Origin of the sequence: Clostridium senegalense, from assembly GCF_018916625.1 — a bacterium.
Lineage (GTDB): Bacteria > Bacillota > Clostridia > Clostridiales > Clostridiaceae > Clostridium_J > Clostridium_J senegalense.
In genome coordinates, this window is record NZ_JAHLNC010000005.1 from 115343 (window position 1) to 173013 (window position 57671).

Consider the following 57671-nt stretch of genomic DNA (forward strand, 5'->3'; position numbering starts at 1 on the left):
ATGAAGCTAAGGTTATTAGCGGAGAATAAAAAGAGGTGATTTTATGATAGTACCTATGAATTTAGCAACAGAAGGTAACACAGTGGAAGTTAAATCTATATCTATGAAAGATGGACTAAACAAAAGACTTGGAGAATTAGGAATTATATCAGGTAATAAAATAAAAATAATTAAAAATGATGGAAGAAGTCTTATAATTTCCATAGAAGATAGTAGATTTGCTTTAGATAACAATATAGCTAAGAATATTATGATAGCAACTTAAAGAAAATTTTTTTGAAATTTTATTGATAATGACTTTCATTATCGAAGAGGGGGATTAAAATGAAGACAATAGCATTAGCAGGTAATCCTAACTGCGGAAAGACTAGTTTGTTTAATATATTAACTAAAGCTAGACAACATGTAGGAAATTGGCCAGGAGTTACTGTAGAAAAAAAAGAAGGTATTTTAAAATATGAAGGTAATGAGTATAGAATTGTAGATTTACCAGGTACTTATAGTTTAGGTGCTTATTCAGAAGATGAGGTTATAGCAAGAAATTATATAGTAAAAGATAATCCGGATGTAGTTATAAACGTAATTGATGCTACTAATATAGAAAGAAACTTATATCTTACACTACAATTGATAGAAATGGGAGCTAAAGTAGTAATAGCTTTAAATATGATGGATGAAGCTGAAAGTAAAGAAATTTCTATTAAAATAAAAGAACTTTCTAAAAAACTTGGGATAGATGTTATACCAACAGTTGCTGTAAAAAATAAAGGTATAGATAATCTTATAAAAGCTAGTATAAAGGATAACATTAATACTTCAAATATAAAAATTAATTATGGTGAAGATATCAATAAAGAGTTAGAAGGTTTAGCAAAATCTATTGAAGAAAATGTTAAAAATAGTACTCTTTCTTCAAAATGGGCTGCATTAAAACTTTTAGAAAATGATTCTCATATAAAAAGAGAACTTAATATCGATGAAGATGATAAGTTGAAAAAGCAACTAGAAGGATGTTACAAAGGAATTGAAGAAAAAGTTGGATTTGAACCGGAAATGGCTATTGTAAATGAAAGGTATTCTGTAATATCTGAAATTGTATCAGATACTGTAACTAGAAAAGAACAATCTAAAGAAACTTTTTCAGATAAAATAGATAAAGTTGTAACTAATAAATTTTTAGGAATTCCTATATTCGGAATAATTATGTATTTATTATATCAAATTACATTTACTGTTGGTGCAGGAATTCAAGATTGGACTGATGTTCTTATTAACTCATTAGGGGAACATACCGGTGCTTTCCTCATAAATGTAGGAGCTCCAGAAGTTTTATCAAGTTTTGTTAGCGATGCAATTTTTGGTGGTTTAGCAGCTGTAATAGCTTTCCTACCTTTAATTATGGTGATGTATTTCTTAATTGGTATATTAGAAGACAGTGGTTATATGGCCAGAGCTGCTTATGTTATGGATAAATTAATGAGAGCTTTAGGTCTTCATGGAAAAACCTTTGTTTCTATGCTTGTTAGTATCGGATGTAATGTTCCTGGTATAATGGCAACAAGAACTCTTGAAAATAAAAAAGATAGAATGATTGCAATACTTATAAATCCATTTATTTCTTGTGGTGCAAGACTTCCTGTATATTTATTATTTATAACAGCATTTTTTGAGAAAAATCAAGCTTTAATATTATTCGGCCTTTATGCCGGTGGGCTTGTTGTGGCGCTTTTAATGGGAAAAATATTTAGTAAAACGTTATTTAAAGGTGAACCTTCTTATTTTGTAATGGAACTTCCAAGTTATAAAGTACCATCAATCAAAAATGTTGTAATGTTAATGTGGGATAAAGCTGGTGCATTTATTAAAAAAGCAGGAAAAGTTATTTTACCAGTAATGGTGGTTCTTTGGGCATTATCTAACTTCCCATTAGGTGTTGAACCTAATAGTGAAGAGTCACTTCTTGGAATTATAGGTGGTTTCTTTGCTCCATTATTTACTTTAGCTGGTTTTGGAACATGGCAAGCTGGTATATCTCTTATAACTGGTATATTAGCTAAAGAAACTGTTGTAGCTACAATGGGATTAATTTATGCTGGTGTAGAAGAAGGTGTTGCAGTAACAACTGCAATTCAATCAATATTTACTCCACTATCTGCCTTATCTTTTATGGTAATGTCTTTATTATATACACCTTGTTTAGTTGCTCTTGGTGCGGTAAAAAGAGAAACTAACTCTTGGAAATGGACATTATTCACAGCAGTTTATACATTTGTAGTTGCATGGATAGCGGCAGTACTTGTATATCAAGTAGGTTTATTACTTGGATTTAAATAATAAAATCTAAAATTAATAAAATATCTATAAACTAAACACTTTTAGTTTATAGATATTTTTTATTTTGAAAAATATATTCAGTATTTATAAAAACTTTTATAAATCTATATTCTATAAGTAAGTTTTCCTACATATTTAATGCAATTATATCATATATTTATATTAATAGAACTTTCTAAAGGAGATTTTATGGCTACAGGATATATACGGGTTCAAGTTTCTTTTGCAAAAGAAGCTATGCCAGTTCAAAATTGTAAAGTCACTATTCGTAAATTTAACGATGAAGATATATCCTTTGAAAAAGTGTTATATACTAATATCAGTGGAATAGCAGAAACTATAGCATTAGACGCACCAGCAGAAGAGTTTTCACAAACAGCTCAAAATAAGGTTATACCTTATAAATTGTATACTATTACAGCTGAGGCGGAAGGGTATATACCTACGGTTATAAATGGGGTTCAAATTTTCCCAAATGTAACAGCTCTTCAAAAGATAGAAATGTTTCTTAAAAATCCTAAATATGATATAAAAGAAAACATATTAAATATTCCTCCTCATCAACTTACTTTAAGTGAGCCAAGGAATAAACAAGTAGGACCAAAAGTTGCACAGTATCTTTTAAAAGAGACATATATTCCTAAATATATAACTGTCCATTTAGGTGAACCCAATGAATACGCAGAAGATGTAACAGTAGCTTTTCCAGAGTATATTAAAAATGTTGCTTGTAGTGAGATTTACCCAACTTGGCGTAACGAAGCTTTAAAAGCGAATATTCGTGCTCAAGTTTCTTTTGCATTAAATAGAGTTTATACTTCATGGTATAGAGATAAAGGATATAGTTTTGAAATTACTAATTCTAAAGCATATGATCAATGTTTTGAATTAGGACGAAATTATTTTACTAATGTAAGCCAAATGGTTGATGATATATTTAATCAATATATATCTAAAATAGGATTACTTGAACCATTATTTGCAACATTTTGTAATGGTATAACAGTTACTTGTAATGGTTTATCTCAATGGGGATCTTTGGATTTAGCAATTAGAGGCTATGACGGCTTTGGAATATTACAACATTATTATGGATATGATATTTCACTAATTATGGCTAATAATATAGAAGGTATGTTAGCACCTTATCCCGGAAACACTTTAATGCTAAATAGTAAAGAAGAAGATGTTAAAATTATACAGTTAAAATTAAATGAAATCAGTAATAATTATACTGCTATACCTAAAATCCCAAAAGTGGATGGGTTCTTTGATGTTACTACTGAAAAAGCAGTTATTGCATTTCAAAATATTTTCAATTTAATACCTGATGGAATAGTAGGTATTTCTACATGGAATAGAATTTATTTTATTTATGCTGCTGTTTTAAATTTAGAAGAAGTAGAAGCACTTAGTAGTACTGATGAGTATAAATATGTTACTCTTAAAGAAGGCTCTACAGGGGATGAAGTAAAACTTTTACAATATTATTTATTAATTATATCTAATATTTATAACGAAATACCAAAAGTTAAAATTACTGGAGTTTTTGATGAAGATACTAAAAATGCAGTTTTAGCTTTTCAAAAGTATTTTAATATGTTAGTTGATGGTATAGTAGGACGAAATACCTGGGAAAAGCTTATTGAAATATATTATGAAATTGAAAGTACATTCCCTAAAAGCAATAAAAACCAATTTCCTTCTAACTATATGCTAAAAGAAGGATCTATAGGAGATGAAGTAAGGTTACTTCAATATCATCTTGCTGTTATTTCAGATATATATCCAACTATATCTAAACCTAAAATTACTGGAGTTTTTGATGCTGAAACTAAAAAATCTGTATTAGATTTTCAAAGATACTTCGGGCTTGATGAAACTGGAAATGTAGATTATAATACATGGAATAAAATACAAGGGGTATTTTATGGATTAAAACCATTTTAAAAAGAATAAAAGAAAAGAGTCATATCACTTTTAATTTGGATATGGCTCTTTTCTTTTATTTACTAGATTTTGAAGAGTATATATTAATTATAGAAACTACAATAATAATTCCATAACCTATTAAAGATAGGTAGTCAGGTATTTCTTTAAAAAGAACAAATCCATATAATGCAGCAAATAAAAGACCAATATAATCAAACATAGATATTTCACTAGCTGGAGCATTTTTATATGCCAATGTTAAAAAGATTTGCCCTAATGTAAATGAAAGACCTCCTAATATTAGAAATGTTATGTTGGTTAATGTTAAAGCACTTGTGTTAACAAAAATCCATGGACTCATAGTTATAGTTGCTATGCCAGTAAAAGACAGTATAACTGTAAAAAAGCTTTCTTTATCACCTAGAACTCTTATCATTGTATAAGCTAAACCAGCACTTAATGCAGAAATAACTCCCATTAATGCTGGTATTATAGCTGCATTAAATTGGGGCTTAATAACAAATAAACTTCCTATAAAAGCTAACAATAAGAATATAAGCTGCTTTTTAGTGATTCTTTCTTTTAATATAAAAAATGAAAATATTATTGTGAAAAATGGACTTAATTTAGTAAGTATCGTTGCATCTGCAAGTAATAAGTATTCTATGGAATAATATAAAGTTAATATGGAAACTGTTCCCATAATACCTCTTAAAAACAAATACTTTCTATTTTCTCTTTTACCTAAAAAAGAATCCTTTCTCTTAAGTATTATTATAGAAATTATAATTGTTGCTACTGCATTTGAAATGAAAGTTTTTTGATATGGACTACATTCAAGTGCTAATTTTGCAAAAAGATTCATAGTTGCAAAAGATAAAGAAGCTAGTATTATATAAATAATTCCTTTAATTTTGTTGTTACTACTCATTTATTTTCTCCTTAATTATATTTTAAAAGTACTAAACAATTATATATTAAATTTATATTTTTTTCCACTTTCATAATGCAAATACTTAATTTATAGTTTATTAACAGGGATTATACAAGTGGTTGTAGAATTAAATTATTATACTATTTATATTAATGATACTTAATATATTGTTTATAAGTTTTACTAATAAAAAATATACTAATATATAATGCTTTAAGTTGACTTTATAGAATTTTGTTATCTTTTTAAGAATTGATTTTTAAAATAGACAAAATTCTAAATTTAGCTTCTTTAATAAATTATTAAAATCCCCTAGTTTATTTAACATATATATGTTAAAATTCATATGGTTTTAAAATAATTTACATTTTTATGTACAAAGGAGGCCAATATGCTTAATGTTAGCTTAGTATTAGGTATACTTGTCAGTTTTTCTATGTTTTTATTAATTTTTTTAAAAAGAAAATTTATTATAAAGTCATATATAGAATCATTTTATGTTATGACATATTTTAATTTGTGCTATTTAGCCTATGCTATAGAGTATCATAGTTTAATTAGTTTTAAAAGTTTATTTGTATTAGCACTGATGGGAATTTTATATTATATTTCTTTTGATCATGGAAAATATAGTTATAGCATTTATGGTGAACATGGCTATTCTGTTGATGATTTGATTTTATACTATTTAAGAAAAAATAACATAAAATTCAAAACTGTTAATAATTCATATATTTTATATTTTTATGATGAAATATTAAAAATAGAAGTAAATTCATTAAATATATGCAGCAATATCTCGCTAAATACTAATGCTAGTAATACCAACAGATTAGACGCTCTTGCTGAAGATATAAATTCATATTTTAATACACAACGTAAAAAGCATTCTTTAAAATCTAAAATGTTATATTCAAGTTTTTTATTCATATTTGTAATATTGACGGTGGCATCTATTTTACAACTAAATAATATATTAATATAAGAGGGCATACTTTCCCTCTTATATTAATATATTAAGTTTTCAAAATTTTCTATAATTTAAAATTGAATTATATTTTATTGGGTTTATAATTTACATCTTTACCAAGATTGAGCAATAAATATTTATTAATATTTTAAATTTAAATATGTATTTAAGCTTAATTTTGGATTATTATATCTCATAAGGTTCCAAGTTGACTCTTAAAGTCATCTATTCCAAAACTTGGATACCTAAAATAGTGAGACATGCTCTAAATCACTTAGAATTCAACACTGCATCTTGTATAAAAATATTTTAAGATTATTGAATAAATTTAAATTGGAGCTTGTTTCCCTATATATATAGAAGATTTCAATTTCTAATTTATTTTAATATATGTTTTGTAAAGGGGTGTTTTTATGAGTTTCAAAAAAATCAAACAACCGAAAACTATATATATAAACGATAGATTAAAACTAACAAAAGTCACGAAAGACAGATATAAGTTGGCACTGCCCTGGTACAGCAATCCAGAGATATTATATTATTCTGAAGGTAGGGATATAGCACCTTATGAAATAGAAAAAATAACTAAAATGTATGATTATTTATCGTCAATTGGTGAATTATACTTTATAGAAATTTTAGAAAATAATTCTTGGAAAGCTATAGGAGATGTAACTTTATCACAAGAAAATTTACCTATAGTTATAGGGGATAGTGATTATTTTGGAAAAGGTATTGGAAAACAAGTTGTATCTACATTGATAAATCGTGCTAAAATCTTAGGATTAACAGAACTTCATATACCTTTAGTTTATAAATATAATATAAGATCTCAAAAGCTTTTTACTTCTCTTGGATTTACTCTTTTACAAGAAAATGATGACTATTACTCATATGTACTAACTTTATAGTTTATCTTGATTCTGAAATTATATAATTTATAAAAAATAGAGCTTAAAAGGATATTATTATTCATTGATAAACATTATTCAACTTTGATTTATATAATTTAAATTTTTTTAAAATTAAATTCATTGATAATTGTACAAGTGGGCGAAAGTTTTTTGCTCACTTTTGGTTTTTTATTTCAATGTGTTTGCTACCTCTTTTTAGGTTATTTTTTCTGTTTTTTATTACATTTATTATTATATAGTTAATTACTACCTCTTTTTAAGATTTATTATTATAACTTATATTTTATATTTATTTTTAACTCAATATAATAAAAGTTATATTGAGTTAAACTTATTTTCTATAATTATCAACAGTTAATCATTTATTTGTTTACCAATTTATGATATAATTTATAGTGTAAACATTAAGTTTACGTTGAAAACTTAATGTTTACAATTAATAAGCATATATAGAAGTAAACAAATTTTATAGATTTAAGGAGAATTTTTATGGATACGACTTTTAGTGTAAGAATAAGTGATGAATTAAAGGAAAAATTTAATGATTTAGCACAAAAACAAGGAATAAACAACAAAGAATTCATGGAAACTATGGTAAAATTCTATGAGTTAAATTCAATTAAGGATGATAACTTTAGTATTAATGATGATATTAAAGAATTGCAAAACATTACAGGAAGAATTGTAGACATTTTTATAAATTCTACAGAGCGAAATAAAATAAAATTTCAAGAAGTAACTAATTTAAATAAAGAAGCTAATGTATTGAAAGAAGGAGAGATAAATAATCTTAAAAAGGAGATAGCTACATTAAAAGAAGAAAATAATAAATTAAAAGAGCTTAATAAAGAAATTGATAAAAGAGATAAGAAAATAAGTTCTTTAGAAAGTGATTTAAATCAATTAAAAAACTTTAATGTTATGTTAGAAGAAAAAAATAAAGATATGGAAAAATCACTATATGAGTTTAAAAGCATAAAAGAGGTCGATGAAAAGAAAAATAAATTGATAAATGATTTAGAAAAAGAAATTTTAACTTTAAAAAATCACTTAAAAGAAAAAGAGCTTAAAGTTGAAAATCTCGAAGAAAAACTTACTATTTTACAAAATAATTATAAAAAAGAGGTAGAGGAGTTAACTAATAAAAATATATATTTAAGTGAAATGGAACTTGAAAAAATTAAACTTGAATATGAAAGAAAAATGTTAACTTTAGAAGAAGGATATAAAGAAAGATTAAGTAGTAAAGAAACAGAACTAAATAATAAAATAATGCATCTTATGGAAAAACGTGAGGAAGACGGGGAAGTTATACGTAAGCTTATAATGGGAACTCAAAAGAATAACGAAAAATAATATGTTATAAATAATAGGTTTAAGAATTGGTGATAATTATTTAAATACACATTCCATTTATGTTTTAATAAGTAAATATAGAGAGAAAATTTACACAACAAAAACATTTTACAAATATTCATTAAGGTGAGTGGAGACCATTTTATCACCAATTCTTATTTCAATTATTGACTTTAGTACAATTTTTATGCACTTTACAAAAATAATTTTAAAATAAATAAATTAAGCTGAAAAAAAATCTATGTGATTTATATTATCATTTCCTTTTACCTTTATATTAAGGTGTCCGCCTGCATTTTCACCAATAATTCTAATAAAATATTTATCACTTTTAGGTATATTAATTTCTATATCTTCATCTTCATTTTCTTTTACTTCATTTTTTTTAGCTACTATGTTATAGTTGGAATCTAATACTACAATGTAAAATAACCCCTTATTAATCTTAGTTTTATCTTTTATAACTATTTTTGTATCTTTATCACAAAATGCCTCCATTAAAGACCACTTACCTGTAAATTTATCAAAATCAAAACTCTTTCCATCCCGTGAATCTATTACATTTGTCATATGATAAATACTTTTATCAGATTCATCTTTACTAGATAAATACATATCAGAATTAATATAAAAGGAACTATTTTTATATAAACTAAATCCTAAAATTAAAAAAATTATACAAATAGCTATTAATTTTTCACTCTTCTTCATTTCATACCTCCATTTAATATTCTGTATAGAATAAATATAAAATGTATATATTATACATTTTATATTTATTTACTTTTTAAGTCAAATAATCCATAATATTAAAATAGTATGTGAATATTAATTAGCTATAAATAAACAATTATATGATAAACTCTATAGTATATACAAATAAAAGAGGTGTTTAAATGAAAATTTTTATAAGTGCAGATATTGAAGGGGTAAGTGATATTTGTCATTGGAATGAAACTACAAAAGGACAGGAAGATTATGAAGAATTTAAGATTCAACTTACAAGAGAAGTTAACGCCGTTTGTTTAGGTGCATTGAAGAATAATACAGCTGATATTTTTATAAAGGATGCACATGAAAGTGGAAGAAATATAATTCATAGAGACTTACCTAGAGAAGCCAATTTAATTAGAGGGTGGGCTTATCATCCTTATCTAATGATGGAAGGACTTGATAAAAGTTTTAATTGCAGTATATTTATAGGTTATCATAGTGCTGGTGGAACAAATGGAAGTCCTTTAGCTCATACAATGGACCCTAATAAAATTTTATATATAAAAATAAATGATGAAATAGCTAGTGAATTTAAAATTAATTATTATACTTCATTATATATAGGTGTTCCTGTTGTTTTAGTAACTGGAGATAGAGCATTGTGTGAAGAAGTTAAAAAGGTTAATGAAAATATTAAGACTATTGTAACTAAAATTGGAGTAGGAGATTCTGCTGTAAATATCCACCCTATGGAAATAGAAGATACAATTTTAAAAACAACAGAAAATTTAATAAAAGAAACTGTTTTTGATAAATTTATAGAACCCTTACCTAACAGTTTTAATGTGGAAATAAGTTATAAAAATCATAATGATGCCTATAAAGCTAGCTTTTTTCCAAAAGTTGAGTTAAAAGACAGCAATACTATAACTTTTAAATCTAAAGATTATTTTGAAGTTCTACAAGCATTTTTATTTTTAACATAAATTCAGTAGTTAAAGCAATTTATAAACTAATAAAACTTAATTTTATATACCTAAACTTTGGCAATAAAGACTTTTAAAAGTAACTTGAAACTTTATAAGTCTTTATAAGTTTTTATAAAAAAGTCTATATGAAGATAAAATATTAATTAATTGTATCTCACATAGACTTTTATGTTTCAAACTTCATCTTTATAAACAAATATCCCTATAAAACTTAAAAAAATCATAACAACTAAAACTACAAAAATAAAATTGCATAACACAGTTTTAAAACCTGCTTTCCATGGTATAGTAACTGCATTTATTAAAAAAGTAATGGACCAAAGAAATATTATTAAAACATTTGATACTCTAATATTCTTTTGCTTTTTCTGACCACTTAACATATATCTGTTAAATTCTTTAACATTTACTAATTCTATAAATTTTTCATGAAAATTCAAATCTCTTCTTAGTACAATACATAAAAATAACAATAATAAAGCTAGTGTAAAAAATATTAATTTAAAACCAACAAGCTTGCCAACCAAGAGTGCTGTTATTGCAAGTATATACATAGAAAGGTATTTTTGAAATATTTCACTAAATAGCATTTTACAACAACTCCTATAAAGTTAATAAAAATATGTAGTTTAAAATAATTATTCTTTATATTAATATACACATTGATAATAATATTGATATAAAATATTATTTTGAATTGTTATGTAGATTAATTTTAACATATATTTTACCATTTTTAACCATGTTTTTCTTACTTTTCTGTTAATATTCTGTAATAAATATATAAAGTAATTGAGTAAATTTATTTTATACAGTGATATAGATTTATTTGTTCAGGTTAATATTTATAATTCTTATCAAAATACTAATAAAATATGCAAAAATGATAATTTTAACTATAAAAAGAAACTTTTTATATACATATTCTATATAACTGAATTATATTTGTTTTATACAATAATTGAATTTATAATATTTATAACTTTCATTTTAAAAGTGAAATTCTTTTATAGACTCGGGAATTTTTTTAATAACCAGCTCCATTTTGAATTTTTTCACTTTAAAAATTTCTCTTTATAAATAAAAACATATATTATTTCAAACTTTTTCATTCTATATTTTAAAATCTTAATAAGTTTTAATAAAATCTTAGTGCCTACTTGTATAAATTGTATGTTTTATCTTCATATTAAAGTATATTTTGAATTAAAAAACATGTTTTAATTTCATTTTTTATGGATTTTAAATATATATCCTCGGTAAATTTTATAATTTTAACTATATATATGAAATATATCATAAAATTTCTTTCATATCTCTTTAAAGTTGTTAATAATATTTTATTTATGTATAATTATGTTATATCTAAAGAAAAGGAGACTTTTAAATGAATAAAAAAAGAACTAGAGGCTTTGAAAAAATTTCTATAAATCAATTTGAAAAAGATTTCCAAGATTTAAATGTATCTTATGATGAGTTAAAATTACCTAAAAGAGCTACAGCTAGAGCAGCAGGCTATGATATATATTCTCCTATAAGCTTTATATTGAATCCTAAAGAGGATATAATAATCCCAACTGGATTCAAATCTTATATGCTTAACGATGAAAGTTTAGACATATATCCTAGAAGTGGAATGGGATTTAAATATTATATAAGACTTGCAAACACTATAGGACTTGGTGATAGTGATTATTATAATTGCGATAGTAATGAAGGTCACTACTTTATTAAGTTAAGAAATGAAGGTAATAAACCTTGGATTATAGAAAAAGGAGACGCTATAGGCCAAGGAATCTTTAGAAAATATCTTTTAGCAGATGACGATGATTTTATTGGCAGTGAAAGAATAGGTGGCTTTGGTAGTACTGATAAATAATAAGTTTGAAATATAACTTTTAAAAATTTTATATATTATATAAAAAACCTCGACCCTTATTAAATTAGAAAGGTAGAGGTTTTTATTAATGTTTTTCTTTTATTATATCATCTGATAAAATAAAAGAAATCCAACCTTTTTTACTTACATATCGCAGAAACATTATAAGTCTTTGATAGATAGGGTGACATCCATTAATATAATCTTTTTCTGTTGTATTTTCATATTCCTTTTTTAAAATAGGCATTTCAAGTAGACATTTACCTAAATCATAAACATTTTTTCTACCATCTATATTCATCCAAACATTGCTACCTATTTTATCAAATTTAATATCACTAATAGCAGGCCTTTTTTTATTAATCTTTCTTAAAAATCTTTCTGCTAGTTTATTATGATAGAATATTAAATATACAATATCATCTTTTATTTTATAATCTTTATGTTTGATAACTGGTATATATCTAAGAAAATTATCTTGCTCTTCATAGTTTTTTTCTTTTTTCATCATGATACTCACTCCTTATATTTAAAATTATTACACATATATCTAAATTTAATACAAATTCACTTTAAAAGTAAATAGAAATTAAAAAACATATAAAAATAGGGTAGAGTACAAAACTCCACCCATAACAATATTAAGCTTTTTCTTCTATTCTAATTGAAAATGCATATACCCAATATGCTAATAATATAAAGGCTACCAATGCAGTCCAAGGACTGTTAGCAATTGACGGCATAAAATTTGTTCCAATAGATATTTTTTCTGATAGAGGAGTACCTCCAATTGTAATTGTTGAAATAATTGCTACAAGTATTCCTGTTAATGCATCTCCAGCAACCAATCCTGAAGATAATAGTATACCTCTTTCTGTTTGAAGTTTACCTTGTTCTTCATTAGTTTTAAATTTCTTAGTTACAAAAGTTCTTACTATTCCACCAGTTAAAATTGCCGTAGTTAAATGTATTGGTAAGTATAGTCCAAGTGCCACTGGAAGTATTGGAAGTCCTGCCAATGCACAAAATATTCCTAGAATAGCGCCTACAACAACTAGTGTCCATGGTAATTGTCCAGTCATAACACCTTTGATAACCATAGACATCAATGTAGCTTGTGGTGCTGGAACAGCTTTAGATCCAATTCCATAACTGTTATGTAGCATTAGTAAAACACCACCAGCTGCAAAAGAAGCTAAAAATAAACCTAAATACATGCCCCATTCAACTTTTTTTGGAGTACCACCAATTATGTAAGTAGTTTTTAAACTTTGAGCAACTCCACCAGCAACAGCTATAGCTATACATACTACAGCTCCTGAAAGTATTGCAGTATTCATACCAGCTTGCTCTTCATATCTAAATAATTTTAAGATTCCTGTAATAAACAGTAGGGTAGCAATAGTCATTCCTGATACTGGATTATTAGATACTCCAATAATTCCTGCCATTCTTGCTGAAACTACAGCAAAAAAGAATGCAAATAATACTGCTAAAAATGAACCTAAAGCACCTAGTTTTAAACCTGGTAGGAACCAACCAAGGATGAATACTAAAATTGCTGCACCTAAAACCCAGGTTAGTGGTGTATCTACATCAGTTCTTTTTACTATAGTAGTTTCACTATTTCCACCAAGTCCTTGTAGTGCTGTTTTAAAAGATTTTATTATTGTTGGTAATGACTTACCAAGACTAATAAATCCACCAGCCGCAACAGCTCCAGCACCTATATATCTTATGTATTGGCTCCAAATGTCCCATGCACCCATTTCTGATATTAAAGATGCTGAAGGAAACAAGGGAGTCATAAGATCTGCTCCTACATATTTTATTAATGGTATAAGCCCAAGCCATGCAATTAGTGCACCACCAAACATATAAAGAGCTACTTCCAGTCCTACAATAAATCCAACACCTACAAGAGAGGCCATTGCATTAACCCCAATTAATGTTCCTTGAAGAGGAGTTATTACCCATTCTGGTGATTCTTGCCAAATTTTAAATGCAGATGAAAAGAATTTAAATAGGGCACCTACACCAATACCTGTGGTTACAGTTTTAAGACCACTTCCACCTTCCATTCCTGTAACAAGAACTTCGGCAGCAGCCATACCTTCTGGAAAAATTAATTCACCATGCTGCTCAACTATTAAATATTTTCTAAATGGAATAACAAAAATTAGACCTAGTAGACCACCAAGGGCAGTACAAATAAAGATTGTATAAAGATTTAAAGTCATTCCCCAAATTATTATAGCGGGAAGGGTATATATTATACCACCAGCTATAGATTCACCCATAGCCGCAACGGATTGTATCATATTTGCTTCTAAAATATTATTTCTTCTAAATATTTTCTTTAAAATACCAGCGCCTAAAATAGATGCGGGTATACCTGCAGCTATTGTCATTCCAACTTGTAATCCAAGATATACATTAGCTGCTGCAAAAATACAAGCAAATATAATACCAATTATTATGGAAATTGTAGTTGCTTCTGGCATTGCTACATCAGTAGGTACAAAAGGCATATAATCTTCACCTTTAATTCCTCCATAGGCATTGTGAGAAAGCTTTTTATTTGTAGTCATTATTCTCCTCCTTACTTATTTCATTTGTTTAGTAAAATAAAGAGCATTATTTCTCCTCTTTATCTTCATTTGTTAAATAAATACCACCTTTAACTAGTTACAGATTGCATTTATATGCTTATTATTTTCTATAATATATTTTTTATTCTATTAGTATCTATTCATCCATCAATGGGTTTTGATTTATAGCTTCTCTTAAAGTGTCATTGTCTACATGAGTATATATTTGAGTTGTAGCTACATTTTCATGACCCAAAATCTGTTGTAATGTTCTAACATCAACTTTTCCGTATTTGTGCATTAAAGTAGCACTAGTATGCCTTAGCTTATGTGGTGTGTATTTATCCTTATCAAGACCTGCAAGCCCAACATACTTTTTTACTATTCTCTCTACAGTTCTTTTGTTAATTCTACCATATTTTCCACTTATAAATAGGGCGTCTTTATCTTCATTTTTAACTCTAAAATTAATTTCATTTCTAATAGGCATATAATTATTTATAGATTTTAGTGCAGCTTTATTTAAATATATAGTTCTTTCTTTGTTGCCTTTTCCTAAAACTTTTAATATGTCACCTTTAATATTAGATATGTTTATACTACAAAGCTCAGATAATCTAAGTCCACAATTTAAAAATAGGGTAATGATACAATAATCTCTTTGTGAATTTTTATCTCTAGTTTTAGCGGCAGTTAAAAGATCTTTACTTTCATCTAATGTGAGATAAATAGGGCTACGTTTTCCTAATTTAGGGGACTCCAGTTCTAGTGTAACATTGTAGGGAATTAACTTAACTTTATTTACAAGATAGTTAAAAAGGGATTTCAAACTAGCAACTTTTCTTGCCTTAGCACTAGGACCATTTCCTCTAGAGTTTTCTAAATAGGAGACATAAGCATAAAAATCATTTAATGTAAGGGTTTTTAAAAGTTCAATAGAAATATCATTGATAGGGATGTTATCAAAGTGAGTATCTAAAGGTGCTAAATTTTTATGCAATTTCAAGAATCTAAGAAAAAGATTTATATCTGATGTATATGCCTTTAGAGTACTTTTTGAAACACCTTTAACAGTGGTCATATAATTTAAAAAATCATCTATGTAATAGGGTTTTTTACAATTTAATTTAGCCATAAAAAATTCCTCCTAAGGTAAAATAATAAATAATTTACATAATATATACAGTATATCATAAAAACATGAAAATGTCGTGAAACTTACATTTCACGACATAAATGTATCACTGAAAAGAGAGGTTTTTATAGCTTTATATAATAAGTATATCTATAACCTATCTTTTTTACCTACTATAATTTTATAAATTTAAATTATTTTTTTATAATAAAAGTTTTAGTAATAACTTTTTTGTTTTTAGTAACTTTTTTATTTATTTTAAACTTAAAATTCTTTCCAATACCTTTTATTCTAAATCCATTATTATTAACTTTATAATCTAATTTTAAATGGCCTAAGCTCTTTATACTATTAACTATCATCTTACACCTCTAAGTTTATATAATTATATTAATCTTCTATCCATTAAATTTAACTTTATTTTCCTATATTATATCATACTCAAATTATTAAGTAATCTTTCTTTATTATTATAATTTTAAAATTAATAAAAACAGACTGAATCTTTTTCATTTCAATCTGTTCTTATTTATACTTTATGAACTTATCCTAAACCTTTTTCATTTTATTTTTTCTTATTAAATATATAAATCCTATAATGACTATTATTTCTATAAATGTGGCTACTAAACCTGCTTCTGGTCCAAACACACCACCGGACACTATTGAATTATCTTTTAATTTTAAATCTATAAGTGTACCAACTGATGTATCTAAACCACTAACTTCAAATCCAAATATATTGCCTTGCATAAAGTTCCATGCAGCATGTAACCCACAAGCCCCCCAAAGATTTCCTGTATATATTACATATAATCCAAATGTAAATCCTGATAAAATAATATTTACAATAGCTAAAACATTGATATTAGGGTTAAATAAATGAATTAATCCAAAATATATAGATGATACAATGAGCCCTACTAACCCATTATATTTAGCACCTAAAATATTCATTAGCCACCCTCTTGCAACTATTTCTTCGCTAGCACTTTGAATAATCCATCCAGGTAAAATTATAAGTATGCTAGTAATAGCACTTATCCCTACATTTTGTATAGAATTCGTTTCAAGTGTAGCATAACCTAATATATATAATATAAAAGCAATTGTACACATCATTACACTTCCTAGTAAAAAACCTTTTAAATAGTTTCTAATACTATTCTCCTTATTAAGCCCTAAATCTGATATGTCTCTTTTTTCTATAAATTTTACTCTAAAAAATACTACTAGACTAATAAATAAAAATCCTGATAAATCTAAAAAGAGAATTAATAATTTATTGTCATTTGTATTTAATCCTAATGTAGTAAAGAATTTAAATAATATAATTGCAGCTATCCAGCCAAAAAATCCACCAAACTCAATCATAATTTCAGCTAGTATAGGAGTCCAAATTATATTACCAAGCTTCTTACTTTTTTTAGCTTTTAAGAATAAACTCTCATTATTATTTATTAACATTATTACACCACCCTTTTATATTTCAGTCTCCATATTAATGTTATATTAAGTAAATGTAAACAATTATTACTTTAAAATGAAATATATGTACTTGAATAGCTTTTAAATTACAAATTTTAGGTGGTAATTCATCATATTTATGTGTATAATATTTTAGTATGCTATAATAAACAATTACCTATTTATAAAATAACAAATTAATAAGGAGCAATTTTTATGGAAGAACTTAATGAAGTATTAAACTTAAATTTAAGTAATTTAAGTTTATTTGATATGACAGAAGATAATTTAATAGTTTTTAAGGAAGAAAATTATTATAACAAAAGTAATTTTTATTTTTGGTTATTAAATAAATTATCAAAACTAGAAAATTCAAACTCTATAAAGGAGTTAGCTTATGGACATTATTTAGCTTCGTATTATCTATTAATTATATTAACACCACTATGCTATGAAGAATTAGCATTTAATCATTGCAAAAAAGCTTTGGCCTTAGATGATAATTTAAAATATAAAGAATGGATGCTTATATTTTCTACTTATAACCTATTGACAGTTGAAGATATGGAATCATTAGTATCAGATGTATTAAAAAACAATCCTAATAGCTTACTTGTAAATACGTTGTATAATAATTAAATTAAAAGTGTCATACATAAAATTTAAATTATGTATGACACTTTTAATTTAAAATTCTTTTATTATTATATCAGATATAAATTCTGCATTATCTTTATTTTGTATGCTAAATACTGTAAGTGTTAATTTGCTTTCATCTAAAGAAGCATAAATTTTATTACTATTTATACAATTGTTATCTATACTCATGTTTATTTTTTTACTTAATTCCTCTTTCAAAGTTTTGTCCAAAGGAATAAAATCATTTAAATAAATAGTTAAATTCTCTACTATTCCACCAACTCTTAATGTAAAATCTAAATTACTAGTTTTAATACTTTTAAATAAACTATTTACCTTTTTATCATTGTTTAAAACTTCTATTATATCTCCTTTAAAATCTAAAGTAACTAAAGATATATCTGCCTCTTTATCATAAAGATTAAATGTATGATCTATTATACCTTTACACACATTTTTATATCCATTTTCAATATAATTCATCATTTTATCTATTGAAATACCAGTAACTAATTTTCCAGGTATGAATTCTTTAAGTATTTCTCTTAAAGGTTTAACTATTTTTATAGGAGCAACTAATGATATCTTGCCTTCTATATTTTTTAGGTCATCTTTTAATGAATTATATAAAACAAGACTTAATAGTTTATTAATTTCATAATATGAAAGAGTTATTTCTATATTATTATCTTTTAGATCATATTTAAGCTTTAAATCTTTTTTACCTGAATCTTGAAGAAACATTATTATTGTATTTAAATTTGAATAATAATTTTTTATTGTTTCTTTTAAATTTAAGTTTATGTTTTTACTGTCAAAAAAGTCTATATTAACATTAAAATTTTCTAAGTTATCTAATTCTCTAAACATATCTTCTGTTGTAATAAAGTTAATATATTCATTTTTTATATTTAAATTTAAAGATTTATAATAACCATATTTCATTATTAAATTACTTAAAGCTTCTACAGATATATTTAAATTTTTTGAAACTACATGACCTTCTCCTTTTGCAGAATAACAAAATTCCCCTTCTTCAATCTCACAGTGGCTTTTAAAAATTAAAGTTTTATTCATATCTAAAAATAAAAGGTTATCCTTATATTTATTTATTTCAAGATTATCTTTATAAAGATTTAATGCTAAAATATTTATTACATTTAAATTTGATGTTAATAAATTATTATCTTTCTCTTTCATTAAAATTTTTATCATATTGTACTCATTAAACGCAATAATTAAGTTTTTATATATTATGTGTTTTAATTGAAAGAACGCCTTTAAAGCATCTAAAAGTTTATATATAAATGTGTCCTTACTTATAGTAATATGATTTTCATTATCATCTAATATAATTGTAGAATTTTTGTTGCATAATAGGTTTTCTATATCATTTATTATATAGCTTGAACTTTTTTTAATTTCATTCTTCAGTATTAAATCTAATATTTCAAGTTGAAAATTATCAGGAGATTCTATATCAGAAACTACTATTGATAAGGGTAATGTTAATAAACTTTTGCTACCCTCTTTTTTTAAGATTATACTTCCACTATTTATGTATATAAATATATCATCTTGCAAATTAAAGTTATTTTCAATTAAATTTTCTGTCATGTTAAAATACTCCCCTTCAATTATATTTTTATTAGATATAAAATTATATGTTTCACTTTTTTCTTCGGTAAAGCTTATATAGTCTATAGACTGTTCTACTAAGGTAGTTGCTAGTTCTATTTCAGAAGATTCCTTTAAAAATATCTCTTCATCTTTAATTAATCTACCTTTTTTATTAAGCAATTCTAAAACTTTGTTTTCTAAGAGCTCTCTATTAAAAAGAAAGTCTTTATATTGGCTATAACTTAAATTAAGTTCTTTTAAAAGTATTATTATTTCATCTATGTTAGCATCTTTTATGTATTGATCTGTATACACCTTATTATTAAATTCTATTTTAAAAGTCAACTTTTTCAACTCCTTCTAAAATTCCAAAATACACCTATACTTAATGTCGGTTATTATTTTAAAATCTTAATTCTTGTATTTGTAAACAATAAGAAATTCATCATAGAATTAATACACTTTTAGATTATAATGTACAAATAAAAAACTTACTAAGTACTAATTTCCTTAGCAAGTGTTTTTATAGAACGTTTTTACTTAATTTAAAATATATATTATATAATAGTCTTATCCTTATCTTTTTTATATTCGTTTAAAAAGATAAATGGTCCATAGGTAATAATATTAAGAACTGCTGCAAAAATTAAGGCTTTTAGTGTTATAACACCTGCTTTTCCACCGGTTAGAGCCATTCCTATAGTATTATTTGCAAAGTGTATCAAAATCGGTGTCCATAAATTATTAGTTTTCATATATGCAAATCCTAAAAAAATGCCTAAAAATACACAAAATAAAATATGGTTTATAACACAATATATTGGTGTCTCAGGACTATACAAAGTAAAACAAAGTGGTAAGTGCCATATACCCCAAATAAATCCCAATATTAATACTCCTAGTCTTTTCCCAAAAATATTTTGTAGTCTTGGCTGAAGATACCCTCTCCATCCAAATTCTTCTCCAAAAAAAATAGTAAATGATAAAAAAGCATTTATACATAAACTTAACGGCATCATAAGTAAAGTAGAAAGTATTTTTAACACATCAAATGATTGATCATCTTGAAACAATATAGGTATGCCAATGCGAAGAAGATATAATCCTATAAATATTAATAAAATTATAGCAATTTTACATAAATTATTATTAAATTTTAAATTTATACTTTCAAAGGAATTATCATCATTACGTAGTATAATAATAACCGATACAAAGCTAGATATAGCCACAATTATTTGTATAATAATTGATAAAATGTTCAAATTGTTTTTAAAGACAAATGTACCTATAAATAAAATAATAATTGATATTATAGTAGTTATAATGAAAATATTAAAAAATATCTTTACAGGTCTTTTGATTTCTTCTTTTCTAAAATATCTCATGGTAATAATTGTGGCAAATGCAGGATAAAGCATTTGAACAATTGCAAAATTTTCAATAAATTCTGATGAAACATTTTTATATGCAATAAAAAGAATAACTCCCATTAAAGCTGTAATCCCAAAATTTATAATTAAAAAAGTTAAAATTTCACTTTTGTTTTTAGAAGAATAATTATTCATTAAACTAGCTCCTCTCATTTAGTATAAGGTCTAAATTGACATTTAAAATTATATATTTTTAAATTTTGATATCCTAAATAATAAGACATGGTCAAAATACTTTAAATTTCAATAAAACTTTTTAAAATTTACCTATTAGATTTATATATAACTTTGAATAGGACCATATTTTCTTATGTTAACTTTTTTAACTTTAACAATTATTTTTATCTAAATATTCATTCAATTCTTCCCAGTGTAGTTCCCATTGTTCTATAAATTCCTGTAATGATTTCTCAACATTTTCTTTTAAAATATTTAACTCCATTATTTTAAAGTAGTCTGAGCTATTTTCTTCCATTTCATTGTTTAAATGCTCAATTTTTTTTTCATTTTCTAATATAATAGTCTCTAGTTTAAATATTTTCTTTTCTAATACTTTTTTCGTATTTATATTTTTCCAATTTTTCCTTTCAGGTTTACTTTTCTTATTTTCTTCAATTTGAATATTAAATTTAGATTTTTCTTCTTTGTAAGCATCATAATTTCCATCATAGCTTTCAAAAGAGTTATTTTCTATTGCGATTATTCTATTAGCAATTCTATTTATAAAGTATCTATCATGAGATATAAAGAATATAGTCCCTTTAAAATCCCTTAAAGATTCTTCTAAGTTTTCTATTGAGTCAATATCTAGATGATTTGTAGGTTCATCAAGTATTAATAAATTTATATCATCATACAAAAGCATACTTAATTTTAATCTAATTTTTTCACCACCAGATAAATGCTTAACCTTTTTAAATACATCACTACCAAAAAACATAAACTTTGATAAATACTCTCTAGCTTTTCCCTCAAGAATAGAAATATCTTCTCTAAAACATTCTATAACTGTCATATTTTCATCATTAAAACGTATGCTTTGTGGAAGATATGCTACTTTAGCACTTTCTGAAATCGTTACTTCTCCAGCATCTAAGTTTTCTTTATCAAGTAGTATTTTTAAAAAAGTAGTTTTACCACTTCCATTAGAACCTATTAATGCCGTTCGTTCTTTGAATCTAACTAACATATTTCCATTATAAAAAAGTGTTTTATCATCATAACTTTTACATAGATTTTTTGATTTTATAACTTCATTACCAGAGCGTTCACTATCTTTAAAATTAAGTGTCATATTTTTTCTTTCTAATTTAGGTTTATCTATTCTTTCCATTTTATCTAGACTTTTTTGCATACTTGCTGCACGTCTGAAAAACTTATTATTGTCTGCTCTTAATGCCCAATCTCTTAAATCTTTTATAGCTTTCTCCATAGCATCTATTTTCTTTTGTTGTTCTTTAAATTGATTAAACTGTATAAGCATATTTTCTTCTTTTTGTTTAACAAAATCAGAGTAATTACCTTTATATGTCTCGCAAACACCATCCTCAATTTCTATAATTTTATTAACTACATTATCTAAAAAGTATCTATCATGGGAAACTATAATAACAATACCATTATAACTTTTTAAATATCCCTCTAACCATTCTACTGATTCCATATCTAAATGATTTGTTGGTTCATCTAATAAAAGGATATCTGGAGAATCCAAAAGAATTTTCCCTAAAATTACAGTAGTCTTTTCACCTCCACTTAAAATATTAAAATCTTTTTTTAAAAAGTCATCATTGAAATTTAATCCTTTACAAACCTTGCTTAATTTTTCTTTTTGCTCAAACCCACCTTTTGCAGTATATTTATCTTGCAAATAACTATATTCTTTTAAAGTCCTATTTAAGATTTCTCCTTCTAATGTTTTCATCTTAATTTCTAAAGATTTCATAGTTACTTCAATTTCTTTTAACTCACTAAAAGCTAAGCTTAAAATATCTATAACCTTAACATCTTCATCATAATTTGGAATTTGGTCAAGATAAGAAATAGTATAATTCTTAGGTATAGTTATTAGCCCTTTATCATCTCTTGTCATTGTAAAAATCCCTGCTATTAACTTTAATACTGTACTTTTTCCACATCCATTTGCTCCAACAATTCCCACCTTTTCACCATCATAAATATTAAAAGTAACATCCTCTAGTACCAATGTAGCATCTAAATACTTTTTTACTTTATTAAAAGATAGTTCAATCATCATATCACCTACAATCTTTAGTATTTAGTAAAATTATACCATTGAAGATTAATATTTACTATGAAATACCCTTTTATTATTCTAACTAAAAACTATATTTAATAAGTCCTTTCCTTTATTAAGCATAATATTGTGCTTGTGCCATATACATTTTGTTGTATTGACTTTCTTTTTCTTTTATAAGCTCTTCATGTGTTCCATATTGAACAATTCTGCCTTTATGGAAAACTGCAATTTTATCACAAAATTTACAGCTAGATAGTCTATGTGAAATATATATTGCTGTTTTATTCCCTATAAGTTCATTAAAACTATTATATATTTCAAATTCTGCAATAGGATCTAATGCTGCTGTTGGCTCATCTAAGACAACTATAGGCGCATCTTTATATACTGTTCTTGATATAGCTAGCTTTTGAGCTTGTCCTCCTGAGAATTCTATACCATCCTCTTCAAAAGTTTTGTATATATGAGTGTTTATACCTTTATCTAATTTTAGTACATCTTTTTCTAGTCCAGATTTATTTAAAGCTTCATATAACTTATCTTTATTAAACTTTTTAGCATCATTAAGTATAATGTTTTCTTTAATAGAAAATGCAAATAACTTAAAGTCTTGAAAAACTACTCCTAAAATTTTCATATATTCATCATAATCATAATTTTCGATATTTACTCCATTTAGTAAAATTACTCCTTTTGATGGTCTATAAAGTCTTGTTAATAATTTTATAAAAGTTGTTTTTCCTGCTCCATTTAATCCAACAACAGAAAGTTTTTCGCCAGCTGATATCTTTATAGATACATCTTCTAAAGTATAGTTACTACTTCTTGGATATTTAAAACTTACATTTTTAAATTCAATTTCATATTGAGCTATGTTATCAATTTTATTCTCACCACTTAATTGATTAGATTTAATTTGTTCAAACTCCATATATGGGTTTAAATATATACATAGTTGTCTTATTCTTATAAAATTAGTTATAAATTTAGAAATATTACTACTAAAATTACTAGCAGCAGAAACATACATAGCAAAAGAACCTATACCTATTTTATTCATTAATACTTTGTAAGTCATATAGCTATATACTGCTAACATCTGAATTTGTAAATTTATATTACTAATACCGTTATATTTTCCTATTGCATTAGATAAATTTCCAAATTTTTTTATTGTAGTTTTGTTATATTCTTTTATTTTGCCTAATATCAAAGGTGATATATTATAAAGTCTAATATCTTTTGCAATAGAAAAATCATTAGTTGTGCTTAAGTAATATCCAAATGCCCTATTAAGTGGAATTAAATCCTGAAAAATATTAAATTGCATTTTTTGAATTTTCTTGTATATATAAGAATTTAATATTACTATAGCTAATATAACTAATATTATATAAACATCTAGTGTTAAAATAACAGCAAGTATACTTATTATTGCTATAGATTCAGTAAATATATTTACTATTACAGCTATTAAATCTTCTATAACTCCTTGATTATTAACTGGGAAAATTGCTCTCTCTTTTAAATCTAAAATTTCAGGATCCTCGATATTTTGAAAATCCATATCCATTATCTTTTTACCAATTAATAGCTCAAACCCATTTACAATTTGAATCTTTAAAATACTTAACTTTGTATCTAATATACTATTAATAATATTTAACAATGCATTACTTATTATTATTGTTAAAACTAAAGTAATAAACACTTCCCCCCTTTTACTACCTAATAATTCATCTATAATAAACTTAGGCATAATAATATTTATTAAGGGAGTTATTGCTTTAAATATAGAGGATAAAATAAGCAAAGGAATATACATTTTAGAAATATTATTAGTAATTTTCAAAAAATGCTTTATTGTTTTAAAATCTACTTTAATTTCTTCTTTTAATTTAGTTTTCATTTATACACACTCCCTCTCTAGATTTTCTTTTGCATAATAGGAAGCTTGTACATTAAACATAGAGTAGTATTTTCCTTCTTTTTTCATTAATTCATCATGAGTTCCATATTCTTTAATTTCTCCATCTTCAAAAAAAGCTATTACATCACAAAACCTAGTGCTAGATAATCTATGTGAAATATATATTGCTGTTTTATCTTCAATCATTTCATCAAACTTTTTATAAATATTATATTCAGCTATAGGATCTAATGCTGAAGTTGGTTCATCTAAAATAATTACCTTTCCATTTTTATAAAGAGCTCTAGCTAATGCTATTCTTTGATTTTCACCACCAGATAATTCTATACCTTGAGAATCTAATATTTTAAGTAAAGAAGTATCTATACCATTTTCCAAAGAATTCACCTTATTGGTTAAGCCTGCCTTTTTAATACACTGAATGACTTTATTTCTATCAATAAGTTCATTTTCTATAAGAGCTATATTTTCAGCTATGCTAAAAGCAAATATCTTTATTTCTTGAAATACTACAGAGAATAATTTATAATATTCTGACTTGTTCAAAGTAGATATATTTATTCCATTAATAAAAATTTCACCTTCTGTTGGTTCATAAAGTCTTGTTATTAGTTTTACAAAAGTGGTCTTTCCTGCACCATTTATACCAACTATAGCTAAACGCTGACCTTTTTTTATTTTTAATGAAAGATTTTTATAAATATATCTATCACTGTTAGGATATTTAAAACTTACATTTTTAAATTCAATTTCATAAGTGGTATCTTTGGGAATATTATTAAATTCATTATTATTTTCTTTTTTATTTTCAAATTCTAAAAAATCTCTAAAATCATTTATATATAAATTTTGAGCATTAATATGAGCTATATTATCTAAAATAGTTTGCATCCAAGATGCAAATCCTGAAATAGTTGTAAAATACATAGTAAAATTTCCAATACTCATAGTACCCTTTAAAACATTATAAATTAAATAAAAATATACCAATCCTTCTCTTATAAGAAGTAATACTATAGACACTATAGATACTTTAAATTCTTTATTCTTAATGGTACTTTCAATATTTACTTTACTATTATTAAATAAATTAAATTTATCTTGTAACCATAAACTTAAATTAAAAATTCTAATATCTTTTCCGTAAGAAAAATTATACATAATATCATAAATATAATTACGTTTTCTTGAATAATTAGATAAGTCATCTTTCTTTGAGTATCTGTATTTCTTAATTTTCATCGTCAGATAATAAACAAAACTTACATTTGCTAATAGATATAACAATATCCATGGACTTAAAGTTAATACTATAGTTATATATCCTAAAAAAGCTATAACAGCTCCAAAAAGTTCAAATAATTTATGATAAACCCCTTCAATACCATTTGTATTGTCTCCAATAGCCTTTGAACAAGTTTCTATATCATTCAATATTTTCGAATTTTCTGTGTATTCAAAATCCATAGTCATACATTTTTCCTGCATAAGATTCATAAATTTAAGTCTTATTAAAAGCATTTTAGGAAAAGCTATATTATCTAAATATGTTGTTAAAAAGTTTGATATTGAAGATATTATGAAAAAAACTACTAATATATTAATAAGTACATTAGGTCTTTTAAGTCCAGTTAATTCATCAATTAAGAACTTTGGAAGAAATATACTTATAAAAGGAACTAACGCTGTAACTACTGTAAATATACTAAAATAAAAAAATATTTTTTTCTCCCATCTCCAAGCATTTTTTAATAAAAATAAAACATTTACTTTTACACTTCTATTTTTCTTGTCCATAACAAGCCCCCTGCAAATTCATGATTATTATATAATATATGTTATCATATCAAATACATATTTTTACTTATCATAATTACAATTTACAAATTATAAATAAATATTTGAAGTTATTTATAGGTATACATTCTAAAGTATAGATAATTTTAAAAGACAACTTGAAACCCTATATAACATACAGCTTTATTAAAATACAAAAATACCCTAAAAGTAGATCATTATAATCTTACATGTAGGGTATTTTTAATATAATTATTAATTTTTAACTTTAATTTCTAGAGGATCATTTTTACTATTCATCTTTTCTAAACTATCCCATGTAAAGATTTTAACATTTAAATTATCTTCATTAGGTAAACTTATTTTTTCTTTAATATCTTTAATTTCTCCATTTTCTAATGTATTTTCTAAGGTTTTATATGATATAAGTTTATTATTCTTATTAAAAACTCCTATTATTATAGTTACATTTTCAACAGAATCATTATTCTTATTATTAAGTTTCAATTCTATATTAACATCATGGCCCTTTATAAAATTTTCTTTGATACTATTATTTTCAATTGATAATTTATTATTTTTTTCTACTGGTTCATCTAGCTTAAAATTATTAAAAACTACAGTTTTATTTTTCAAGGCAATAATACTTCTTAAAACGTATCCAGTATACATATTTTGTTCATATCCTCCAAGAGAACTTTCATAAATATATCCTTTTCCCATTTTAAAAGAAAGTAATGCATCTAATGGATTTTTTCCATTTTTAGTCCATTCTTCTGATAAAGGATCTCCACCAGAAGCTATTATTGCCTCTATAGCTAGTGCTGTATTTTCACTTTCACCACTTGAAAACATATCATCAATAGTAAAAGCACCATTTTCTAATTGCACATTTTTCAAATCTTCCACGCACTTACTAATTATACTTTTCACCTCATCATCTTCCTTATATGGAGATAAAGCAATAATTAATAATGATTTATCATTTATTTTTTTAATTTTATTATTATTAAATTCTGTTTTAAATTTAGATATAATAGTATCTATGTATTCTTTTTTAGCTGAAGACATTTCTAGTGCTATTAACCCATAAATACTTTTACCTGTAAACTTATCATTATTTAATTTATCATATAACAAATCAATATAATTCTTTCCGTTATAATTTTTAGGATCCTTCTCTATGGTTATAATAGACATAACATTTTGAGCTAAATTAAATACATTTTCTTTATCCTTTAATTTTATATTTTCAATTAGTTGATTTTTATCATAAGATAAAAAAGATAATCCCATCATTGCATTATAATCAAACTCTTTTACATCTTTAAAATAGTCATTAATATCATTAAGTTCATTTTCTATTATTTTATTGTAATCCCTTGGTTCTTCTTTTATAAATGTAAACGCACTATAAACAGATTTTTCTTTATATGCATCTACTAATGCTAAAAGCGCAAGCTCTGTTGCAGTTTCATCATCTTCTCCTTCTCCCATGCCTTCTATCATTTCAAAACCTTTACCTTCGATTTTACATGCAAGAAGTGCTTCTATTGGTGTTCTGCCTTTATTCCATTTCTCAGAATTTAAATTTTCACCAACAGATATTAATGCTTGAATTGCTGGTCCTGTAGAGTAAGGACTATTTCCAAAACCACAATAATCAAAGCCGCCACCTTCTAACTGCATTTCTTTTAATTTTTCAATAGATAAATTTATTATATCATTTACACCTTGAATATCTCTATGTTTTGATAAGGCTATCATACTGTTAGTTATAATATCTATGTCTTCAAACCCGCTGTCATTAATTTTATTTATTAATGTTTTAACCGTTTTATTTTTATCAAAATCAGCTTTAGCCATATCTAAAGCAATTATACAACTTGCTAATGTAGTAGCTGAACTCTTGTCATTTTCACTTACAACAAATTCTCCATCATCATCCTGTGATTTCAAAAGTTTTTCTACGTAATTTATTTCTTTGTAATTATAAGGATTTTCACTTAAAGCTAATATTCCCATAATATTTGATGCATAACTTGAAGCATTATCACTTTCTTCTAACGTAAAATCTGTTCTGTTTACTTCATTATAATAATTTAATGCTAAAAGTTTCTTATAGTTTAATTCTTGATTTTCATAATTTTTATTAAAATCATCAAGAATTTTAACTATGTTAACATCATTGTCTATTACATCTCCTGTTAGAGTAAAGCTCTGTCTTACTATTGCTGGATATTCTACACCTTTAGAATCTTTTAAAGTTTTATAAATATGGACTTTATTTTCTCCAGATTTAATTTTAAATGTTGCTTGTCCATTTTCATCAGTTTTATATTCTCCAACTCCGTCAACTTTTATGTTAACATCTTTTGCATTTCTCTCGTCAATACCCATCATTATGTTTTGTTCTGTAATTTTTAAAGTATAATTATTGTTAACATTGCTATATGTAACTTTTGGCACACAAGTTATTCCATCAGACCACTTAGCCATATGTAATACTAATTCTTTATAATAATTATTATTAATATCTTTTATTTTTTCATTACTTATTACATCACCTTGTTTTACATTTCCATCTTTATCTATTAAATAATACATCCATCCTATATGAGATTGTCTTTTTTCTCCTAATACTCCAGTTATAAAATTACTTTCTAAACCGTCAACATTATCCTCCCCTATGGAGTTTTTAATTACATCTTTTACTACTTCTTCATTTGTTATCTCAAATTCTTTATCAAATAATGTTTTATTCGTGCCTTCTACTCTAACTTTAATTTCATTACAAGTTAAATCTTTTGCTTTAACCTCAAATCCCATAGTTGGAAATATTAAATTAATTATTAATAGTAACGCTAAGCACATTGAAACTTTAGATTTTTTTATTTTATTCATTTAACCACTTCCCATTATTTATATATTTTAATTTTTACTTTAGGATAAAACTGCCATCATTTATATGGCAGTTTATACATATTTACACTTTAAATTTGTCTTTTAAATTAAATATATCTTTCTTTTATTTAATTGAATAATAAGTTTTTTAAAACTTCTTATGTTTTTTATAAATCATTCCAATTAGGTGCGTTCCCATTCATCCCACCAGTAGAATAGTACCAAATAACTTTATCACCTTCTTGTAACTTTACTTTTCCAGCCATTTCATTAGGTAAAACACCATTAACTGTATACATCCATCCATTAGTTCCTTTATTTTTATATCCATATATAGATGTAACCATGCTACCAGTTGTTTCATATAAGGAAGTTGAGGCTTGCAATGCTCCTAAAGCAGTAAATCCTCCAGTATGTTTCTCATCATCTATAATAACTTCCTGTGGTTTAAAATAAGCTACATAGGATTCATTTTCCGGCAATGCTATAGCTACATTTACCTTACAAGTGTTTCCTTGTTTTTCTTTATCATTGTAGTTTTTAATTTTTATATTTTCTATAACATAATCTGAATAACCAGCGTTTTTAATATCTACTAGTCTATGCAATGCCTTTTTACTTGCTACAAGCCATCCCCTATTATTTGAACTTTCACCTTCTTTATCATCAAAAGAATTATCATCTTTCCAAAGTATAAATAATCCATCTATAAGATTATTTCCAGAAGCTGTTGTCCATTTTTCTGATGTAATATCTTCTCCACAAGCTATTAAGCCTTGAAGAACATCACAATAACAACTTGTAATATAAGTTGTTTCGTATATTGCGCCATCTTCCTTTTGAAGACACTTTAAGTAATTTATAGCTTTTTCTATTGCTTCGTTAACACCATTTATATCTCTATGTCTATTTAATACAGTTAGTGCAATACCTGTATTAGTTGGCGTTGAAGTTTGTCTTTGTTTAAATCCACCATCATTACATTGTGCCTTTAATATATTTTCAATAGCCTTATTTACATTATAAGAAACTTTTTCATTTTCAAATTTAGAATTATATTTATCTATTGCTAAAACTGCATTTAATTCTGGAACTGTAAAATAACTATTTTTTTCATCAATTTCCTTGACTATTTCTTCTATAAACTTTCTGCCTTCATAATCATTTGGATTTTTATCTATATCTAAAAGTATTAAACTTTGTTGAGCTTTTGTGCCTAAAAGTCTCCAATTCATATCATATTTAGTTTGATATTTTTCATTTATATACCAATTTTTTTCACTTAAATCAGCGCCGGCTCTATACATAGCTGAATAGTGAAAATTACTTAATTGACCTTGCTCTTCTATAAAATGCTTTTCATTATAATAGTCTATTACACCATCTATAACTTTATTTATAGTAACTTTCTCATCCTTAGATTGATTAGTATCATCTCTAACCACATTTAAAAATTCAATATTTTTTAAAAAGACATCTTTGTAACCTAATTCGTTAAGCTTACTTAAAGTATATAATACTTCTGTATAATGATTTATAGCTCTATCTTTTCCATATTTATCAATGAAATTTTCCCCATTCCATTCATAAAATAGACCATCTACTATGTTATACCCATCTTTACTCCACTTTTCTGAAGTTACATCTTCACCTGCTTGTAAAAGAGCTCTTACTGCTTGAGCATGGATATAAGTAAAATAAGTACCTCCATCTTTGTATAGCGCACCTTTATCTTTTATTTGACTTTTTAAATAATTAATTCCTTTTTCTTTTCCTTCTATTACTCCATCTATATCACTATACTTATCAAATATTTCTATTGCATAAGCTGTATTATGAATTGCACCTCCTATACATCCAGATTCATCTTGTTCTTTTAGTATTAAATCAATTATGTTTTTCACATTATAATTTATCTTTTGATCTGGAAATTTTTCATTAAACATTTCTACAGCTAAAACTTCTTGTAGTATATTTTGTATAAATTTAATACTTGTAGTTTTATTTAAATCTTCCACTACTTGCTCTATTAAATTTTCACCTTTATAATTTATAGGATTTATGTCTAACTCCATCAATATTATGCTTTGTTTTGCTTTTCCTGATATTCCATAAGTTTTTATTGTTTCATTAGTTGACCAATTTTTCTTAGTTAAATCTGCATTGGCTTTATACATTGCTGCATATTCTAATCCTTCTAAGGTCTTATTACTTTTAGAATTATTATAATATTCATTGTCATAATAATATATTAATCCGTATATAGCATCATTAATTGTAAATCCTTTTTCTGTTATTTCACTAGCAAGCACTGATGTATTATTAATGATAGGAATATTAAAAATACAAGTTGAAGTTATTATTAAAATTGCAATTAAATAGGATAAAATTCTATTTATTCTTACTTTCATAACATACCCTCCATAAATTCTTGTTTAAGTATCTTATTTTAAAAAAAGTGCCTTATTTATAAAAAAGACACTTTAAAAACATAAATCTCAACTTTTAAAATTTATATATATGGTTTCTACCATTTTTTAATTCTCTATAAGATTCTAATGCTAACAATGCTTGTTCAGTAGCTTTTTCGTTTGCTCTTCCATTATTAATATGAGAAAAACCGTTTTCAGAAGTTTTAAATGTTAACAGAGCATCTATAAGATTTTTTCCACCTTTAGTAAATTCTTTACTTGTAGGATCTATTCCATTAGCACATAATCCTATTATAGTTTGTGAAATACTTTCACTGTTTTCTATTTTATAGGATGACATAGTTCCATTTTCATTTTGCATATTACTAAGAAGATTAATAGCATTATCTATAGAGTTTTTAACTTTAGCATCATCTTTATAATTACTAAGAGCCGTTATAGCCATTCCTGTCATATCTGGATCTGCTTTTACACCAGCAAAGTCCCATCCACCATCGTTAGTTTTCATCTTAAGTAGAGTATCTACTAAAGATTCTCTTGTAAAATATGAATTCTCAGGTATATTATAGTTTTTAGTATCCAATGCTGTAAGTGCAAAAATTACTGCATTAGGTCCTTGACTTATAGTATCTTCATTGTTACATATTTTTTCTATAAAATTAATGTTTTCAAAATTAAGAGGACTTTCATTTAATGCTGATAAAGTCATTACTGTTCTTTGATAATCCGTCGGTTGAATTAATTGATCATCATTAATTTTTTCTCTTATAATTTCTAAATATTCATTTTTTATATCTTTATTATTCTTTACTAAAGCTATGATTTCCCAATCTGTATCTATTCCTTTGTTTAGAATATAATTACAACCATCTTCTAAAGTTTTTTCTATTAAATCTTTATATTTATAGGAACCACTATTAAAAGATTTAGTTGTTGTATCTACTTTAAAAGTAAAGTCTTTAGGTGATTTTATTCCTTTAAGGTTTTTAGATTCAACATTTTCATTTATATTTAATTTATAAACTTGTCCATCTTTATATCCTTCCTCTGGTGGTAGGATGTTTAAAGTGTCACCTTCTTTTAAGATAATTTTCGTAGAAATTTTATTCCCATCATTATCTGTTATAGTTATATTATCATTTATTAAATCATTATAATTTAACTCTTTATTAAACTTTATAGTCCATACTTTTTTCAAATCGTTTGTTTGAGCATCTATATCAATAGCATTAGCTTTAGATGTGAAAATTATTGTACTTAATATTAATGCTGATAAAATTTTTTTACTCTTCACTTTATACACCTCTCTGAATAGTTTTTTTATTATTTTTTATTCTGATTATAGAGTTTCTTTTGTTATATCTTTCTAGACCTTTAATAAAACTTTCTCCAAAAAAATATGCAAACAATACATTTCCAATAGCATGTAATGTATCGTGCCAAAAACTTAATACATTTCCCATAACTATAGTTTTAAACGTTATAGGCCTTAAAAATTCTAAAACATACCATTGATTTAGTATGGTTCCGTATATGTAACCCCATAATCCACAAAGTATAATAAATCGTATTGACCTATTTTTTGATATAAAATTTTTAAAAACATGAAAAAACACACCACAAAGTCCCCAGCCCATCATTTGCCACAAACTCCATGGCCCATGACCTAAGAAAAAGTTAGATATGAAAGCGCACATTGCACCTACCATAAATCCATTTACAGGACCTAATGTGTATCCTGTTACAGCTACAATAAATGTAACTGGTTGAAAGCCTGGTATAACTGCAAAAGGTACCCTTAATATTCCACCTAATGCTGACATTGTAGCTAATGCTGCCATTGTTCTTGCAGTTATCTCTCTATTTTCAAATAGAATTACAAATGTCCCAAGTATAAAAATTGTAGATATTTCTACTGCTTTTTCCATTTGAAAATCAAAATAAGTGATAATTAAAAGGATTATTATATATAAAATAATAATTATAGGTCCTATTTTATAATTTCTTTTCATCTACATCACCTTTAAAAGCTCTATAGCATCCTTTGACTTTATTACTCTACATTTCTTTTTAAAAACTTTTGATATTTGAGGAGAGTAATATAATGAATCACAAAGTATATCTATAGCTTTTCCTTTTGCTACAATTTCTCCATTAAACATAAGCATAACAGTATCTGCATAATCACCAACAAAGTCTGCGTCATGGGTAACAATTATAATAGATTTACCTTTTCTTATTAAATTTTTAATTATCTTTCCAAGATTTTCTTTTGCTACAGAGTCCATACCTCTTGTAGGTTCATCTAAGATTAAAATATCTGGGTTAGCGATCAATGTACAGGCTATTGCTGTTCTCTGCTTTTCTCCACCACTTAAATCCCTAGGATTTCTATCCTTTAAATGTACTAAATCTAAATCTTTTAATGTATTAATTACTTTATCTTCATCATATTCATTTATATTCTTAAGAGTATATGAAACTTCATCAAACACTGTTTCGCGACCAAAATAATCATTAGGATTTTGTGATAAATATCCTATTTTTTTTATTCTTTCATTTATGTTGAACTTTTTTAGATTCTTTTCATGTAATATGATTTTCCCTTTATAATCCTCTATAATTCCTGCCATTATTTTAAAAAGAGTACTTTTACCTGCTCCATTCTCACCCATAACAGCCATTATTTCTCCCTTGCCTAAATCAAAGTTTATATTTTTAAGGGTTTTACTTCCTCTTTCATATTCAAAGTTAACTTTATCTACTTTAAGGACCTTATTTGAAAAGTTTTTTTCATCTTTTTCTATATTTTTAAATTTAATATCTTTTATAGCATCTCTTCCCTCTTTAACTGTAATAGGCAATTTACTATTTTGAGCTTGTCTAAAAACATACGCTATATTAGGAAGATGATATTTTTTATTTATACTTTTAGGAATGTTAGTTGAGGTTCCCTCTTCAATTATTTCTCCATTTTCCATAAAAATAATTCTATCAGCCATATGAAAACATTTATCTAATCTTTGTTCAACTAAAATAATTGTTTTCCCCATATCTACATTCAATCTTTTTATAGAATTTAAAACTTCTTCACCATTTATTGGATCAAGTTGTGATATTGGTTCATCAAAAAGTAATATATCTGGATTCATTGCAAGTACAGAAGCTATTGCAACCCTTTGCTTTTGTCCTCCTGATATTTCATCTGTCTGTTTTTCTTTTATTCCATTTAATGATAAAAGAGACATTACCTCAGATACATTTCGTTTCATAAAATTTATATCTTTATTCAAATTCTCAAGTCCAAAAGCTATTTCTCTTTCTACATCTTGAAGCACTATTTGCTTTTCTGGATGTTGATATACCATTCCTACATTTGTAACTATCTCATCTTTTTTAAAATCATCTATATCTTTATTGTTTATATATACATTTCCCTCTAATGTTCCCCCATAATAATCTGGTATAATTCTGTTTAAAAGCCTTATTAGAGTAGATTTTCCACAACCTGATGGCCCTACAATTAGTATGAACTCACCTTCATTAACTTTTAAATTAATATTTTTCAAAGCCTTTTTATTTCCATCAGGATAAGTAAAGTTAACATTATCTATATTTATTATTTCCAATTCTTCCACCCCCAGTTGATAAAAGCAGGTATAAATGTCATCACACATAGTATTAGTCCTACTCTAGTTGTTTTTTCAATAACTCCATCTACCTTAGGATAAAAGTTAAAACTATTAAAACCTTTAAAGGTAATAAACTCTAAATATACTAATATAGAAATACATATAAAAATCAAAGTAAAATCCCAGGCTGTATATCTTTCAGCAAAATAAGTACTTCTTTTTTTCAGTGCACCATATCCTCTTGAATACATAGACTCTGCCATGTCTTGTGAATCTTCTAAACTGGATAAAAATAATATATTAACTATATTTCCACTGTTTTTGATAGATTTTTTCATGTCTTTAGTTGAAAGTTCATTACCTCTTAGTTTTTCTATTTCACTTATATTTTCGTAGGACTTCATCATCGTTGGAAAAAGTCTTATTGTCATGCTCATAAGCAATGCAGATTTTTTAAATATCTTAGAAAAAAATCCAAAAGCTCTATCTGGATGTATAACTAAATTTCCAAAACCAAATATTATAGTTATTGTTATAATTCTAAATCCATTTAATATTCCAAATAGAATTGCTTCTTTCGTTATAATTATAGGTCCAAGAACTGGAAAGTTAAAAGTTCCTTGATATAATATTGTTTGTCCATTATGAACTAATATTGGATTTAAAATAATTATCATTACTGCAAATGGAATAATCATTTTCCCATAATTTAATACATTTTTAAGTGAATTATCAATATATGCTAAAAGTAATACGCTAAAGAATATTAATGCTAAATACACTGGATTACTCAATTTTAATGCTACTATAATATAAGTTGCTATTAAAAATACTGATGTTAACGGATGTATCTTTTGCAAAAAAGAATTCCTATTTCTATATGTGAGCATTAATTTCACGTTCTCATATCCCTTCCTTATACAAATAAGTTTTTAAAATTTGTAGCGATTTCTATAACATCAAAGTCTGATATAAATTTATCTAATATACTTTCAGGTACTACTTTTTCTCCACCAATTGCTATTAATTTACTTTTAGAAGTTATATTATTATTTATATAATCCTCAAGAGGTTTTTCTACATCTTGATTAGTTAATATAATTGAAGAATTAGAATTCGATGCCATCGGTGCTACTGAAAGTGCATCTGCAAATCCAGTTGAAGATACAAAATACACATTGTCAAAATTTAATTGTGATTTAAAAGTAGTCAAAACCTCTTTATTAGTCATATATCTATTTTCACCACTTATTCTTTCACTGTTTTTGACATCTTTTAAAACATCATCTGATAAAACTCCATTTCCACCAATAAAATAAGCTTTAGAAATTTCAATTTCATCAATATAATTTTTTACATCTGATTTTAATTTGTCTTTTTCTGTATATAAAATTGGAGCATTCATACTAGCTGCTATACTTGATACAGATAGTGCATCAGCATAAGTTTGTCCATTTGTTACAAATGCTGAGTCAACTTTTCCTAACTTCTTCGCAACTTTCAATGAAGTTTCATATCTCGTTTCACCGAATATTCTTTCTACTTGAGATATTCCAATGTCCTTTAATTGTTTTTCTACTTCTTTTGAAATTGCTTTTTCCCCACCAAGTATAAAAACTTTTTTAGGATTCAATCTTTTTATTTCATTAACTGTATTAGTAGGTAAACTTGACTTTCCATTTAATATTATTGGTCCATTATTTTTTTTAGCAAGTGGTGCTGCAGAAAGTGCATCTGCAAAATCATAAGCTGCTGCAATTACCACTGAATCTGAACCATTTTCCCAGCCATGTTTACTTATTTGCACAGATGTTTCTATTCTATCTTGTCCGTAAATTCTCTCTTTATTAGATTTAGTCTCTGCAAAAGCATTAGTAGAACCTATTGATAGTGATGTTAAAACCATACCTAAAGCTATTATTTTAATTTTCAAGTTTTTACTCATTGTGAAAACTCCCTTCATTTAAAATTGTTGAATACGCATAATCACTTCATCTGTTAAAGGATTCATGTCTTTTAAACTATCCCAAAGAAAAACTTTTATTTTGTAGTTTCCTGTTTCTGGTATAGAAATTTGTTGATTTATTTCTTCACTACTAGAGTTATTTTTTATTGTAGTTTCATTTGAAAAATAATTTATCATTTTATTATTTTCTTCATTATATAAAGCTACTATTACTACTGCACTTTGATCTTTATCTAAGTTATTTTTTATATTTAGTTTTATATTAGCTTCACTATTTAGTTTTAGTGAGTTTAAATCTGTTAAATTGTTAATTTCTATATTTTCTTTTGTATTTGTTTCATCACTAAAATCCTTTAATAAATATACTGAACCTTTTTTGCCTTCTTTAAATTGTTTATATGCTACTAGAGCTAAAAAACCTTGTTCTGTAGACATATCATTTCTTCTGTCCAAGCTATTTTTTTGATGTGCAAAACCACCATCATCAGTTTTAAATTCTAAAAGTAAATCTAATAAATTCTGTCCATTTCTTGTAAATTTATCGCAAGTTGTTGGATCTATTCCTAATGAACAAAGGGCTATTATAGTCTGAGAAATACTTTCACTTGATGCTGATGTTGATTCATCATTTCCCATAAAATTCCCGTTATCATCTAAAGTTTTGCTTAATGCTTCTATAGATTCATCAACTGTCTTTTTCACTTCACTATTACTATCATAATAATTGGATAGTGCTGTTATTGCCATTGCTGTTGTATCCGGGTCTATACCGAATGTTCCTTCCCATCCACCACCATCGATTTTTTTATAGATTATCCTATTTATTAAATTTGTTTTGAATTCTAATTTGTTTGGTATATTAAAATTCCCACAATCCATTGCAATAAGATCATAAATTTCTGCATAAATATTATATTCCTCTTCTAAATTAATGTTATATAATATATCTATTAGATTTTTATTTCCTATATTTCTTGGGTCTCCACCAGCTGCTACTATACTAAGTATTGTCCTTTCATAGTCTGTAGTCTCATTAAATATATCTTCACTATCTCTAATTGCTCTCTCTTTTTTTTCTAAATATTCTTTAGGGACAGTTTTACCTAAAGCTCCAAGACCTATAACTTCCCAATCACTTAACTCATTTAGATTTTTATTTAATAATATGTCACTAATACAATCTAAATTTTTATTTAATACAGAATCATAATTTTTACTATTAATTTCATTAGCTAAAACTTTATTGTTTTTTGTTGACATAAATCCTGTAGTAAAAGTTGCAAAAAACATAAAAAATATAACAAAACTTGCTATAAAACGTCTATGTCTAAATTTCATAGTACATCTCTCCTAATTTTTAAATTAACCATAGATTTTTAACAAAATTAAATCATAATAATCTAAAAATATTAACATTTAAAGTTTGTATGTATATTAATATTGATTATTATGATTTAATTATTATTTTAAAATTTATCGATTACGTTTTTAGTTGAAGTCTTTTACAAAATATATAGAACCTACTTTACCACTTTTAAATTGCTTATATGCTGAAAGTGCTCTAAAAGCTTGTTCTGTTGCAAAACCATTAAGCTGATCTGAATTTTTCTTAGCATGTTCAAATCCACCATCTGTTGTTTTATATTCTAGTAATAAATCTAAAAGATTTTTTCCATTATCTTTTATAAATTCATTGCAATTAGCTGGATCTTTTCCTATTGAACAAAGAGCTATTATAACTTGAGCTAAGCTTTCACTTGAACCATCAGGTGTCCATGTTGAAGTAAATTCTCCAGTAGTTTTATTTTGAACTGTACTTAAAGTTTTAAGTGCATTATCTATAGCATTTTTAGCTTCATTATTTTCTTTATAATAAGGTGATAATGCTGATATAGCCATTGCAGTTGTATCTATATCTATAGTGTCACCCCAGCTCCAACCACCTTGAGGTAATTTATTTAAAATTATAGATTCAATTAATTCTTCTTTTGTAAATTCATTATCAGAAGGTACTTCAAAATTTCCACAATCTATTGCAATAAGTCCAAACATCTGAGCATATATATCTTCTGCTGTTAAATCACGACTATATAAATCTTCTAGTAAATTGTATCCTGCAAAATTTCTTGGATCTTTTCCTGATGAAGCAAGACCTATTATAGTTCTTTCACAATCAGTAGCAGTTTTAAACTTTCCATCCTTTCCAAATAATGAGGAATCCTTTGTTTCTATTTTTTTTGCTAAATTTTCAATATAACTTGCTGGAATATCCTTCTTAAAGCTTGATACTGTAAGAGCTTCCCAATCATTAAAATCTTTACTATACCAAAGACCAGAATCTTTGCTTATAAGATGATGTAAACCACTATTTACACATTCATCTATTATAGAATTATAATCTTTCTCTATAATTTCTCTTGATTCTACAGCATATCTTTCTGTTGCAAAGACATTATTATTTAATACTCCTATGTTAGCTGTAGTTAAAACACTATTAGCAATAATAAATGCTGCTAATCCTCTTTTTAAATTTTTATTCATAATTTCTTCCCCCTGTTTTTAATAAAATTTATTTAATATTAATTTTAAAATTAATTAATACTCCTCGTACGTTGCAAACCCCTGTAAATTCACCTTTGTCTAAATTAGTGTTAAAGTTGCACATTTTATCTTTTAATTTACCTTGATCAACATATACTATTTTCCCATTTTCATCCAAAATTTTTATTGTTACATTAGATTCTAAATCTTCTTTTATATTTTCATCTTTTATAGAAAAGATTACATTATCATCATTATCTTTGTTTATATTTACAGATACATTATCTTTTTCTGTATTTTGTACAACATTAACTTTACAATCTGCTTTTACCCCTTCTTTTTCTGCTGTTATAGTATGTTCACCTAAACTATCTAATTTTATTTTAACTCTTCCAGTTTTAGCAGTTCTTCCAGCTTCTTTTCCATCAATTTTTACAATTGCTCCATAAACATTTTTAGTTACACATTGTACAGCAAAATTAACTCGTGTATCTAATTTTATACTTTCTGGATATAGGGTTTGAGGTACTATTCTTAAAGGCATTTCTCCACTGTAATTCGGATCTACTAAATCATGCCAATCCCATTCTCTAAACTCAAAAGATAACACCTCTCTATTTTTCATAAATACCGCTGGTGCTCCAACTGGTGTTTTTTTATCATTTAAATATATAAACCAGTCCATTCCAAAAATTCCTTTTTCTAATTGATCATCCTCTAAATAATTCATAGAAACATTTGAGATGCCATTAATCTCACATATCAAACCTGTTGAGTCTTGATTGAATGAATCAGCATTTTCCCTTAAATACTGTAAAGCACTTTTATCAGTATCTAATTCCAGTGTTTTAGTAAATATTTTCTTACCTTTATCTTTTATAACAAAAGTAAATTCTAGTTTATCTACTTCATTTGGTTTTCCTTCTAAAATTACATCATCATGTTTTTCTACTAGATTTACTTTAGCGCCATCCTCTATATTTATTTTACTTTTTTCTATAGCTTCTATATTTTCTACAGTTGCAGTTTTTTCTATTTTAAGCTGAGACGAATTCTCTACCTTAACTTTAGCTATTGTTCCATCTAGGGCAGTATAAGAGCAATTTCTTACTTTAAGTGTATCTATTTTTCCATTTAATATAACTTTAGAAATTTTTTCTAAATCCTTTTCTTTAGTACCAATTTTAATATTTTTAACGTCCTCACATTTTATTTTTGATGGACAATTAACTAATATTTCTTTATCAAAGGTTCCCTCAAATTCAATATCATAATTTGAATCTTTTGAGCCTGTAATTTTTACAGCACCAAAATCTCCTTTTGTATTTTTAAGTATTGCATTTGATTTGATTTCTGTTCTTTTAATTTCTGAGTCTTCAAATAGCTTTACTGCCACATTACTTTTACTTTCCACTGTAAGATTATCTGATTTTACATTAGTTAAATTTATACTATTAACGTCACCAGATTTTACAATTACATTTTTACAAGTAGTTCCTTTAATATTTACAGTTCCTTTTTCACCTGGATCCAATATTAAATTTCCATTTAATTTGATATTTCTAATTTCTATATTATTACCTTTTACTAATATATCTTTATTTACTTCTTTAATTTTACTTTCATCACCAAATTTTCCATTATCTTTTGACAATTGAATTTCTTTATCAGTTTCATTAATACCATCATCTTTATCATCACCATCTTTTGGTGGTTCTGTTGTTCCACCACCTTGATTGTTTGATGACACCGTTATTTGGTTTTCAACCTTTACCCCTTCTTTTAAAACAGATATAGTATGTTTTCCAGCTGAAGATATTTTTATAGTAGCTTTACCATCTATGTTAGTTGTTGAAACTTCTTTATCATCTACTTTTATAGTAGCTCCATATACAGGTCTATATACACATGTAACTACAATATTTATATCTTCGTTTTCTTTTACATTCTTGTTTATTCCGTTCACTGTCAATTTCATTGGATCGCCAGGTTTCACTAAATCATGCCAATCCCAAAATCTATATTCTAATTCTAATTTATCACCGGATTTTACAAAAACATCATTTGCCCCTACAGCGGTTTTCTTACCATTTAAATATATAAACCAATCTGCTCCTAGATAACCTTGCTTTCTTTCAGATTCACTTAAATTTTTTAATGGTTTACTTTTTATTTTATTTATTTCATTTATAAAACCATTATTAGTTTTAATATCAGCATTTTCTTTTAAATATTCCATTGCTGTTTTTTTAGAATCTACTTTAAGATTTTTATTTAATATCTCATTTCCATCATTAGAAATGATTAATTTAAATTCATCATTTTTAGGTTTTTCAGAAGAACCACTACCACCAGAACCGTTACTTGAATTGTTGTCTACTATTTTATCGGCATTACCAGATATAGTAACATTCTTATTTTTTTCTATTAAGTTTACTTTTGCACCATTTTTTATAGTTATTTTGCTTTTATCTAGTGCTTCAATTTTTTTAATAGTAGCATTCTTATCTATTGTAAGTTGTGATGAATTTTCTATTTTTACATTAGATATTGTCCCATCTAAAGTTGTATTAGAACAATTAATTATATTAATATCAGTTACTTTGCCTTTTAATGTAACTTTAGAGTTACTTTCTTTACTATCAATTTTGATATTCTTAACATCATCACATTTTATATTTGATGAGCAATTAACTAATACTTCTTTATCAAATCTTCCTTCAAGTTCAATATTATAATTTGATTCTTTTGTTCCTGTAACTTTTACAGTTCCAAAATCCCCTTTTGTATTTTTAAGTATTGCATTTGACTTAACTTCTGTATTTTTTATAGTTGAATCTTCAAATAGCTTTACTGCCACATTACTTTTACTTTCCACTGTAAGATTATCTGATTTTACATTAGTTAAATTTATACTATTAACGTCACCAGATTTTACAATTACATTTTTACAAGTAGTTCCTTTAATATTTACAGTTCCTTTTTCACCTGGATCCAATATTAAATTTCCATTTAATTTAACATTATTTATAGTTACATTATTTCCAGTTACTAATATATCGCCTCTTACTTCTTTAATAGTTTCTACATTTCCAAAAGTTTCATTATCTTTTGATAATTTTGTTTGAGAAAAATTCGAATCTATTTTATCTAATATACTACTAGGTACTACTTTTTCTCCGCCAATTATAGTTAATTTACTAGTAGAGGTTATATTAGAATTTATAATTTTTTCCACATCACTATTTAAATTATTATTTGTTAATATTATAGGTGCTTTTTTAAGTCCTGCTATTGGAGAAATTGATAGAGCATCTGCAAAATCATTTCCTCTTACAAAATAGACATTTTCATAACTTATGTAATTAATAAATTTTGATAATACTTCTTTATTAGTTAAATATCTGTCGTTTCCAGCTATTCTTTCACTATTTTTTATGCCTGTTACAACAGTATTATCTATTACATTAGTACCACCTACAAAATATGCTTTAGATATGTTAACTTTTTTTATATACTCTGTTACTTTACTTGGAATGTTATTTTTTTCTGTATATAAAATTGGACTTTCTTTCTGAGCTGCTATAGTAGCAACTGAAAGTGCATCAGCATAACTCAATCCATTAGATATGAATATAGTGTCACTTGTTCCAAGTTTTTCACTTACCTTCAATGCAGTTTCATATCTAGTGCTACCATAAATTCTTTCTGTTTCTGTTATGCTGCATTTTTTAATCTGTGCTTCAACATTAGCACTAAGGGCTCTTTCGCCACCTAGAATAAATGCCTTTTTAGGTTTTAACCTTTGTAATTCCTTAATTGCATTTTCTGTAAGGCCATTTTTATTTGATAATATTATAGGACTGTTATATTTTTTTGCAAGAGGAGTAACAGATAATGCATCTGCAAAGTCATACCCATAAGCAATAAAAACATAATCAGAACCACTTTTCCAACCTTGCTCACTTATTTTTATAGCAGTTTCTATTCTATCTGAACCATATATTCTGCTTTCATTTACTTTAGCAGAAGCATTTACTGGTAATAAGAACATGAACATGCTAAAAAATAGCAATAAAATACTAAGCTTTTGCTTAAAAAGCTTTTTCATAAACCCTTCATCCCCTTATTAAAAATTCTTGTTATTTAATGTTAGTTATGTGTTTTAATCTTCTGGTGGTGAAAGTTCTCTTTTATCCCACTCATGAAAATCAAATAAAAGTATGTCTCCCTTTTTTACATATAAATCATTTGCTCCTACTGGTGTCTTTTTATCATTAAGATATATAAACCAGTCTATTCCTTTAACTCCATTTGCTTTTTGTTCTGGAGTTTTTTGATTTTCAGGTATAGGGTAAAAATTGTGTATTCCATCAATTTCAAAAATAAATCCACCATTTTCTTGCATAACTGTATTTTCTCTTAGGTACGTCATTGCATTTTTACCGTCCTCTACTTTTAATGTTAACTCTTTTACTTGTTGAGGACTTTTACCGGTATAACCCTTTATATCTTTGCCTATTATCATAGTAAAGGTATCTTCTTCAGGTTTAGACTCTACAACCTCAGGACTTTCTTCCTTTTTAGTTGCTACATCTGAAGTATTATTACTACTATCATTGGAATCATCATTATTTTTTGCATTTTCCTTTTGTGATAAATCCTCTTTATTTTTTTCAACATTCGAAATATTTTGTCTATTTTCTTTATCACTATCTTCATTTTTATTATTATCATCTTTTTTATTTTCTGATTTTTCTTTAGAGTCTTTTTTGCTATCATTTTTATTTTCTTTTTTAGATTTTTTACTACTACTATCATCTTTTTTTACTTTATTTGTAGTAGTTTCAGTTGTAGTTGTAGTTGTCTTCCCTCTTTCGCATCCCCAAGCAACGGAAAATGCTATTAAAATTGTTAACAATATAGCTAGAAAAATTTTATAATTTTTTTTCATTAAATCACCTCCACTCTTTAAAAATTTGCAATAAAAAAAGTTCCCATTGGGAACTTAAATAGCATATTTTATACAAGCAAAATAAAAACAACAATTTTATAAATGCTTGCAAATCCATGATATTTTATCTCTCCCAAGAAAGATTCAATCCAGTATAGGCATGTCTCCTGACTTAACTTCATCTTACTACCAAACCTTCCCAAGATATCTCTCAGTGGTATTTTTGGATTCATCAGTTTCACAGTAACTTTGGGCTGTAGTGGACTTTAACCACTTTCCATTTTAACTTTCTTATTGCTAAGAAAGAACCTATCCTCTATCTCTATTAACTTGTCACACTCATTATATTACAAATATTTTTCAATTTCAACATTTATTTTAAACATTTAGAATATTTTGTATGTTTTTGTTTTTTTATAAAATAATTAAAATTTTTATTTAGTATTTTAATAATTAATGTAATTAATTAATTTTTTTTCATAACTTTGTAAATAATTATGTGCACTTATAATAAAGATAATTATTATATTATAATTATAAAAAAGATTTTAAAAAGTGATTTTATATGGCTATGTATTACAACAATGTAGTATTTATAAAACTAAAATTATTATCAAGAAATCTAAGAAAATATTACTTTATAGTAAACAATTAAATTTTGATATGTTAAAATACCTTTAAAAAAATTATAGAAAAACAAGCTCCAATTTAAATTTATTCAATAACTTTAAAATATTTTTATATAAAAAGAACCTGCCTTAAAATATATCTATGTTTTAAGGCAAGTTCTTTAAATTATATTTTTATTTATAGTTATTTTATTACAAGTTCTACTGGACAATGATCTGAACCTAATACTTCAGTATGAATATTAACTCTTTCTAATTTTTTCTCTAGCTCTTCTGATACACAAAAATAATCTATTCTCCATCCTGCATTATTTTTTCTTGCATTAAATCTATAGGACCACCATGAATAAACTCCTTCTTTATCTGGATTAAAATATCTATATGTATCTATAAAACCACATTCTAAAAGTTCAGTAAACTTAGCTCTTTCTTCATTGGTAAATCCTGCATTTTTTTTATTAGTTTTAGGGTTTTTCAAATCTATTTCCTTATGTGCTACATTTAAATCTCCACAAAGAATAACTGGTTTATTTTTTTCTAATTCTTTTAAATATAACCTAAAATCATCTTCCCATTCCATTCTATATTCTAATCTTGCAAGTTCAGTTTGAGAATTTGGAGTATAAACAGTGACTACATAATATTCTTCAAATTCTAAAGTTATTACCCTTCCCTCATTGTCATGCTTTTCAATACCTAAGCCATAATTTACAGAAAGTGGTTTTATTTTTGTAAATATAGCTGTACCTGAATAGCCTTTTTTTTCTGCATAATTCCAGTAATCATAATAACCATCTAACTCTAAATTTATTTGACCTTCCTGTAATTTGCTTTCTTGTATACAAAATATATCTGCATTTATTTCTTTAAAAAACTCTAAAAACCCCTTTTTCACACAAGCTCTAAGGCCGTTAACATTCCATGATATAAGCTTTGTCATAATTATCGCTCCATTCATTTAATATATTTAAAACTTATGGTATAAGTCTATACCATATTATAACTATAATTTAGAATTACTACAAAATATTTTAACCCATATTATAGATTTAAAAACGTATAAATTTAAATGATATGATTTTATAACACTATAATAAAACTCCAACTTCCTTATAAAGTTGGAGCTTTTATTAGTTTTACGCTGTAATATCCTTTTTTATAAAAATAATATGACTTATAATATAACAAATACTAATCCATCCTAATAAAACTGTTATGGAGAAGTTTAAATTTACAAAAGTAATACCCAAAAGTTCATTTATTTTGTTGCCTATAATAATAGATTCATCACAGTAAGATGTAAATATAAATGGTAGCATTTTATTTAAAACACCTGGTGGAACTGGATTACCTTTATCAGGAGCAGATTTTATAATATTAATCCATTGAGTAGCCACTATAAAAATTATAGGAAGTACTAATGCTGTATTACTATCATTACATATTGTTGAAAACAAAAATGAGAATGCTATTGTTGCTGTTACAACTAAGAATTGTAGTATTAATATTTGTAATAAAAACATTCCATTTGAAATTAAATAGCTACTTCCTACTATTGGAATAACTATCTGTTTTAATTCTCTTATTAAATATGGGGGAATAGATTCGTAAGTTGTTCCTACAATGTTTGGAAGAGACATATCTCCAAATCCATATATAAGTCCAATTACTATAAACATTAAAAGCTCTAATACTAAAATTATTAAATTTATAGATAATATTGCTGCTATAAATTTTGAAAATATTATTTTCCACCTTTTAATTGGCTTTACTAACATAAATTTTATAGTAGCTGGCTTATTTTCTCCAGCCACTATATCAGCTGTCATAACTGCTATTATAATTAACAATCCTAATTCGCCAATTTTAGGTATTATATTATATATCAATTGATCTACAGCATTTATTCCTCCTTTAAAATCATAAGAGATGCTATTATTTATATAATATTGACTTTTAAGAATCTCACCATTATAATATTCAACCATAGATGATGATGAACTATATCTTTTTTTTCGTTCTTCACAATAGTCAATCTTCATCTTTAATCTGTCTTTATTTGGTATGTTTTCATCTAGCATATTTTCTAAATGCTCTATTTCTTTTTGACTATCTTCTATTATCATTTTATAAGCCGAATCTATATCACTATATTCCCCATTTCCACTATTTATTTTACATTCTTCTTTTAAAGTTTTTATATAATTTTTTTGAAAATTTATAGTGCTTTCTGTATTTCCATTTTTCTTTTGAAAATTTATCCCTAAAAAAGTTATAAAAATTGAAAGTATAAAAAGCAATACTACTCCTATTAAGAACTTTTTTCGTCTAACAAGCTTAGATATCTCAATTGATATTAACTTAATCATATATAACCCTCCATTTATACAACATCTTTTTTTATAAATTTTCTATGGGCTATATAGTAAAAAATAATAGTCCATATCAAGCAAACTATTAGTCCTAATTTTAAGCTTATATTTGTTGTACTTAATTTTAAATTTATAATACCATCTATTATAGAAATACTGTTATTATAAGATGTAAACCAAAATGGATATACATTTTTCAGAAAGTTTAATGGAGTTATAAATGTTATAATTGATGCAACAATATTTATCGTTGCATTAATTATTAAACTACTTCCATTAGTACTGCATTCTTCTGATATTAATAATGATAATGCTATTATAGGAAGTATAGCTACAAATTGAAACATTAATGATTTTATTAAATATTTATATATTGGAATTATATATGAGCTATTATTTATAGAACTTAAATTTCCTAGTTTATCTATGTTGTATCTTGTTCCTACTATTACAGGATACATATAATCACCAAAGTTAAATATAATTCCTATGATAATTAAAAATATAATTTCTAATAGAAATATACTTATAGAGGCTAATAAGAATGCAGATAAAAATTTAGCGAGTATTATGCTACTTCTTTTTATAGGCTTTGCCATAAGATATTTTATAGTTGAATTTTGATACTCACCACTTATTGAATCATAAGCTAAAATAACTACAAGCATTGGTAAAAATATTACATTTAAAGAACCTAAAACTTCTTTCATATCTAAATAAGAAGATACCTCATACTTTTTTCGTGGCTCTAAATTATTATCTAACAAATATTTATTAATTTTAATTTTGCCATTATTTTCTTCAATTTGATTATAATCTAAGGCTATTTTTGCACTCTCTATACCTTCTTCTAAAAATTTATTTTCTTCCTCTAACTTAATTTTCCAGTTATAATTAGGATTTTTAATCTCTTCTTCTAATTCTTCATTTTCTTTTTCAACAACTTTTATCTTTTGTTCATAATTTCTTTTCATATCTTCACTTAAATTTTCATCTTGTGCCTTTACCCTATAATCTACTAAAAGTTTTTCATTATTTTTTATTTTTATCTCTGGTTTTTCATTTTGTGCATTTTTGTAAAGTCCTACTCCACTAAAAACTAACATAATAATTAGGGAGAGTATAAAAATAATATATTTTTTACTTTTTACTAATTTATAAATTTCTACTTTTAGTAATTTCAATTATTTCACTCCTTCTGTAATTTCCATAAACCTATTTTCAAGATTTTGTTTAACTTTATAAACATCATATATATCTATATCATTTAAAGTTAAAATTTTTATTACATTTGGAAATGAATCTTTATTACATATTAAGGCTAATAAATTATCTTTAGCTTCTATAGTATCTATAAAGTCTAATTCTTTTAAAATATTCTTTGCTTTTTCTATTTCAGATACTTTTATGTTTATATGCTCTTTATTATCGCTTTTTAAATTATTGATACTTTCAATGGAAACAATCTTTCCTTTATCTATAAAAGCAACTTTACTGCAAAGCTGTTCTACTTCAGCTAAAATATGAGAAGATACCAAAACAGCTGTATTAAATTCACTTACAACATCCTTTACTATTTTTCTAAAATCAACAATTCCTGATGGATCTAATCCATTGGTAGGTTCATCTAATATTAGAAGCTTAGGATTTGGAAGTAAAGCTTGACCAAGCCCTAATCTTTGCTTCATGCCTAAAGAATATTTTTTAACTTTATCATCAATTCTATCTTTAAGTCCAATTATTTCAATAACTTCATCAATACGTTTTTTATCAACATTTCCATAAAGCTTAGCAAAAATATTTAAATTTTGTCTTCCAGTGAAATCTCCATACATATCTGGATTTTCAACAATTGCACCAACAGAATCCATTGCATGTACAAATTGTTTTTGTATGTCAAAACCATTAATCAAAATGTTCCCTTTGTCTGGTTTTATAAGTCCTGTAACCATCCTAATAGTAGTAGTTTTACCTGCACCATTAGGCCCTAAAAAACCATAAATTTCTCCTTCTTTCACATCAAAACTTACACCTTTTATTATATCTATCTTACCGTACTTTTTGTAAACATTATCTAAAACCAAAACTGAACTCATGATATCCCCCTTAAATTTAATTCATAATAACTACTTATAGAATATTTATGTAAATATATTATTTTATATCAAAATATCAATATAATATATTGTAAATAATATATTATATTTAGATTTCTATGCTACTATATGTTAAACTATTATTCTCATATTAGATATACTATAATTATAAGTAGCAAATGTACGTTGTAAAAGCTTTCAGAAGTGATTTATATAACTTCTAATATTATACATAATATGTAGCATTTTAGAAAAACATACTAAAATGCTACATAAATAAATTACTTAACTTTTACAATTTATATAACTTTATATAGTTAATTTAAAGTTGTTTCCATAATATACCAGTACATGTATTGGCACAATTTGCACAATATTTTACACATGAAAATTCACAGTTTTGTTGACAATATCCAGAACAATTCTTTGAGCATTCAGAAACGCAATCAGCTACAAATGGTTGTGCACCAGATTGGTTTATTTTTGATAAAAAGTTTTCCATAGTAATACCTCCATCCAAAAATTGTAATTAAAGTTAAGTAATATTATTCTTTAATTAAAACTGTATTGTCATTAAAATTTAAAATTAAATCTTCACTAGAATCTACTTTCCAATTATATTTTTTTATTAATTCGTTCCAATTTTTCTCATAATTAATTTCTTCATTTAAAAAGTCTAATTTTATTGATTTTATTAATGAATTTTTTTCTTCTTTATTATCAACATAATCTTCAACTGAATAACTTAATTCTTTTAAAGCAAGCATTTTTTCATAAATTACTAAAATCTTATTTTTTTCATAAGTTTCTATATATCCCATTACTTTCATTCCATTTAACCTCCAAAAATTTAGTGATTTTGCATTGCAATTTCTCTTTCCATTTTTCCAATAATACATTGCTCATCACTTGGTGTGTTACATTCATAAGTTGTTTTTTTATTTTTAAAAGTACATCTTTTACAATGGTATACATCACATTTTTCACATTGAGGAAAATGTAAGCTATCATACAGCTTTAGCTCCTTTTTATTTATATTTTCTATTCCATCATCTAAGCTACCTATATAATTCATTTCATCATCATAGTAAAATGCAGGACATACATATATTTTACCATTTGGTGCTAATGTAAATGTATGTTTACCACTGTCACAACTACAAGGTTTTTTCAAATTCAAAATATCTGTTGCAATATTAATTTCTAGATTTTTATCGTTTTTATTACTTATAATATCTTGTATCATATTTAATTGAGTTTTATATTTACTTAAACTTTCTTTATCAAGTAATTCTTTATCCCTAATAATTAAGTTTATTCTATTTGAATAATTACTCAAAAAATCTATATTTGAACATATATTATCTATATATTCTTTATCAACTATATATATGCAATTAAATATTTTCTTTATATTTTCTTTTGAAAAATTATTTTTATATATAATAATATCATCTTTTTCTATTAATTTTTCATAATTATCAATAATTTGTATAAAAGGTATTTTATTTTTATTTAAAAAATCTCTATTGATTTCTCTATTTTTCCCCATTAATACGGGAATAAATCCATTATTAATTGCCATTTTTGTAGCTTTATCAAACATTTCCTGACTCATAAGATTTCTTGTTCCTTTTGGTAAATTGTTATGATAATCACAAAAGGCATCTATAGAATCATCTAAAATTATTTGCAAATATTTTTTGCTATCTTTAAGTCGATATAATTTTCTTAATGATATTTCTCCAGTTTTTTTCTCATACTTGTCCCAAAATTTTTTGTTTGATTTGACGGTGGCCTTATGCATTTTACAATTGAAAGTTGCTCTATCATAAATACTGTCATTTTTAGAATTATCATAATTGAACCCAGTACACCACGCGCATCCTGTTGCAACCTCACATTTCAAACATTCTTCATTACTTATATATTTAGACTTAAGTGTTAAAAAAGGCTTTAATAAAGTTGTATTTATACCATTATTTATATCACCTATCTTCCTACCTTTTTTATTATTCATAGAAAAGTCTAAAAATCTTATACAAGGAAAAAAGTTTCCTTCACAATCTATAGCTATCATTTTTCCTGCCCCACAAAAATTTCTATCTAAATCTTCTTCTTTAAGTGGAAATCCTATAGAATAATCAAAAAATCTTACAGAATAATCTTTCCATAATTCATTTTCTAATATATATTCACCTAGTTCATCAAGTTGTTCTTCTAAAATTATATCATCACCATCATGCCATATATCTTCAAAAACCACATTAGCTGCAACATCTTTTATACCTAAGTTCCATAAACTTATAATACTATCCTTTAAATAAGGTATATCTTCATGCGTAAATGTTGCCTTTGTACTTGATCCTGGAAATTGTTTAAGCCACAAATTAATATTTCTTTTCACATCATCATATGATCCTTTTCCATTAGGATATATTCTTTGTTGATCATGTTTTTTTTTATTTCCATCAATACTTATTCCCATAGACACATGATTTTTGTTTTTTTCTAAATAATCTTGTACTTTTTTTGTATCATAAAGTATGCCATTAGTTGAAAAACTAAATCTATATGCCTCAAACCAAGGATGCTTTTTTATATACATTTGTATTTTTATATAATCACAAATTTTATCAATTAAATCCATCTCTAATAATGGTTCTCCGCCTATAAATTCCCATACAACTGCCTCTTCATCAAAAAGTTCTCTATTATTCAAAAAATAATCCACACATTTTTTAGCCATATCAAATGTCATTTTTTTCTTTTTATTTTTACCAACCATATAGCAATATTTACAACATAGGTTACAATCTTCTGTAACACATAATGTTATATTTTTAGTTTTTCTTCCATTTCCCTCCCATGAATCTGCAAATTTTCCCATAGAGATATTATTATTCATGTAAATCTCTCCTTCTAGATAATATTTTTATTTTTTATAAATTTTAGATTATTGTACTATCATTAGATATATTAATTCATTGTTATAATATTATTGGATATATTAATAAGATCTTTATCATGTGTTATCATTATGATAGTTTTATCTAAACTTAATTTTTTAACAATTTTCTTTATTATAATTTTAGATTCATCGTCTAATGAAGATGTAATCTCATCTAAAATTATAATTGGAGTGTTTCTTGCTAAACATAAAGCTAAAGCTAATCTCTGGCGTTGTCCACCTGACAAATTATTACAATTCTCTTTTATAACTGTATTATACCCTTCTTTTAAATTTTGTATATAATCATTTAATTTTACATAATTACACAATTCAATTATTTTATCGTCATTAATGTTTTTATTAATCAATTTAAAATTTTCTTTTATTGTCAAATTAAATATATAAATTTGTTGATGAACTACTGATATTAGATTTCTAATAGATTTTTCATTTAGCTCATTTAGTTTAATATTATTAATTAATATATTTCCAGAACTAATATTATATAGTTTTAATAATAAATTTATAATAGTTGTTTTTCCTGAACCATTTTTCCCAACTATTACATTTAAACATTTCGATTTCATTTTACAATTAAAATCATTTAATATATACGTTTTATTATCATAAGAGAAATAAACATTTTGAAAAATTATATTTGCTTTTTTTATTTTTTTATTTTTTTGTCCAAATTTTTCACATTCCCAATTTTCATTATTATTTATTAAGTCAAAAATTCTTTCTAAAGATACTAAAGATTTTTGTATAGTAGCATTAAGTTGAAGGATATTGTTTAAATCTTCTGAAAATTGTTTGGAATAAGATGTAAATGCTACAAAATATTGAATTGTTAAATTTCCTCTAATTATAAGATATAATCCAAATATATTTAAAATAAAATTATTACTTATGTTTATAATTTTTATTATAAAGTAAGCAAAATTATGAAATTTTGAAATTTTATTTTTGTCTTGATTTAAAATTAAAGATATATTGTTAAATTTCTCAAAATTTTTATATTTTATATTATTTGTTTTTATATATTTTATTCCTAACAGCGATTGTTGTATAAAATTAAAATATATATCTTGAATTTTACTTAGAGATTTATTTTTTTCTCTTAACTCCTTGCCAAATCTTAACATTAATATATAATTTATAGGAAATTGAATAAGTATTATTATTGATAGCTTTAAATTAATTTTTAAAATAATAATAGATAATATAAGTACTCTTATTATACTAATTAATGTATTTATAAATTCATTTGTAATTATATTTGCTAATATATTTACATCACCTTGTAATCTTGATATAAATTCACCTATACCAACCTTATCAAAAACTTTCATAGACAAATTAAGTATACTGTTGTACATGTCATTTTTTACATCTAATATAATTTTATTATTTAAAGTAATTTCCAAATAAGACTTTAATGATGTTATAAAACTTTCTATAATTTGTATGAATAATGCCAATATAAGAAAATAATATATATCATTAAATTGTTGTAATGACACTTTTTCAATAATTTTACCTGCTATTAATGGTTGTATTATTCCTAATAATATCATAATAATCATAGAAAATATTATACTTAAAAAATGTATTTTAAATTTTTTTAAATATTTAAATGTATTTTTAATTAATTTAACATCTCTTTTAGATATTACATTTTTTATTCTCATGTTAAACCTCTTTTTATCTAGATTTTATTTGAATTATTTTACATAAAATATAATAACATACATTAATTGAAATATATTATTTTTCCGAAAAAATTAATTCTTATTTTACATTCTGTTAATATTAATTACTTATATTTCATTTTTAAATATTCAAAAACCTGTACTCATTATAATTAACAAGTACAGGTTTTTTTATTTCTTATGCTATTTCTTTTTTTATATTATTTTCTACCTTTTTTTCAAGTTTTAAGGCTTTAAGTACTGGTATTGTTATAATCCCATCTACTATATGATGAATAATTGTACCTACCCCTACAATTATTAATGCATCTTTAAAACTAAATCCAAAAGGCATTACAATTAACGCTTCTAAAACACCGTGTAATGGTGCAGTAAATAAAACCACTTTTTTTAAACTATAATTTTTATCAACTAATTTAGCACCTAAAAACCCTACAGCAACATGCATAAATGCTCGTGCGGCTACTACAGGATCTGGAAATGCAAATAAAAAACCTATTGAAGAGCCTAGTCCCACAATTGATGCAACTGATGTTCCTAAAAACATAGATAAAAACATAGGAACATGTGATGCTAATGTTGCACTAAAAGGTGGTATATAAACCCTTAAAGTAGAACCAAATACCAGTGGAATTATGATAGCAATTGCCATAAGCAATGATGCTTGAACCATTTTCTTTACATCTAATTTCATATTTATTTCCCCCATCTATATTAATATATACTGCTGTATATACAGTAGTATATATTAATATAGATTTTTTGTAAATATTTATTTTTCGATTAGATAAATTTAAAACATAAAAAGCAGTTTTACAATAAAGTTTAAACTCTATTTTAAAACTGCTTTCAAAATCTATATAATAATTTTTAAATACTAATTTCTTTAAATTCTACATGAATTGGATTATGAAGTGTAACATGCCTTTCAACATTTTGTATTTTAGTATTTATGTTCTCTCCTTCAACATTTAAAACTATATTACTATAGTCGCCAAAACGGCTTAAAAATTTATCCATATCTGAACATTTAATAGCTATAGGTATTTGAGACTTATCACTTCTTATAATAATTCCCATAGTTTCTCCATTATTTATAAACTTTTTTCCCTTTAACTTTAGGTCTCTCATTTTTGCTTCTAATATCATAGTATTCCCCCTTTTATATTATATAAGTTTTTTATATTTTATTTATGATTATTAACTAATATTACTTTTCTATTTTAATTCTTAAATTACCCCAGTTATCGCCTTCTGAGGACATCTACTTTCACAAAGACCACATGAAAAACATAAAGACTTATTAAATATAGGATATTTATTTATTGTTATTGCAAAACAAGGACACACCTTTTCGCAAATCTTACATGAAATACATTTATTATTATTTACCATAGGGTAACTTGAAGCAAATTTTACTCCTTTTTTCAACCTTGTATTTTTAACTTCTTCAATTGAACTAAAACCATATTTTTCAAGTGTCGTTGGTAATTCTTTTAATATTTCTTTATATATTTCTCTACCATGTATCATTGCACAAGAACTCATTTGTACAGCATCTGCTCCACATAATAAAAACTCTATTACATCTTCTGCTGATGATACTCCACCTGAACCAATTATAGTAAAATCTTTGAAGTTTTCTCTTATTAGATTTATTGTTGCTAATGCAAAGGGTTTTACAATTGGACCTGAAACATAACTTTCACCCTTTTCATTACCAAATTTTACAGCTCTTTCATTTAAATCTATTACCATAGCTGGTCCTAATGAATGTACTGCTACTATTCCATTTGCACCATTTATTTTTATTATTTTTACAAACTCTAATAAATTTCTTATATAATTATTAATTTTAATAAATATAGGTTTTGTTGTACTTTTCCTTGCCAATTTTACTATGTCTCCAACTTTTTTTAAATCAATGTTGTGATCTAAAGAAATTTCAAAACCATCAGCATATTTATCTAGTTTGGAAATTAGAACTATAATATCTTCCTTGTTATAACCAATACTAATTATTAGAGGTTCCTTCAAAAAACTTTTTATATTAGGTAAAAAATTTTCAGTCCATTTTTCATGAGGATATTCAGACCAAAGGTTTAAATTTAATACTTTGTTATTGCCTCCATATATGCAAGGTTTAGGTACCATTGCTCCTTTTATACCTATAGTTTTTGTAACCATTGCACCTAATCCAAAAGATGCTAAAATATTTATTTTATTATCATCGCTAACTAAAGGCCCTGATGCAGGCATAAGTGGATTTTTAAGTTTCAATTCCCCAATAGTTGTACTTAAATCCATTAAAAACTCCTCCATTTATAAAATATTATATTAAGTTTCTTTTAACTTCTAACCTTTAAAGGTTCTTCATATAACTTTTCATTTTCATAAAGAACTTTATAGTCTTTCATTAAAAATTTTCCATCACATATAACATCTTTTGGAGAAAAACTATCAAATACTGCATAGAATATATAATTTAAAATATTTTCTTCATCTAATGGTACTATTTCTTTATAAGGAATTATAATTAAATCACTCTTATAATTTTTTTCTATTTTACCTATTTTTATATTAAGT

At 25.2% G+C, this 57671-nt stretch carries 46 protein-coding genes and 1 riboswitch (2 of these 47 running past the window's edge); of the genes, 10 read left to right on the forward strand and 36 right to left on the reverse strand.

What is annotated here, in order from left to right:
• The 4 genes from KQI36_RS10515 to KQI36_RS10530 all read left to right on the forward strand — a co-directional run.
• Positions 1-29 carry the final stretch of a FeoA family protein gene (locus KQI36_RS10515; RefSeq protein ID WP_010297200.1) on the forward strand. The gene continues 193 nt to the left of window position 1, outside the view, so the window shows 29 of its 222 coding nt (coding positions 194-222); its start codon lies beyond the left edge, outside the window; the stop codon is at positions 27-29.
• A 14-nt stretch (positions 30-43) separates the two neighbouring features.
• On the forward strand, positions 44-265 hold the full coding sequence (locus KQI36_RS10520; protein WP_010297197.1) for a FeoA family protein: 222 nt from the start codon (positions 44-46) through the stop codon (positions 263-265).
• A gap of 59 nt (positions 266-324) precedes the next feature.
• Positions 325-2334, forward strand: coding sequence for a ferrous iron transport protein B (gene feoB / locus KQI36_RS10525; protein ID WP_216450828.1), 2010 nt, complete (start codon positions 325-327; stop codon positions 2332-2334).
• A gap of 189 nt (positions 2335-2523) precedes the next feature.
• Entirely contained in the window at positions 2524-4284 is a 1761-nt protein-coding gene (locus KQI36_RS10530) for a peptidoglycan-binding protein (protein WP_244991558.1), read from the forward strand.
• A 55-nt stretch (positions 4285-4339) separates the two neighbouring features.
• Here the strand turns inward: KQI36_RS10530 and KQI36_RS10535 are convergent, their stop codons facing one another.
• Positions 4340-5197: a DMT family transporter gene (locus KQI36_RS10535; RefSeq protein WP_216450829.1), complete on the reverse strand. Its 858-nt coding sequence runs from the start codon at positions 5195-5197 to the stop codon at positions 4340-4342.
• 394 nt (positions 5198-5591) lie between these two features.
• On the opposite strand from KQI36_RS10535, the gene KQI36_RS10540 reads away from it, so the two are divergent.
• From KQI36_RS10540 to KQI36_RS10550, 3 genes are all read left to right on the forward strand, one after another.
• Positions 5592-6185, forward strand: coding sequence for a hypothetical protein (locus KQI36_RS10540; RefSeq protein WP_216450830.1), 594 nt, complete (start codon positions 5592-5594; stop codon positions 6183-6185).
• 398 nt (positions 6186-6583) lie between these two features.
• Positions 6584-7081, forward strand: a complete 498-nt coding sequence (locus tag KQI36_RS10545; protein WP_010297179.1) for a GNAT family N-acetyltransferase — start codon at positions 6584-6586, stop codon at positions 7079-7081.
• Between the two features lie 492 nt (positions 7082-7573).
• Positions 7574-8440: a coiled-coil domain-containing protein gene (locus KQI36_RS10550; protein ID WP_216450831.1), complete on the forward strand. Its 867-nt coding sequence runs from the start codon at positions 7574-7576 to the stop codon at positions 8438-8440.
• Between the two features lie 222 nt (positions 8441-8662).
• Here the strand turns inward: KQI36_RS10550 and KQI36_RS10555 are convergent, their stop codons facing one another.
• Entirely contained in the window at positions 8663-9151 is a 489-nt protein-coding gene (locus KQI36_RS10555; RefSeq protein ID WP_216450832.1) for a hypothetical protein, read from the reverse strand.
• A gap of 185 nt (positions 9152-9336) precedes the next feature.
• On the opposite strand from KQI36_RS10555, the gene KQI36_RS10560 reads away from it, so the two are divergent.
• Positions 9337-10140, forward strand: coding sequence for a M55 family metallopeptidase (locus KQI36_RS10560; protein WP_216450833.1), 804 nt, complete (start codon positions 9337-9339; stop codon positions 10138-10140).
• Between the two features lie 176 nt (positions 10141-10316).
• Here the strand turns inward: KQI36_RS10560 and KQI36_RS10565 are convergent, their stop codons facing one another.
• Positions 10317-10733, reverse strand: a complete 417-nt coding sequence (locus tag KQI36_RS10565; RefSeq protein ID WP_010297164.1) for a hypothetical protein — start codon at positions 10731-10733, stop codon at positions 10317-10319.
• Between the two features lie 797 nt (positions 10734-11530).
• Between KQI36_RS10565 and KQI36_RS10570 the strand changes: the two genes are divergently transcribed.
• Entirely contained in the window at positions 11531-12022 is a 492-nt protein-coding gene (locus KQI36_RS10570; protein WP_010297161.1) for a dCTP deaminase/dUTPase family protein, read from the forward strand.
• An 85-nt stretch (positions 12023-12107) separates the two neighbouring features.
• On the opposite strand, the gene KQI36_RS10575 is transcribed toward KQI36_RS10570, so the two are convergent.
• From KQI36_RS10575 to KQI36_RS10595, 5 genes are all read right to left on the reverse strand, one after another.
• Positions 12108-12533 carry a PqqD family protein gene (locus tag KQI36_RS10575; protein WP_244991559.1) on the reverse strand — a complete coding sequence of 142 codons (426 nt, stop codon included), beginning with the start codon at positions 12531-12533 and terminating at the stop codon, positions 12108-12110.
• 130 nt (positions 12534-12663) lie between these two features.
• On the reverse strand, positions 12664-14613 hold the full coding sequence (locus tag KQI36_RS10580) for an OPT family oligopeptide transporter (RefSeq protein WP_216450834.1): 1950 nt from the start codon (positions 14611-14613) through the stop codon (positions 12664-12666).
• A 157-nt stretch (positions 14614-14770) separates the two neighbouring features.
• Positions 14771-15748: a tyrosine recombinase XerC gene (locus KQI36_RS10585; protein WP_216450835.1), complete on the reverse strand. Its 978-nt coding sequence runs from the start codon at positions 15746-15748 to the stop codon at positions 14771-14773.
• Positions 15749-15942: 194 nt separating this feature from the next.
• Complete coding sequence (locus KQI36_RS10590) at positions 15943-16110, reverse strand: hypothetical protein (protein WP_155844777.1); 168 nt, start codon at positions 16108-16110, stop codon at positions 15943-15945.
• A gap of 187 nt (positions 16111-16297) precedes the next feature.
• Entirely contained in the window at positions 16298-17215 is a 918-nt protein-coding gene (locus KQI36_RS10595; protein ID WP_216450836.1) for a CPBP family intramembrane glutamic endopeptidase, read from the reverse strand.
• Positions 17216-17431: 216 nt separating this feature from the next.
• On the opposite strand from KQI36_RS10595, the gene KQI36_RS10600 reads away from it, so the two are divergent.
• On the forward strand, positions 17432-17854 hold the full coding sequence (locus tag KQI36_RS10600; RefSeq protein ID WP_216450837.1) for a hypothetical protein: 423 nt from the start codon (positions 17432-17434) through the stop codon (positions 17852-17854).
• A 48-nt stretch (positions 17855-17902) separates the two neighbouring features.
• Here the strand turns inward: KQI36_RS10600 and KQI36_RS10605 are convergent, their stop codons facing one another.
• The 28 genes from KQI36_RS10605 to KQI36_RS10740 all read right to left on the reverse strand — a co-directional run.
• The gene (locus KQI36_RS10605; protein ID WP_216450838.1) at positions 17903-19819 is read right to left on the reverse strand and encodes a hypothetical protein; all 1917 of its coding nucleotides are present in this window, start codon (positions 19817-19819) and stop codon (positions 17903-17905) included.
• Between the two features lie 212 nt (positions 19820-20031).
• Positions 20032-21042: a CPBP family intramembrane glutamic endopeptidase gene (locus KQI36_RS10610; protein ID WP_216450839.1), complete on the reverse strand. Its 1011-nt coding sequence runs from the start codon at positions 21040-21042 to the stop codon at positions 20032-20034.
• A 193-nt stretch (positions 21043-21235) separates the two neighbouring features.
• Positions 21236-23161, reverse strand: a complete 1926-nt coding sequence (gene abc-f, locus KQI36_RS10615; RefSeq protein ID WP_216450840.1) for a ribosomal protection-like ABC-F family protein — start codon at positions 23159-23161, stop codon at positions 21236-21238.
• A 118-nt stretch (positions 23162-23279) separates the two neighbouring features.
• Positions 23280-25076 (reverse strand): ABC transporter ATP-binding protein, encoded by a 1797-nt coding sequence (locus tag KQI36_RS10620; protein WP_216450841.1) that lies wholly within the window; start codon positions 25074-25076, stop codon positions 23280-23282.
• Positions 25077-26894: an ABC transporter ATP-binding protein gene (locus tag KQI36_RS10625; protein WP_216450842.1), complete on the reverse strand. Its 1818-nt coding sequence runs from the start codon at positions 26892-26894 to the stop codon at positions 25077-25079.
• 255 nt (positions 26895-27149) lie between these two features.
• Complete coding sequence (locus KQI36_RS10630) at positions 27150-29798, reverse strand: hypothetical protein (RefSeq protein ID WP_216450843.1); 2649 nt, start codon at positions 29796-29798, stop codon at positions 27150-27152.
• Between the two features lie 167 nt (positions 29799-29965).
• Entirely contained in the window at positions 29966-32209 is a 2244-nt protein-coding gene (locus KQI36_RS10635; protein WP_216450844.1) for a DUF4430 domain-containing protein, read from the reverse strand.
• Between the two features lie 94 nt (positions 32210-32303).
• Entirely contained in the window at positions 32304-33524 is a 1221-nt protein-coding gene (locus KQI36_RS10640; protein ID WP_216450845.1) for a prenyltransferase/squalene oxidase repeat-containing protein, read from the reverse strand.
• Position 33525: 1 nt separating this feature from the next.
• Positions 33526-34242 carry an ECF transporter S component gene (locus KQI36_RS10645; protein ID WP_199869370.1) on the reverse strand — a complete coding sequence of 239 codons (717 nt, stop codon included), beginning with the start codon at positions 34240-34242 and terminating at the stop codon, positions 33526-33528.
• A complete protein-coding gene (locus tag KQI36_RS10650; protein WP_244991560.1) occupies positions 34243-35859 on the reverse strand; it encodes an ABC transporter ATP-binding protein in 1617 nt (538 codons plus the stop codon).
• A complete protein-coding gene (locus KQI36_RS10655) occupies positions 35850-36722 on the reverse strand; it encodes an energy-coupling factor transporter transmembrane component T (RefSeq protein WP_216450847.1) in 873 nt (290 codons plus the stop codon). The genes KQI36_RS10650 and KQI36_RS10655 overlap by 10 nt, the downstream gene beginning before the upstream one ends.
• Positions 36723-36778: 56 nt before the next feature.
• Complete coding sequence (locus tag KQI36_RS10660; RefSeq protein WP_216450848.1) at positions 36779-37807, reverse strand: cell wall-binding repeat-containing protein; 1029 nt, start codon at positions 37805-37807, stop codon at positions 36779-36781.
• 18 nt (positions 37808-37825) lie between these two features.
• Positions 37826-39166: a hypothetical protein gene (locus KQI36_RS10665; RefSeq protein WP_216450849.1), complete on the reverse strand. Its 1341-nt coding sequence runs from the start codon at positions 39164-39166 to the stop codon at positions 37826-37828.
• A gap of 150 nt (positions 39167-39316) precedes the next feature.
• Complete coding sequence (locus KQI36_RS10670; RefSeq protein WP_216450850.1) at positions 39317-40369, reverse strand: prenyltransferase/squalene oxidase repeat-containing protein; 1053 nt, start codon at positions 40367-40369, stop codon at positions 39317-39319.
• A gap of 28 nt (positions 40370-40397) precedes the next feature.
• Positions 40398-44480, reverse strand: coding sequence for a cell wall-binding repeat-containing protein (locus tag KQI36_RS10675; protein WP_216450851.1), 4083 nt, complete (start codon positions 44478-44480; stop codon positions 40398-40400).
• Between the two features lie 54 nt (positions 44481-44534).
• Positions 44535-45323, reverse strand: coding sequence for a DUF4430 domain-containing protein (locus tag KQI36_RS10680; RefSeq protein WP_216450852.1), 789 nt, complete (start codon positions 45321-45323; stop codon positions 44535-44537).
• Between the two features lie 140 nt (positions 45324-45463).
• A riboswitch (cobalamin riboswitch) is annotated at positions 45464-45651 on the reverse strand.
• A 485-nt stretch (positions 45652-46136) separates the two neighbouring features.
• Complete coding sequence (locus KQI36_RS10685) at positions 46137-46892, reverse strand: exodeoxyribonuclease III (protein WP_216450853.1); 756 nt, start codon at positions 46890-46892, stop codon at positions 46137-46139.
• A 196-nt stretch (positions 46893-47088) separates the two neighbouring features.
• Complete coding sequence (locus tag KQI36_RS10690) at positions 47089-48321, reverse strand: ABC transporter permease subunit (protein ID WP_216450854.1); 1233 nt, start codon at positions 48319-48321, stop codon at positions 47089-47091.
• A gap of 14 nt (positions 48322-48335) precedes the next feature.
• On the reverse strand, positions 48336-49508 hold the full coding sequence (locus tag KQI36_RS10695) for an ABC transporter permease subunit (RefSeq protein WP_216450855.1): 1173 nt from the start codon (positions 49506-49508) through the stop codon (positions 48336-48338).
• Positions 49509-50420, reverse strand: a complete 912-nt coding sequence (locus KQI36_RS10700; protein ID WP_216450856.1) for an ABC transporter ATP-binding protein — start codon at positions 50418-50420, stop codon at positions 49509-49511. It lies immediately after the preceding gene.
• Between the two features lie 322 nt (positions 50421-50742).
• Positions 50743-50922 (reverse strand): hypothetical protein, encoded by a 180-nt coding sequence (locus KQI36_RS10705; RefSeq protein ID WP_010297061.1) that lies wholly within the window; start codon positions 50920-50922, stop codon positions 50743-50745.
• A gap of 43 nt (positions 50923-50965) precedes the next feature.
• Entirely contained in the window at positions 50966-51250 is a 285-nt protein-coding gene (locus KQI36_RS10710; protein ID WP_216450857.1) for a CXXX repeat peptide modification system protein, read from the reverse strand.
• Between the two features lie 20 nt (positions 51251-51270).
• Positions 51271-53328, reverse strand: coding sequence for a radical SAM peptide maturase, CXXX-repeat target family (locus KQI36_RS10715; protein WP_216450858.1), 2058 nt, complete (start codon positions 53326-53328; stop codon positions 51271-51273).
• A gap of 71 nt (positions 53329-53399) precedes the next feature.
• Positions 53400-55064 (reverse strand): ABC transporter ATP-binding protein, encoded by a 1665-nt coding sequence (locus tag KQI36_RS10720; protein ID WP_216450859.1) that lies wholly within the window; start codon positions 55062-55064, stop codon positions 53400-53402.
• Positions 55065-55263: 199 nt separating this feature from the next.
• The gene (locus KQI36_RS10725; RefSeq protein ID WP_216450860.1) at positions 55264-55779 is read right to left on the reverse strand and encodes an ECF transporter S component; all 516 of its coding nucleotides are present in this window, start codon (positions 55777-55779) and stop codon (positions 55264-55266) included.
• Between the two features lie 176 nt (positions 55780-55955).
• Complete coding sequence (locus KQI36_RS10730; protein WP_199869353.1) at positions 55956-56234, reverse strand: hypothetical protein; 279 nt, start codon at positions 56232-56234, stop codon at positions 55956-55958.
• A gap of 81 nt (positions 56235-56315) precedes the next feature.
• On the reverse strand, positions 56316-57392 hold the full coding sequence (locus tag KQI36_RS10735; protein ID WP_216450861.1) for a 4Fe-4S binding protein: 1077 nt from the start codon (positions 57390-57392) through the stop codon (positions 56316-56318).
• 41 nt (positions 57393-57433) lie between these two features.
• On the reverse strand, positions 57434-57671 hold the 3' end of the coding sequence (locus tag KQI36_RS10740) for an amidohydrolase family protein (protein ID WP_216450862.1). It continues 974 nt past the right edge of the window; only the last 238 of its 1212 coding nucleotides appear in the window; the start codon falls outside the window, past its right edge; the stop codon is at positions 57434-57436.

What these genes read in the sequence shown, in the direction of transcription:
- KQI36_RS10520 (WP_010297197.1), top strand. Translation starts at nt 44, where the DNA reads ATGATAGTACCTATGAATTTAGCAACAGAAGGTAACACAGTGGAAGTT.
- feoB (WP_216450828.1), top strand. Translation starts at nt 325, where the DNA reads ATGAAGACAATAGCATTAGCAGGTAATCCTAACTGCGGAAAGACTAGT.
- KQI36_RS10530 (WP_244991558.1), top strand. Translation starts at nt 2,524, where the DNA reads ATGGCTACAGGATATATACGGGTTCAAGTTTCTTTTGCAAAAGAAGCT.
- KQI36_RS10535 (WP_216450829.1), bottom strand. Translation starts at nt 5,197, where the DNA reads ATGAGTAGTAACAACAAAATTAAAGGAATTATTTATATAATACTAGCT.
- KQI36_RS10540 (WP_216450830.1), top strand. Translation starts at nt 5,592, where the DNA reads ATGCTTAATGTTAGCTTAGTATTAGGTATACTTGTCAGTTTTTCTATG.
- KQI36_RS10545 (WP_010297179.1), top strand. Translation starts at nt 6,584, where the DNA reads ATGAGTTTCAAAAAAATCAAACAACCGAAAACTATATATATAAACGAT.
- KQI36_RS10550 (WP_216450831.1), top strand. Translation starts at nt 7,574, where the DNA reads ATGGATACGACTTTTAGTGTAAGAATAAGTGATGAATTAAAGGAAAAA.
- KQI36_RS10555 (WP_216450832.1), bottom strand. Translation starts at nt 9,151, where the DNA reads ATGAAGAAGAGTGAAAAATTAATAGCTATTTGTATAATTTTTTTAATT.
- KQI36_RS10560 (WP_216450833.1), top strand. Translation starts at nt 9,337, where the DNA reads ATGAAAATTTTTATAAGTGCAGATATTGAAGGGGTAAGTGATATTTGT.
- KQI36_RS10565 (WP_010297164.1), bottom strand. Translation starts at nt 10,733, where the DNA reads ATGCTATTTAGTGAAATATTTCAAAAATACCTTTCTATGTATATACTT.
- KQI36_RS10570 (WP_010297161.1), top strand. Translation starts at nt 11,531, where the DNA reads ATGAATAAAAAAAGAACTAGAGGCTTTGAAAAAATTTCTATAAATCAA.
- KQI36_RS10575 (WP_244991559.1), bottom strand. Translation starts at nt 12,533, where the DNA reads ATGATGAAAAAAGAAAAAAACTATGAAGAGCAAGATAATTTTCTTAGA.
- KQI36_RS10580 (WP_216450834.1), bottom strand. Translation starts at nt 14,613, where the DNA reads ATGACTACAAATAAAAAGCTTTCTCACAATGCCTATGGAGGAATTAAA.
- KQI36_RS10585 (WP_216450835.1), bottom strand. Translation starts at nt 15,748, where the DNA reads ATGGCTAAATTAAATTGTAAAAAACCCTATTACATAGATGATTTTTTA.
- KQI36_RS10590 (WP_155844777.1), bottom strand. Translation starts at nt 16,110, where the DNA reads ATGATAGTTAATAGTATAAAGAGCTTAGGCCATTTAAAATTAGATTAT.
- KQI36_RS10595 (WP_216450836.1), bottom strand. Translation starts at nt 17,215, where the DNA reads ATGTTAATAAATAATAATGAGAGTTTATTCTTAAAAGCTAAAAAAAGT.
- KQI36_RS10600 (WP_216450837.1), top strand. Translation starts at nt 17,432, where the DNA reads ATGGAAGAACTTAATGAAGTATTAAACTTAAATTTAAGTAATTTAAGT.
- KQI36_RS10610 (WP_216450839.1), bottom strand. Translation starts at nt 21,042, where the DNA reads ATGAATAATTATTCTTCTAAAAACAAAAGTGAAATTTTAACTTTTTTA.
- abc-f (WP_216450840.1), bottom strand. Translation starts at nt 23,161, where the DNA reads ATGATTGAACTATCTTTTAATAAAGTAAAAAAGTATTTAGATGCTACA.
- KQI36_RS10620 (WP_216450841.1), bottom strand. Translation starts at nt 25,076, where the DNA reads ATGAAAACTAAATTAAAAGAAGAAATTAAAGTAGATTTTAAAACAATA.
- KQI36_RS10625 (WP_216450842.1), bottom strand. Translation starts at nt 26,894, where the DNA reads ATGGACAAGAAAAATAGAAGTGTAAAAGTAAATGTTTTATTTTTATTA.
- KQI36_RS10630 (WP_216450843.1), bottom strand. Translation starts at nt 29,798, where the DNA reads ATGAATAAAATAAAAAAATCTAAAGTTTCAATGTGCTTAGCGTTACTA.
- KQI36_RS10635 (WP_216450844.1), bottom strand. Translation starts at nt 32,209, where the DNA reads ATGAAAGTAAGAATAAATAGAATTTTATCCTATTTAATTGCAATTTTA.
- KQI36_RS10645 (WP_199869370.1), bottom strand. Translation starts at nt 34,242, where the DNA reads ATGAAAAGAAATTATAAAATAGGACCTATAATTATTATTTTATATATA.
- KQI36_RS10660 (WP_216450848.1), bottom strand. Translation starts at nt 37,807, where the DNA reads ATGAGTAAAAACTTGAAAATTAAAATAATAGCTTTAGGTATGGTTTTA.
- KQI36_RS10665 (WP_216450849.1), bottom strand. Translation starts at nt 39,166, where the DNA reads ATGAAATTTAGACATAGACGTTTTATAGCAAGTTTTGTTATATTTTTT.
- KQI36_RS10670 (WP_216450850.1), bottom strand. Translation starts at nt 40,369, where the DNA reads ATGAATAAAAATTTAAAAAGAGGATTAGCAGCATTTATTATTGCTAAT.
- KQI36_RS10675 (WP_216450851.1), bottom strand. Translation starts at nt 44,480, where the DNA reads ATGAAAAAGCTTTTTAAGCAAAAGCTTAGTATTTTATTGCTATTTTTT.
- KQI36_RS10680 (WP_216450852.1), bottom strand. Translation starts at nt 45,323, where the DNA reads ATGAAAAAAAATTATAAAATTTTTCTAGCTATATTGTTAACAATTTTA.
- KQI36_RS10685 (WP_216450853.1), bottom strand. Translation starts at nt 46,892, where the DNA reads ATGACAAAGCTTATATCATGGAATGTTAACGGCCTTAGAGCTTGTGTG.
- KQI36_RS10690 (WP_216450854.1), bottom strand. Translation starts at nt 48,321, where the DNA reads ATGATTAAGTTAATATCAATTGAGATATCTAAGCTTGTTAGACGAAAA.
- KQI36_RS10700 (WP_216450856.1), bottom strand. Translation starts at nt 50,420, where the DNA reads ATGAGTTCAGTTTTGGTTTTAGATAATGTTTACAAAAAGTACGGTAAG.
- KQI36_RS10705 (WP_010297061.1), bottom strand. Translation starts at nt 50,922, where the DNA reads ATGGAAAACTTTTTATCAAAAATAAACCAATCTGGTGCACAACCATTT.
- KQI36_RS10710 (WP_216450857.1), bottom strand. Translation starts at nt 51,250, where the DNA reads ATGAAAGTAATGGGATATATAGAAACTTATGAAAAAAATAAGATTTTA.
- KQI36_RS10715 (WP_216450858.1), bottom strand. Translation starts at nt 53,328, where the DNA reads ATGAATAATAATATCTCTATGGGAAAATTTGCAGATTCATGGGAGGGA.
- KQI36_RS10720 (WP_216450859.1), bottom strand. Translation starts at nt 55,064, where the DNA reads ATGAGAATAAAAAATGTAATATCTAAAAGAGATGTTAAATTAATTAAA.
- KQI36_RS10725 (WP_216450860.1), bottom strand. Translation starts at nt 55,779, where the DNA reads ATGAAATTAGATGTAAAGAAAATGGTTCAAGCATCATTGCTTATGGCA.
- KQI36_RS10730 (WP_199869353.1), bottom strand. Translation starts at nt 56,234, where the DNA reads ATGATATTAGAAGCAAAAATGAGAGACCTAAAGTTAAAGGGAAAAAAG.
- KQI36_RS10735 (WP_216450861.1), bottom strand. Translation starts at nt 57,392, where the DNA reads ATGGATTTAAGTACAACTATTGGGGAATTGAAACTTAAAAATCCACTT.